We start from the raw sequence: 46,341 nt of genomic DNA, 5'->3' as shown, positions 1-46,341 counted from the left end.
CTCGGACAGCTGGCTCTCGGACAGCTGGCTCTCGGACAGCTGGCTCTCGGACAGCTGGCTCTCGGACAGCTGGCTCTCGGACAGCTGGCTCTCGGACAGCTGGCTCTCGGACGTCTGACTATCGGACATCTGGCTGTGGACCTCAGAGGCGGCAGGCGTGGATGGCCGTGGTGAGGATGGCGCGGGCGCCGATCTCGTACAGGTCGTCCATGATCCGCTGCGCCTCCTTGGCGGGGACCATGGCGCGGACGGCGACCCAGCCCTCGTTGTGCAGCGGGGAGACGGTCGGGGACTCCAGGCCGGGGGTGAGGGCGACGGCCTTCTCCAGCTGCTCGACGCGGCAGTCGTAGTCCATCATCACGTACGTCCGTGCGACGAGGACGCCCTGGAGACGGCGCAGGAACTGCTGGACCTTGGGCTCGTCGCCGTCGGCGCCGGTGCGGCGGATGACGACCGCCTCCGACTTCATGATCGGCTCGCCGAAGACCTCCAGGCCCGCGTTGCGCAGCGAGGTGCCGGTCTCGACGACGTCGGCGATGACCTCGGCGACGCCCAGCTCGATGGCGGTCTCGACGGCGCCGTCGAGGTGGACGACGGAGGCGTCGACGCCGCTGTCGGCGAGGTGCTTGGCGACGATCCCCTCGTAGGAGGTGGCGACCGTCTTGCCCGACAGGTCCTCGATGCCGTTCGCGGTGCCGGGCTTGCCGGCGAAGCGGAAGGTGGAGCGGGCGAAGCCGAGCGGGAGGATCTCCTCGGCGTCGGCGGCGGAGTCGACCAGCAGGTCGCGGCCGGTGATGCCGATGTCGAGGCGGCCGGTGGCGACGTAGATCGCGATGTCGCGGGGGCGGAGGTAGAAGAACTCGACCTCGTTCTCCGGGTCCACGATCCGCAGCTCCTTGGCCTCCCGGCGCTGCTGGTAGCCGGCCTCATGCAGCATGTCCGCCGCAGGTCCGGACAGGGAACCCTTGTTCGGGACGGCGATGCGCAGCATGAGGTCGGCTTCCTTTGCGTGAAGGGGTGAAGAAGTGACGGCGTGACAGTGCGACGGTGTGACGGGTGAAGAAGTGAAGCGGGTTTTACGGCTGTTGCCGCGTGCGGCTCACAGGTGGGCGTAGACGTCGTCCAGGGAGATGCCGCGGGCGACCATCATCACCTGGACGTGGTAGAGCAGCTGCGAGATCTCCTCGGCTGCCGCTTCCTTGCCCTCGTACTCGGCGGCCATCCAGACCTCGGCGGCCTCCTCGACGACCTTCTTGCCGATGGCATGGACACCCTTGCCCACCAGCTCGGCGGTGCGGGAGGTGGCGGGGTCGCCGTGGGCGGCCTTGTGCTGCAGCTCGGTGAAGAGCTGCTCGAAAGTCTTCTTGGACATGGTGGTCCCCACCCTACGTGGTCCGGGTGGTGCCTCAGTGCCAGGGTTCGGATACCGAGCGGAGCGTCGCCGCGGTCGCGACGGCCGCGGTGACCGCCTCGTGGCCCTTGTCCTCGTTGGAGCCCTCGATACCGGCCCGGTCCAGGGCCTGCTCCTCGGTGTCACAGGTGAGCACGCCGAAGCCGACGGGCACGCCGGTCTCCACGGCGACCTGGGTCAGGCCCTGGGTGACGCCCTGGCACACGTAGTCGAAGTGAGGGGTGCCGCCGCGGATGACGACACCGAGGGCGACGACCGCGTCGTAGCCGCGCCCCGCGAGGACCTTGGCGGCGACCGGGAGTTCGAAGGTGCCGGGGACCCGGATCAGGGTCGGCTCGTCGATCCCCAGCTCGTGCAGGGCGCGCAGGGCGCCGTTCACCAGGCCGTCCATCACCTTCTCGTGCCACTGCGCCGCGATGACGGCGACCCTGAGGTCGCTCGCGCCCCGTACGGACAGTTCCGGTGCACCCTTGCCGCTCACGTCTCTCCTCAGTGCTTTCTTTCGCTTACCGGTTTGCGCAGGTGGCCGCGGAGCCTGCCGTGGCGGGGGTGTCCAGCCAGGGCAGGTCGTGGCCCATCCGGTCCCGCTTGGTCCGCAGGTACCGCAGATTGTGCTCTCCCGCCTGGACGGGCATCGGGACGCGGCCGGCGACCTTCAGGCCGTGGCGCAGCAGCGCGTCGCTCTTGTCGGGATTGTTGGTCATCAGGCGGACGCCGCGCACGCCGAGGTCGGCGAGGATCTGGGCGCCGGCGCCGTAGTCGCGGGCGTCGGCGGGCAGGCCGAGTTCGAGGTTGGCGTCGAGGGTGTCGTGGCCCTGTTCCTGGAGTTGATAGGCGCGCAGCTTGGACAGCAGGCCGATGCCGCGTCCCTCGTGGCCGCGCAGGTAGACGACGACGCCCCGGCCCTCGGCCTGGATGCGGTCGAGCGCGGCGTCGAGCTGGGGGCCGCAGTCGCAGCGCAGGGAGCCGAAGACGTCGCCGGTGAGGCATTCGGAGTGCACGCGGACGAGGACGTCCTGTCCGTCGCCGATCTCGCCGTGGACGAGGGCGACGTGCTCGACGCCGTCGGTGGTGGACCGGTAGCCGTAGGCGGTGAACGTGCCGTGCGCGGTGGGCAGGACGGTCTCGGCCTCGCGGCGGACGGTGGGCTCGGTGCCGCGGCGGTAGGCGATCAGGTCCTCGATGGAGATGATCGTCAGGCCGTGCTTGCGGGCGAACGGGACGAGTTCGGGCAGGCGCAGCATGCGGCCGTCCTCGCCGGCGATCTCCACGATGGCGCCGGCCGGGCGCAGCCCCGCGAGCCGGGCGAGGTCGACGGCGGCCTCGGTGTGGCCGTTGCGGACCAGGACGCCGCCTTCGCGGGCGCGCAGCGGGAAGACGTGGCCGGGGCGGACGAGGTCGGTGGGCTCGGCGGTGCCGCCCGCCAGCACCTGGAGGGTGGTGGCGCGGTCGGAGGCGGAGATGCCGGTGGTCACGCCGTGCGCGGCCGAGGCGTCCACCGAGACGGTGAACGCGGTCTTCATCGACTCGGTGTTGTCCTCGACCATCTGCGGCAGCCGGAGCCGGTCGAGTTCCCCGCCCTCCATGGGGGCGCAGATCAGGCCCCGGCACTCGCTCATCATGAAGGCGACGATCTCGGGGGTCGCCTTCTCGGCGGCGATGACGAGGTCGCCCTCGTTCTCCCGGTCCTCGTCGTCCACGACCACGATGGGGCGGCCGGCCGCGATGTCGGCGATGGCCTGCTCGACCGGGTCGAGGCGGAGGTCGTCGAAGTCGTCGGCGCTGTGGGGGTGGTTGTCGCTGTGGCTGTGGCTGGGGTTGTCGCTGTGGGCAGGGCTGTGGCTGTTGTACAGCGGTGGTGCCGTGGTCATGCCGGCGCTCCTTCCAGGACGGGCCGCGCGTTGTTGCGGGAGCGCAGCCACCAGTCGCGCATGCCCCACAGGACGAGTGCGCCGTAGATGACGTAGACGAAGCCGGAGAAGGCGTAGCCGTTGGCGAAGTTGAGGGGGACGCCGACGAGGTCGACGAGCAGCCAGGCGAACCAGAACTCGACCATGCCCTTGGCCTGGGCGTACATGGCGACGATGGTGCCGACGAAGATGTAGGCGTCGGGCCACGGGTCCCAGGACAGCTTCGGGTAGGCGGTGAACAGCAGGGCCACCCCGACGGTGCCGACGGCGGCGGCGGCGAGCATCGCCCCGCGCTCGCGCCAGGTGGCGAACCGGGGGGCGATGTGGCCGTCACCGGCCTGGCCCCGGTCGCGGTACCACTGCCAGAAGCCGTAGACCGCGACGACCATGACGACGGTCTGCTTGCCGGCGCTGCCGGTCAGGTGGCCGAAGAAGGCCGCGAAGAGGATGAGGCCGGAGACGAACTGGACCGGCCAGGTCCACAGGGAGCGCCGCCAGCCGAGGGCGAGGGCGGCCAGGCCGAAGATGTTGCCGATCATGTCCGACCAGAGGATGTGCTGGCCGAACAGCGTGAACGCCTCGGAGTTGAGCGAGTTCACCGGGCGTCCCCCTGTCCGGTCGCGAGCAGGCGCTCCACGTACTTGGCGATGACGTCGACCTCGAGGTTGACCGGGTCGCCGGGCTGCTTGTGGCCCAGCGTGGTCAGGGCGAGGGTGGTCGGGATGAGGCTGACGGTGAAGTGGTCGGTGCCCGCCTCGACGACGGTGAGGCTGATGCCGTCGACGGTGATGGAGCCCTTCTCCACGACGTAGCGGGAAAGGTCCGCGGGCAGCGAGACCTTGACGATCTCCCAGTTCTCGGACGGCGTGCGCGCCAGGACCTGTCCGGTGCCGTCGACATGGCCCTGCACGATGTGCCCGCCGAGGCGTGCGCCCACGGCGGTGGGGCGTTCGAGGTTGACCCGGGAGCCGACGTCGAGCGCGCCGAGGCTGGAGCGCTTGAGGGTCTCGGCCATGACGTCGGCGGTGAACTCGTCGCCCTCGTGGTCCACGACGGTGAGACAGACTCCGTTGACCGCGATGGAGTCTCCGTGCTGGGCGCCCTCGGTCACGACGGGGCCGCGGAGTCGGAAGCGGGAGGCGTCGCCGAGGTTCTCGACGGCGGTGACTTCACCCAGCTCTTCGACGATTCCGGTGAACACTTCCCGGGTCCTCCTGCCTCATACGGGCACGGACTCCGGGGCCTGTCGATGACGACAGAATGTACGGGTGGACACACCAGGTGCGACGCCACGACGCCGAAGAGGACCCGCCCGGACGGACGAGACCCGATACGGCGGCGCGCACAAGGAACATGCCCGCCCGCCGCGCACTGCCTCCCATCCGGACTTTAACCGTCGGTCCAGGAATTTCACCTGGTCAACCGGCCGCTGGAAGCGACCGGGTCGCGGACTGTAACCGCCGGTTCGGACTTTCACCGACCCCGGAGTGCGCTGCTTCTGGTACACGGTCAGTGTGCCACGACCACCCCTCGTCCGGACAGGTGATCGGTGTGGGTTGCCTCACAGTGTGCTCACACGGACTTGCGCGGTGTGTCCGGAGCACTCAACTCCCTGACGGAGTGGGCGGATTGACGCCGCCCCAGGCCCATTGACCGTGCTGGTCTAGTCCATTTAGGGTGCGAGCGGGCCCGGCGGCGGTGACGACGGCCCTTGCCCGCCGCCGGGCCGCCGCGGCTTCAGGCAGGCCCGCGCGCCGACGTCCCGGCGTCGCATGTCACGTTTTCCGCAGCCGCGCTGTCTCATCCGTGAAGGGCGCCCGGACAAGGGGCGCCGAAGGCCCGGAAGACGGAACCGGAAGACGGAAAAGGACGGCGACAGCATGACCACGATCCTGGTGACCGGTGGGACCGGCACGCTCGGGCGGCTCGTCACGGAGCGGCTGCGGGCGGAGGGACACGAGGTGCGGACGCTCAGCCGGCGCACCCGGCCGTACGCCGTCGACCTGCGCGAGGGCGGGCCCGGCCTGGACGAGGCACTCGCGGGCGTGGAGACGGTGGTGCACTGCGCGAGCACCCCGCGGGGCGGCGACGAGCGGGCGGCACAGAACCTGATCGCCGCGGCACGGCGGGCCGGGACGGGCCACCTGGTGTACATCTCCATCGTCGGCGTCGACCGGGTGCCGCTCGGCTACTACCGCAGCAAGCTCGCGGTGGAACGGCTGGTCGAGGAGTCGGGGCTCGGCTGGACCGTGCTGCGGGCGACCCAGTTCCACGACCTGCTGGTGACGGTCTTTCAGGCACTGTCCCGGTCGCCCGCCGTGCCGCTGCCGGCCGGCGTCTCGGACCAGCCGGTGGAGGTCGCCGAAGTCGCCGACCGCCTCACCCGCCTGGCCCTCGCCGCACCGGCGGGCCGCGTCCCCGACATGGGCGGCCCGGAGGTACGAACCCTGGACTCCCTGGCCCGCGCCTACCTGCGCGCCACCGGCAGGCGCCGCGCCGTACTGAACGTCCCCCTCTTCGGCACGTCCTACGGCGCCTTCCGCGCGGGCCGACATCTGGTCCCGGAGGAGGCGGTGGGGAAGGTGACGTTCGAGGAGTATCTGGCGCGGAGGTTCGGGCGCTGAGGTTCGGCCACTGAGGCTCAGGCGCTGAGGTTCAGGCGCTGAGATTCGCGCGCTGAGGGAGGGGGCGGCGGGGAGGAGGAGCGGCTAGCGGTCCGCCGGGGCGAACAGTTCGTCCTGGGCCCGGTCGCGGGCTGTCAGCAGGGCGCCGCGCAGGACGGCCGCCCCGCCGAGGGCGCTGGCTCGCACCTCGGTGACGAGCGGCGACATCCCGCGCAGCCGCTCCTCCACGAGCCCCGCGAGCAACTCGCCCCCGGCCTGCCCGACTTCACCGCCCAGCACGACGCACCCCGGGTCGAGGACGGCGGCGACGGAGGCGGCGCCGATGGCGATGCGGTCGGCGAGAGTACGGAGGAAGCGGACGGCGGGACTCTCACGTACCGCCACCCCCTCCGGCTCCGCTCCCGCCGACTCCGCGCCCGCCGACTCGACTCCCGCTGACTCCGACCGCGCCGGCCGCGCGCCTTCCGGCTCCGCCCGCGCCGCTTCCATTTCCGCCACCGCCTCGGCCACGATCGCCGCCGCGCCGGGGCCGTCGAGCGCGATGGCCGGCCCGCCCGCCGCCGCACCCGCCGCCGCGCCGGCCCCCGCGCCCGGCGCCTGCGGCACGCGCGTCACTCGCGGCACCGCCACTCCGCACTCCTGGGCGAGCGTCCCGATCGCCGATGCCCCGGCCAGGGAGTGGAAGCCGCCGTCGCAGTCGGTTGCCGAGGGGAGGGTGGTGGTGCCCGGCACCGGGAGGAAGCCGATCTCGCCGGTGCCGCCGGAGGCGCCCCGGCGCAGGGTGCCGTCGAGGACGACGGCGGCGCCGACGCCGTGGCCGAGCCAGAGGAGGACGAAGGTGTCGCGGTCGCGGGCGGCGCCCTCGCGCTGTTCGGCCAGGGCGGCGAGGTTGGTCTCGTTCTCGACGATGACGCGCGCCTCGGGAAGCCGCTTCTGGAGGGCCGCGGCCAGGTTGCGGTGCCAGGCGGGCAGACCGGTGGAGTCACGGAGGTCGCCGGTGGCCGGGTCGATCAGGCCCGGAGCGCCGATGCCGACGGTGTGCAGCCGCCCGTCCGCCGGTCCGTTCCCGCGTCCAGCCCGTACGTTCCCGCGTCCAGCCCGTACGTTCTCGCGCCCGGCCCGTCCGTCCTCGCGTCCGGGCGTCTCGACGGCGCCCGCCTCCTTCGCGGCCCGTTCCACCGCCGCCACCGCCAGCTCCACCGCGGGTCCGGTGCCGGTGTCCTCGCCGATCGGTACGGACGCCTCGGCGAGCACGCGCCCGACCAGGTCGGAGACGAGCACGAAGACCCCCTCGGTGCGCACGTCGAGCGCGGCGAGGTGGGCGCGGCCGGCGACGATGCCGTACAGGCGGGCGTTCGGGCCCCGGCGCTGCTCGCCGGACTCGCCGACCACCGTGATCAGACCGGAGACCGTGAGCCGTTCGACGAGGTCGGCGACCGTCGGCCGGGACAGTCCGGTCAGCTGCTTCAACTGTCCTGCCGTCAGCGGGCCCTCCTGCTGCAGCAGCCGCAGGGCGGACCGGTCGTTGATGGCCCGTGCGGTGCTCGGTGATGCGGGCATGACGGGAATCCTCCCAGAAACAGGCGGCCGTAATACTCCCTATCTATCAGGCAGGGTCCCTGATAATTTACGCCCGGTCAGCGGAGTACAACACGCCGGTACGGCCGGGCGCGGCGGGGGAACTCCCCGGGGAGGGGCTGGAACATGGGTGACGTGGGCTTCACACGCGAGGAGGTCAGGCGCGCCCGGTACGCCGTGGCGGCCGTGTTCGCCGTGCACGGCGCGGTGACCGGCTCGTTCGCGACCCGGGTGCCGTGGATCCAGGACCACGCCTCGCTGAGCGCGGGACAGCTGGGCTTCGCGCTGGCGTTCACGGCGTTCGGCGCCTCGTGCGCGATGCCGCTGGCGGGCCGGATCAGTCACCGCTTCGGCAGCCGTACGGCGCTGCGCGGGCTGCTCGCGCTGTGGACGCTGTCACTGATCCTGCCGTCGCTGGCGCCGAACCTGTACACGCTGTGCCTGGCGATGTTCGCGTACGGCGCGACCGCCGGCATGGCGGACGTGGCCATGAACGCGCTCGGTGTCGAGGTCGAGCGGCTGCTCGACCGGTCGATCATGTCGGGGCTGCACGGCATGTGGAGCGCGGGCGCGCTCATCGGCTCGGCGGGCGGCACGCTCGCCGCGCACCTCGGCGCGGACGCGCGCGTGCATTTCGCGTTCGCGGCCACCGTCCTCACCGTGCTCGGCCTGGTGGCCTGCACCTGGGTGCTCGACGTCCAGCCCGCCGAGGACGAGGAGCCGCCGCCGCGGTTCGCGCTGCCGCCCCGCTCGGCGCTGCTGATCGGCGCGGTCGGCTTCTGCGCGGTGTTCGCGGAGGGGGCGAGCCTGGACTGGTCGGCGGTGTTCCTGCGGGACCGACTGGATTCCTCGGCAGGTCTGGCGGCGGCCTCGACGACCGGGTTCATGCTGACCATGGCGGTGGCCCGGATCGCCGGGGACGCGGTCGTGAACCGCTTCGGCGCGGTGCGCACCGTGCGGGCCGGCGGGGTGCTGGCCGGCGTGGGCGGCGTGCTGGTCGTCCTCGCGGGGCATCCGGCGGTGGCGATGGCCGGTTTCGCGCTGATGGGGCTCGGTATCGCCGTGGTCGTGCCGCTGTGCTTCGCGGCGGCGGGGCACGCGGGGCCCAACCCCAGTCAGGCGATCGCGGGCGTGGCCACCATCACCTACACCTCGGGGCTGGTCGCGCCCAGCCTGATCGGCGGGGTGGCGCAGGCGACCAACCTGATGGTCTCGTTCTGCATCGTGGCCGCGCTGGCCTGCGGGCTCGCCGTGTTCGCGGGCGTGCTGCGCACCGCCGAGCGGGGCGGCCGCAGCGAGGTCAGCCGGCAGGCCGCAGCAGTTCCCGACCCACGGCCCTGAAGCCGTCGGTCCAGGGCGCGGGGCGCAGGGTGGCGGCGTCCAGCCGGACGAGCACCCGGGTGCCCCGCGCGTAGGTCCGGGTGCCGTCGGCCGAGCAGAACCGGAAGCCGTAGGTCAGGCCGGTGGTGCCGAGCCGCTCCAGCCAGAGGTGGACGGCGTAGGTGCCGGGGCTGGCCACCGGCGCCTCGTAGCCGATGGTGAGCTCGCGGACCGCGTTGCACGCGTCGCCCGCGGCCGCCCAGTCGCCGTCGAAGCGGACCCCGTGCCCGTTCCACAGCTCGGTCCAGGCGCGCTCGACCAGCAGCGGGTAACGGGCGTTGTGGAGGAGCCCGAGGGCGTCCAGGTCGTCGAAGTGGACGGTGACGGGTATCAGGCGGCCGTAGGCCACGGCGGGGGCGATCGGGGCTTCGGCGGACACGGGAGGGGCTCCTGAACGGTGGTACGAGGCACTGGAGGCGCTTGAGGTACTGGGGGGCACTCCATACTAAGCGACCGCTCAGGAGCCCGTGCCGGGACGTCTCCGCCAGGAGGCCCCCTCCGGGAGGCCCCTCGCCTCAGGACCGGAAACCCTCACGGCCAGGACCGCAAGCGCTCAGGGCCGGGGACCGGAAGTCTCCAGGGGCAGGACCGCAAACCCTCACGGCCAGGACCGGAAGTCCTCAGGGTCAGGACCGTAATCCCTCAGGGCCGGGACCGGAAGTCCCCAGGCCGAGACGGGGAACCTCCAAGCCCGGGACCGGAAACTCCCAGGCCCAGCACCTGAAACCGCCAGGTCCAGGACCGGAAGCCCCCAGACTAAGCTCTCTCAGCCGGTGATCGAGTCCAGTTGCTCGGCGGCGGGCCGCAGCGCCCAGAGATCGCCGCCGGGCGGCGCCTCCAGCTTCGGCACGGCCGCCTTCGCCGCCCGGTCCCCCGCGTCCGCGGCCGCGTGCACGACATCGCAGGCCGCGTACCGGTAGAACTCCAGCTCGGGGTGCGGCCAGGCGGCGGCGCCCGTCGCCGCGGGCAGCAGGTAGTCGACCGCCTTGAACAGGCTCTGCCCGTCCGGCCCCCGGTAGTCCCACGGGTTCACGCCGACGTGCCGGCCGATGGCCGCGAGGCGCGTGTAGGCGACGAGGTCGAAGGTCGAGTAGTGCCAGCTGCGGGTGCGCGCGAGTTCCTGCGGCTGGCCGCCGTCGCCCGCGATCTGCGGGGCGATCCGCTTCGCGCGCGCGTCGAGCACGGTCCGCCGGGTCAGGGCGGTGTCGCCGGTGGCGTAGGCGAGGGCGGCGAGCTGCATGTCGTAGAAGGTGCCGTGGTTGTTCGCGGCGGCACCTTCCTGCTTGCCGAAGTCGCTGTTCTTCAGCCAGTCCAGGAAGTCGGCGTTCCACGCGCCCATCGCGCCGCGGTCCCGCTCGGTCCAGCCGGGGGCACCGGTGGCGAGGACGGCCTGGGCGTCGAGCACGCTCGTGTACGACTGCGAGAAGTCGATGACGCCGATGGCCCGGCCGTCGTACTTGCAGGGGATGAACTGGGCGTGGTCCAGGTCGGGGTTCATCCGGGTGTCCGGGTCAAGGAACCATGTGCGCAGGATCTGTCCGGCCTTCTCGGCGTAGCTCCGCCTGCCGGTGTAGTACCAGGCGAGCGCGAGGTCGTACGTCGAATCGAAGACCTTCTCGGCGTCCTGCCGGTCCGTGCCGCTGTCGACCTCGGGATTGCGCTGGCCGTCGCGCTGGACGTAGGGACAGCCCCACGGATTGTCGGCGGTGGGGGTCGTGGTGGGCCACCAGTAGGGCGCCTGGCTCAGGTACTCGTGGACGTCGCCGCCGGGGGCGGGCTTCGGCTTGTCGACGACCGTCCACGGGCCCTGGTCCAGCCAGGCGTCCGCGCGGGCGGTCAAGTCGTCGACCGCGCGCCGCAGTCGGGCATCACCGCGGTCGAGGCGGGCGCGGGTCCGCTGGAGGCGGGCGCCGTCGAGGACGGCCGTCCGCGGGGCCGCGGGCGCAGCGTGGGACGCGTAGGTCACATGGGGCGTATGGGACGCGTAGGTCGCGGACGCGTGCGCGGAGGGGACGAGCACGGTTGCGAGGGTCACCACCGCGGCCAGCAGCCCGGCCGCACGGGATCTTCCACTCATCGGACACTCCGATCAGATCTCGCGGATCTCGTCGATGCTGTCAGATATGTGAATGCTGTTCATGAGCTGGACCGTGCGAGCGTAGGGCCGCCAGGTAACCGTGACAATGGTGCGGACCATCTTCACGTACAGAGAAAGCGAAGCCCCACCATGGACCTCGGCGTGCGCTGGAAGCTGCACGGTGGTGACGGGCGTACGCCCGCACCCGGAGCAGTGGTACGCCCCGACGAACGACTCACCTGGCCGCGCACGGTGGGGCTGGGCGCCCAGCACGTCGTGGCGATGTTCGGAGCCTCCTTCGTCGCCCCCGTACTCATGGGCCTGGACCCGAACCTGGCGATCATGATGTCGGGCGTGGCGACCGTGATCTTCCTGCTCGCCACCCGCGGCCGGGTACCGAGCTATCTGGGCTGCTCCCTGTCGTTCGTGGGTGTGGCCGCCGTCATCCGCGCGCAGGGCGGCACCAGTGCGACCGTGACCGGCGCCGTCTTCGTGGTCGGCGTGGTGCTGTTCCTGATCGGCCTCGCGGTGCAGCGCTTCGGCGCCCGGATCATCCATGCCGCGATGCCGCCGATCGTGACCGGCGCGGTCGTCATGCTGATCGGGTTCAACCTGGCCCCGGTGACCGCGTCCACCTACTGGCCGCAGGACCAGTGGACGGCGTTGCTGGTCATGCTGTTCACCGGTCTGGCCGTCGTCTGTCTGCGCGGTTTCTGGTCGCGCATCGCGATCTTCCTCGGCCTGCTCTTCGGGTACGGCATCTCCTGGGTCTTCGACCAGGTCCTCGGCAAGATCCACTCCAACGACGGCAGCGGCAGGATCACCGACCACTGGCGGCTGGACCTCTCCGGCGTCGGCAAGGCCGACTGGATCGGGCTGCCCCACTTCCACGGGCCGAGCTTCCAGTGGTCGGCGATCCTCGTCGCGCTGCCCGTCGTCATCGCCCTGGTCGCGGAGAACGCGGGCCACGTCAAGGCGGTCGGCGAGATGACCGGCGACCCGCTGGACGACAAGCTGGGTACGGCGATCTCGGCGGACGGCGTCGCCTCCATGCTGTCGACCGCGGTGGGCGGCCCGCCGAACACCACCTACTCCGAGAACATCGGCGTGATGGCCGCGACCCGCGTCTACTCGACCGCCGCCTACTGGGCCGCCGCCGGATTCGCGCTGCTCTTCGGCCTCTGCCCCAAGTTCGGCGCCATCGTCGCCGCCGTCCCGGGCGGTGTCCTCGGCGGCATCACCGTGATCCTCTACGGCATGATCGGCCTGCTCGGCGCGCAGATCTGGCTGCACGGCAAGGTGGACCTGCGCAACCCGCTGAACCTGGTGCCGGCCGCCGCGGGCATCATCATCGGCGTCGGCAACGTCTCCATGAAATTCACCGACAACTTCTCCCTGAGCGGCATCGCCCTCGGCACGCTGGTCGTCATCACCGGCTACCACACGCTGCGCGCCTTCGCCCCGCCCCATCTGAAGACACAGGAGCCCCTGCTCGACGAGGGCACGTCGTCGTACGACGAGACGGCGGAGGAGAAGGACCGGAAGGACGGGAAGGACCGGAAGGACGGGAAGGACCGGAAGGACCGGAAGGACGGGACGGGCGAGCTGGGCGGCGCGTAGGGCGCGCGGGGCCGGCGGGGCACGCGGGTCCGGCAGGACGCACAGGGCAAGCACAACACGCAAGACACGCGGGACCAGCACAACGCGTAAGACACACAGGCCCAGCAGGGCGCGTCGGAGTGTGCTCCGCGGGAGCCGGCGGTCGTCGCCGATGCCCGGGTGTCCCCCGTTCCGGCGAAGTGCCGGGCCGGTCGGCGCGCCGGGCGGGGCGGGGCTGGGACGCTTCGCTCATGGCGCAGTTGGAGCACTTCACCACGCCCGTCGACGCCGTCCTCGCCCGGATGCGCGCGCTCGACGCGGAGTTGCCCGAGCGGGACGGCATCGCCGTGTTCAACCGTGTCTACCTCGCCGTCACGGAGGAGGTCGACCGGCATCTGGCCGACGGGGACTTCCCGGACCCCCGGGCGGCCTCGGCGCTGGACGTGCTGTTCGCCGGGCGGTACCTGTCGGCGGTGGACGCGGCCGCCCGGGACCGCCGTCCACCTGCCTGCTGGCGGCCCCTGTTCCAGCTGCGCCGCCATCCCGGGGTACGGCCGCTTCAGTTCGCGCTCGCGGGCATCAACGCGCACATCGGGCACGACCTGGCGCTCGCCGTCGTCGACACCTGCGACGCGCTCGGCTGTGAACCGGCCGATCTGGAGGACGAGTTCGACCGCGTCGGCGAACTGCTCGTCGCGCTGGAGGAGCGCGTCCGCGAGGATCTGATGCCGGGCCCCGACCTGCTCCAGATCGCCGATCCGATCACGCATCTGGTGGGGTCCTGGAGCCTGGAGCGGGCACGGGACGCGACCTGGACGGCGGCCAGGGCGCTGTGGGCGCTGCGCCGCTTCGACGATGTCGCCGAGGAGTTCACCGAGCGGCTGGACGCGGCGGTCGGTCTCGCCGGCCGGATGCTGCTCACCCCGCTGGCCGACTGAGGCGGGCGGAAGTCTCCCGCGCGAGCCGCCCCCGGAACAACCCCGCGCCGACCGTACGTTGATCGTCCACCAACCGATCGCAGAGGAGCAACGGTATGGCGACCCGGCTCGGCCTCAGCCTTCCCCAGATGCGGCAGTACTCCGTCGGCAGGGACGTGCCCGACGTGGCACGGGCCGCCGAGGAGATCGGCTACGACAGCCTGTGGGTCTTCGAGCGGGCCCTGTTCCCCGAGCCCGCCACCCAGGGTCTCTACAACGTCGAGGGCCTCCCCTGGCCCGACCAGTACCGTGGCGTGGCGGACCCGCTGGTCACCCTCACGCTGGCCGCCGCGGCGACCGAGCGGGCCAGGCTGGGCTCCAGCGTCCTGGTGGCCCCGCTGCACCTGCCGTTCCAGCTCGCCAAGTCCCTGGCCACGCTGGACGCGGCGAGCGGCGGCCGGGTGCTCGCGGGCTTCGGCACGGGCTGGTCCCTCGACGAGTACGCGGCCTCGGGCGTGCGGCCCTTCGAGGAGCGCGGCGCGGTACTGGACGAGACCATCGAGGTGTGCCGGGCCGTGTGGGGTCCGGATCCGGTCGGCTACGACGGGCGGATCACCACGATCGCGTCGGCCGAGGTCGGGCCCAAGCCCGCGCGGCCGATCCCGATCCTGCTGGCAGCGGGGAACCGCAGGGCCTGGCGCCGTCTGGTGGACCACGCCGACGGCTGGCTGCCGGTGGGCATGGGCGCCGAGCAGGTCGCCCAGCAGTGGCGTCAACTGCGCGAACTGGCCGAGGAACGCGGTCGCACGGAGCCGATCCAGACGGTCCTGCGGGTCAACACCACCGTGCTCCCCAAGGCGTACGAGGGCGCGGACCGCCGCCCCTTCCAGGGCGACGTGGACCAGATCGTCGAGGACCTGGTGGCCCACGCGCGGATCGGCCTGGACGAGATCCTCGTCGACCTCGCGGGCAGCGCACGTGACGCCCAGGAACTGAAGGACCTGGCCGCCGAGGTCTTCGAGAAGGCACGGGCCGCCGGCGTCTGAGGCCCGGCCCGAGGGGCCCTGGGCCCGGTTCGGGCGGGGGGTCACCAGGGGCGGATCGGGTGCATTCCGGTCCGCCTGCCCTCCTCGTCCAGCAGATGGCCCATGCGCTTGACCGTGTGCAGGCCCACGATCCGGTCGGTCACCGTCAGCGTCGGCAGCCGTGAGCACAGGGCGGCCTCGCGGCGCTGGATGTCGCTGAGGTCGTGCACCCACAGGGTGGCGAAGATGTTCGAGGTGCCGGTGACGGCAGCGACCAGACGGCACTCGGGCAGCGCGGCGAACGTGCGGTGGGCGGTGGGGATGTCCCGTGCGGGCGTCCGGCCGAGCAGCGAGACCGGGACCGGGTGCCCGCTCAGGGCGGACGCCATGTCGCAGCGGAAGGCGAGCACGCCGCAGTCGGTCAGCCGGCGCAGCCTGCGGCGTACGGTGGCGGGGCTGGTGTCCGCCTGATCGGCGAGCGCGGCCAGGCCCAGCCGCCCGTCGCGCACCAGGGCGTCGAGCAACGCCCGGTCGACGGCGTCGAGTTCGACGACGGAGGCCGGCTCCCCCGCCCCCGGGGCCATGGCGCCGAGCGCGCTCAGCTGGGTCGGTGCGAGCGAGCGCAGCCGCCACCGGCTGCCCTCCACGAACAGTGACGTGGCGAAGAGGCACTCGACCGAGACGAGCCCCGGCAGCGGTTCGAGGCGGGTGGTCACGAAGCGAGTCAGTGCGGGCAGATCGGGCGCGAGGACGTCCAGGAGCAGGTCGGCGCTGCCGGGCCCGGTGAGTTCGACGGTCGCGGCCTCCTCGAACGCGCAGAGCCGTTCGGCGATGTCGGCGCGGCTGCCGGGTCGGCAGCGCAGCAGCACGAACGCGGTGCAGCGCGTGCGGACGAACTCCCTGCCGGGCACCGCGGAGACCCACGCCAGACCCTCGCCACAGAGCCGCTCCCAGCGGCGCGCGAGGGTGCCCGCGGTGACGCCGAGCGGCGGCGCCAGCTCGGTCCACGACGCCCGGGGGCGCAGCTGGAGCGCGTTGACGAGCGCGAGGTCCAGTTCGCTGATGATGACTGTTTCTGGCATCGGGCCAGCACCCCACGCATGTTTCCGTCGAAATCACGGCTCGGTTCGGCCGCCGCCCGCACAGTAACCACCACTTTCGATGCGGGCAACCAGAAGGGAATCTGCTGTGCGCACAGACGGATCGGCCCAGGGCGGCGGCGTCCGGCCCGGCGGGGCACTCCTCGGCACCGGCCGCGGCATGCTCGGCGCGATGGCGGTGGTCATCGTCTTCAGCGGTGTCGTCCAGGGCTACCTCACCCCGCTGCTGCCGGAACTCGGCGGCCGGCTCCACCTCGGCGGTGTGGGCCAGAACAACCTCTATCTGCTGTCCCAGTGCGCGTTCGCGGTGCTCACCCCGCTGCTCTCGCGCCTGGGCGACCTGTACGGGCACCGCAGGCTGCTGCGGGTCGCGGTCACGCTGGTGGCGGCCGGTTCGCTGCTGATGGCCGTCGCACCGACGGTGGCGACGCTCGCCGTGGGCATGGTGCTGCAGGGCGCGGTCGTCGGCTTCTTCCCGCTGCTCGCGGGGATCCTGCGGTCCCGGGCACCCGAGCGCGGCCGGATCGGCATGTCGGTGCTGGTGGGCGCGCTGCTCATCGCGATCGGCGTCGGCGGCCTGGTCGCCGGCACGCTCAGTGAGAGGCACGCGGCGGCGGGCCTGTGGGTGGCGGTGCCGGTGGCGGCCGTCGCCGTCGTCGCCGCCCTCGTGCTGCCGGACAGCGACACGGAACGCGGCGGCCGGTTCCACTACGGCGCGGCGGCGCTGCTGACGGCCGGACTCGTCGCGCTGGTCCTGGTGCTGGCGCAGGGCGAGGCCTGGGGCTGGCTGTCGGCGCGCTCGCTCGGCACCGGGGCACTCGCCGCGCTCGCCCTGGTGACGTGGGTGGCGGTGGAGCGCAGGGCCACGCATCCGCTGGTCAGCGTGCGGATGCTGCGGGACCGGCGGCTCGCGGTCATCAGCGCGCACACGTTCTGCGCGGCGTTCGGCACGATCGGGTTCCTCGGCGCCAACGCCCTGTTCCTGGGCGCCGACCCGGACCGCACCGGCTACGGCATGGGCCTCGGACCGCAGGCCATCGCCACGGTCTCCCTCGCGATGGTGGTGGCGGGCTTCGCCGGGTCCACCGCGACGCCGCGCCTGGCCCGCCGGATCGGCGACCGCGCGGTCCTCGCCACCGGCGGCGCCCTGACCGCGCTCGGCTTCCTCGGCATGGTCGTGTTCCACGCCACGCTCACCCAGTACATCGTCTCCGCGCTCGTCGTGGGGCTGGCCACGGGCCTGTTCTCGTCGATCACCAGGACGCTGTCCGCGGAGGTCGTGCCCGAGCGCGAGACCGCGCTCGCCGTGGGCGTCAACGAACTGGCGCTGTCCCTGGGCGCGGCGATCGGCGCGGCCGTCATCGGCGCCCTGTTCGCCGCGCACCAGCACGGCAGTCACATCGCCCTGTCCGGCTTCGCGTGGAGCTGGGGCGTGTGCGCCGGGGTCGCGCTCCTCGGCTCCGCCCTCGCCCTGGCCTACGGCACCACCGCCCAGCCGTCCGTCCTGCCCCGCACCGACACCGTCACCCCGAAGGAGGGCATCGCGTGAACACCCGTACCGACGTGATCAGCACCCGCACCGATGTGGCCGAGGCGGTCCTGAAGTGGTCCGACCGACTGGTCGGGCTCAGCCACAGCCTGCACGCCGAACCCGAGACGGCCCTCGACGAGCACCGCTCCGCCCGGAAGATCGCCGACCTGCTGGACGCGGCCGGGTTCACCGTGACACGGCCCCTCGCCTCCCTGCCGACCGCGCTCGACGCGACGTACGGCAGCGGTGATCTGGTGATCGCGTTCTGTGCCGAGTACGACGCGCTGCCGGGCATCGGCCACGCCTGCGGGCACAACGTCAACGGCGCGGCGGCGGTCGGCGCCGCGCTCGCTCTCGCGGCGGTGGCCGACCGGGTCGGTGTCACGGTACGGCTGATCGGCACGCCCGCCGAGGAGGACATCGGCGGCAAGGTGCTGCTCATCGATGCCGGGGTGTTCGACGACGTGGCCGCCGCGATGATGGTGCACGCCGCGACCGAGGACACGGTGGGCGCGTCCTCGCTGGCGATCGGCGCCTGGGACATCACGTACGAGGGAAGCCCGGCGCACGCGGCGATCGCTCCCTGGGACGGCGTCAACGCGCTCGACGCCCTCACCGTGGCGCAGACCGCGCTCGGCCTGCTGCGCCAGCATCTGCCGCCGGGCTCGCTGGTGCACGGCATCGTGACCGACGGCGGTTCGGCGCCGAACGTCGTACCGGACCTCACCCGCGCCCGCTACGAGGTCCGGGCCCCGTCCCTGGAACAGCTCAGGGCCGTCCAGACCAGGGTCCGCGCCTGCTTCGAGGCGGGGGCCCAGGCCACCGGCGCGCGGCTCCGGCTGGAGCCGCACGGGCGGGACTTCGCGGAGCTGTGCCAGGACCCGTTCCTCACCCGTGCCTACACCGACGCCGCCCACGCCCTGGGCCGCGTCCCGCAGGACCGGCACGGACAGACCATGGCGTCCACGGACATGGGCAACGTCTCGCGGCTGCTGCCCACGATCCACCCCACCGTCGGCTACGACACGGGCGGCGCGCTCCAGCACACGGCCGGGTTCGCGGCGTACGGGACGTCGCCGGGCGCGGACCGCGCGGTCCTGGACGGCGCGCGGGCCCTCGCCCTGACCGCGGTGGCGGCGGCCACGGACCCGGAGCAGCGCCGCCGGCTCCTCGACGGCGCCGCCGAACGCCGCGCCGCCGGGCGGCGCAGCGCCGAACGCTGTTAGTCCTCGGGCAGTTCGACCGGCGCGATCTCGTCGTACAGGTCGCCGGGGCCGGGGTTCGTCGCGTCGGTGGAGCCGCCCAGCTGGTGCATCACGCCCCACACCGCGTTCAGCGCCGTCTGCACCGCGCCCTCGGCCCAGCCGGCCGTCCACGAGATGTCGTCACCGGCGAGGAAGATGCCGCGCCGGTCCTCCGGGAGCCGGTCCTGCATGAAGTGCGTGAACAGGCGGCGCTGGTAGCGGTAGTGGCCGGGCAGGTTCGCCTTGAACGCGCCCATGAAGTACGGCTCGTTCTCCCAGGACACGGTCACCGGGTTGCCGATGATGTGCTTGCGGATGTCGACCTTGGGATAGATCTCGCCGAGCGACTTCAGCATCACGTCGAGGCGCTCGTTGGCCGACAGCGGCAGCCACTTGAGGCTGTCGTCGCACCACGTGTACGAGAGGCAGATGACGGCCGGCCTGTCCGGTCCGTCGTCCAGCAGGTAGGTGCCGCGCGTCATCCGGTCGGTCAGCGTCATCGACATGACGTCCCGCCCGGTGTCCTCGTCCTTGTCCAGCCAGAACGGCCGGTCCACCGGCACGAACAGCTTGCTGGACTCCATGTAGTGGGTCCGCTCGATGGCCGTCCAATGATCGATCGGGAAGAGCGCGTCGTCGCAACTCACCTTCGACAGCAGCATCCAGGACTGCGCGGTGAAGATCGCCGCCTGGTAGGTGCGGATGTCGCCGGCCGCGTCCGTCACCGTGATGCGGTTGCCCGCGGTGCGGGCGAGCCGGGTGACGGCGGGGCGCGGGGTGTCGCCCTCGTGCAGGGATTTCAGCGACGTGCCGTACGCCCAGTGCACGATCTTCTCGGGCTCGCGCTCCCACAGCCGCAGCGGCAGTTGCTGCGAGCCGCCGACGATGCCGCGGTGGTGGTCGTCGGCCTCGGTGTAGACGACGCGCAGGATCTCCAGGATGGAGTTCGGGAAGTCGGTGTCCCAGCCGCCCGTGCCGAAGCCGACCTGGCCGAAGATCTCGCGGTGCCGGAAGGACTTGAAGGCCTCGGAGTCGCAGAGGAAGCCGTAGAAGGTCTGGTTGTCGAGCTTCTCGACCAGCTTCGCCCAGATCTCGCGGATGCGCGGGACGTCCCGCTCGCGCATGGCGCGGTTCATGTCGGAGAAGTCGGCGCCCTCGTCGAGGCACTTGTTCCAGGCGCCGGCGACGTCACGGTAGACCTGGGGCAGGTCGGCGATCGTCTCGGCGTAGTGCGACTCGCCCTTGAGGTCGACCACGGTCGAGGGGGTGGCCTCGGCCAGCGGGTTCGGGAAGGGCCTCGTCTCCAGGCCGACCAGGTCGATGTAGTGCTGCAGGGCGGTGGAGGACGGCGGGAAACGCATCGCGCCCAGCTCGCAGTTGAGCGACTCGTCGCAGCCGTCGAAGCCGACCGTGCGCAGCCGGCCGCCGATCTGGTCGGCCTCGTAGACGACGGGCTTGAGGCCCATCTTCATCAGCTCGTAGGCGGCCACGATGCCGGACAGACCGCCGCCGATGACCGCGACCTCGGTGCCGTGCTCGGTCGCCGGTATCTGGCCGATGCCCGCCGGGTGGGCGAGGAAGTCGTCGTAGGCGTAGGGGAAGTCCGGGCCGAACATGGTGATCGGCGGCTGCTGCTCGTCGGCGTGCTCGACGGCGTTGGGCACCGTGGACGTCATGGGGTACGGACTCCTTGCGCGTGGTGAAGACAGGGGAAGCGTGTGCGGTGGCCCGGGAGGGCTGTGCGGAGGGCTCTCGGCAGGGCTCAGCCGAGCGACCCGTACAGACCGGGGCGGCGGTCCTTCAGGTACGGGTTGGCCTCGCGGGAGGCGGCCAGGAAGGCCGGGTCGGCGTCGGCGAGCACCAGCTGCTCGGTGCGGCCGGCGCGGGTGCGGTGGACGCCGTCGGGCCCGGCGAGGGTGGACAGGCCGAAGAACTCGAACTCGCCCTCCTGGCCGACCCTGTTGGAGTACGCGATGTACAGCTGGTTCTCGAAGGCGCGCACCGGGATCATCGACTCGGCGACCAGCTCGAAGGGATGCATGTTCGCCGTCGGCACGACGAGGAGGTCGGTGCCGGCCAGCGCGTGGGCGCGGACGTTCTCCGGGAACTCGACGTCGTAGCAGATCATCAGGCCCACGGTCAGACCGTTCAGCTCGGCCTGGACGACCGGCTGCTCGCCCGGCGTGAAGTGGTCGCGCTCGAAGCCGCCGAAGAGGTGGGTCTTGCGGTAGTTCGCGAGCCGGGTGCCGTCGGCGGAGATCAGCTGGGCCGAGTTGTGGACGATCTCGCCGTCCCGCTCCGGGTAGCCGTACACGACGGCCAGGCCGTTCCGCGTGGCGATCCCGGCGATCGCGTCGGCGCAGTCGCCGTCGGCGGGCTCGGCGAGGCGGCCGATCTCGTCGCCGATCGCGTACCCGGTCAGGAACATCTCCGGCGCGACCAGCAGCGCGGCGCCCGAGGCGGCGGCACGGCCGGCCGCCTCGTCGAGGATCTTGAGGTTCTCGACGACGGAGCCGGGACGGCCGGAGCTCTGGAGCAGGGCGGTGCGCATGCGTGATCCTCACCGGAAAGGAGGGGTTTCGGGGCCAATTAGAAGGTACGGTCGGCGCGCTCGGCCGGACAAGAAGGAGCCGTTGCGCGCCGGTGCGCGGTTCGTTGCGTGGGAGAGGGCCCGGACGGCGATTCGTTGCGCGCCCTCGCGGACGGTTCGCGGGCGGCACACGGACGGTTCGCGGGCGGTTCCGGCAGGGCTGAGGCGCAGGTCACAGGGGACGTCTACAACTGCTTCAGCCGGTGCTCACGGGCGAGGGAGGCCTGACGGGTGCGAGTGGGCAGCTGCAGCTCGGCGGTCACCGGGGCGTCCGTCACCGGCACCGCCACCGGAACGGGCGCCGGCACCGGTACGGGTACGGGCACCGGCACCTCGCCCTGCCGCTCATCAGCGCGCACCTCGACCGTCGTCGCCAGCACCGCCTCCGGAAGCAGCACCACCGCGGTCGTACCGCCGTACGGCGAATCCCGCAGGCTGACCTCGATGCCGTGGCGGGCGGCGAGGCGGCCTACGACGTAGAGGCCGAGGCGGTCGTGGCGGGTGGGGTCGAAGGCGTCGGGGTCGGTGAGGGTGCGCCGGGCCTCCTCGCGCCGCTCGGCGTCGAGGCCGAGCCCGCGGTCGTCGATCTCCAGGACGAAGCCGTTGCCGACGCGTCCGGTGCGGAAGGTGACCTCGGTGTGCGGCGGTGAGAACGCCGTGGCGTTCTCCAGGAGTTCGGCGAGCAGGTGCACCACGTCGGCGACGGCGTCAGCGGCGACAGCGGTCCGCGGCATCGGTGGCACCACCACGCGCGCGTAGTCCTCGGTCTCGCTCACCGCGGAGGTGACGACGTCCGCGACGGGCACGGGCCTGCGCCACCGGCGTCCGGGAGCCGAGCCGGAGAGGATGATCAGGCTCTCGGCGTGGCGGCGCATCCGGGTGGTGAGGTGGTCGATGCGGAACAGCTCTCGCAGGACGTCCGGGTCCTGCGTGCGCCGCTCCAGGGTGTCGACGAGCTTGAGCTGCCGGTGCACGAGTGCCTGGTTGCGGCGCGCGATGTTGAGCAGCACCGCGAACAGGCCCCGGCGCAGGCCGGCCTGGCGGACGGCGGCCTCGACGGCGGCGAGCCGCGCGGTGTTGAAGGACCTGCGGACCTGGCCGATCTCGTCGTCGCGGGCCGCGTCGGTGGCGAGCGGCGGCGCCTCGGCGAGCGCGTCCACCTCCTCGCCCGCGCTCAACCGGCGCATCACGTCCGGGAGTTGCTGGGTGGAGAGCAGGTCGGCCGCGTCGCGCAGGGTCTCCAGGCGGCGGGAGACGCGCCGGGCGCCGCGCACCGCGAGCCAGAGGGACAGGACGACGGCGGCCAGTCCGACCGCGCCGACGACGGCCGCCTTGGTCAGCTCCCGGTAGGCGAAGTCCCGCCCGCGCGCGGCGGAGTTCTCGGCGGAGCGGGTGCACAGCCGCATGTAGCGCTTGACGGCCCGGTCGCTGGTCGAGCGCCAGGTGTCCGCCGCGACGGCCCGCCCGGCGCTTGCGGCACCGGCCCGCAGCAGCGCGTCCTCGCCCGCGGTGAGCGAGCGGTACAGGTCGCCGTGCTGGAACTCCTCGAACAGGCCGCGCGAGTCGGCCGGCAGGTCCGGCACGTACGTCCGCTCGAAGACGCGCCGGTCCTCGATGGTCGCGGTGAGGCTGTCGTACTGCCGGTCGGTCACGGTCCCGGCCGCCCGCGCCCCGGCGACCAGGGCGTCCTCCCGGGACACGAACTCCCGTACCCGCACCAGTTCGACGACGACCTGCGCCTCCCGGGCCAGTTGCCCGGCCTGGAGCGCGGTGAGCGTGGACTGCACGTCGAATCCGGGCTCGACGAGCGCGCTGTACGCGTCGACCGCGCGGTCCCAGGTGATGCGCCGGGACAGCACGTCCTCGCGCAGTCCCTCCAGCTTGCCGGTGGCGGCGACCACGGCGTCCAGGGCCTGGCGCTGCCGGTCCGTGAGCCGGTCGCGGCCCCCACCCCCGACCGCCTGCCGCATCCCCTCCACGGCCCGGTCGGTACGGCGCTGCTGCCCGAGCAGGTCGCCGGCCGCGGCCGTGTCGAGGCGGGCGCCCAGGTAGGCGGCGGACAGCCGGCGTTCGATCTGCATCTGCCCGATCGCGGTGTCCACGGGGGTGCCGAAGTCCTCGTACACCCCCTGCAGCCGGATCAGGGCGCGCAGTTCGCCGGTGACGGACACCATGGCGAAGCTCCACAGGCCCATCAGCGCGACCGCGGGGGCCAGGGCGAGCGCCACGATCCGGGTGCGGACGGTGGGGGGACGGCCGACGGGCCAGCGCATGGACACCTGCCGGGTTACCAGTCAGTAGAAAGTGCGGCACAACCTACGGGATCGCCCCCTGGTCCGCAATGGTGTCCGCGAGGGTGACCAGCGGTGACGCCTGGTCTCCAGGGGACGACGAGCCCGCTCACGGCCGGGGCAGCGTGAAACGGGTGACGACGGCGGCGTGGTCGGAGGGCCAGTCGTTGTCCGCGACGTCGGGCCAGGGGCGCGGGGTGCCGATCACGAGCGTGCGCGCGTCCCGGACGGTCAGGCCGCCCCGGTGGAGCACGTAGTCGATGCGGTCCTGCGGCTCGGCCCGCCCGCTGCCGTCCTCGTGGACCGGGTGGATCGGCGACCAGGTGTGCCCCGGCTCGGCCGCCGGGTCCGGGTGGGCCTCGCGGTAGGAGTCGGCGAACCCCGCGTCCTGCGCCGCCCGGGTCACCGGCCATGCCACGTCCGGACGGTCCAGGTGGGAGGGGCAGTTGAAGTCGCCGACGAGGACGACCGGGACGCCGTCGCGGGACGATGCGGCGATCCGGTCCAGGGTGTCCCGCATCTGTGCGAGCCGCACGTCCTCGTGGGCGATCAGCTCGGCCGCGCCGAGCCCGTCGAAGGCGCTCTCGTAGGGCCCGTACGGCGCGTGGTCCAGGTGGGCCGTCCACACGTCGACCTCACGGCCGGGCGCCGCCTCGACGCGGACTCCGGCGGCGCCGTAGAAGCCGGCGCCGGGGTCGCCGAAGCGGGCGGTGATGGGGTGCCGGCTGATGACGCCGAGGTTCTCGCCGGCCCGGTGGTGGTGCCAGCCGAGGGCTTCGGCCAGTTCCCGGGCGGCCGTGCCGGCGGTCTCCTGGAGCCCCACGACGTCGGCGCCGCTCTCCAGGACGGCCTTGACCTGCTTGGCGCGGTGGTCGTCGACCTCGCTGCCGCCGAGCCACAGGTTCCAGCTCATGACGCGGAGTTCGGGCGCGGCCATCGCGCGCAGTTCCTCGGTCGTCACCCCGACGAGGGTGTCGCGCAGGGTCCGCCCGGGTGCGGCGCCGATCGGCGCGAGGGACGGCACGGCGAGCACGGCGCATCCGGCGGCTTCGGCGGAGGCCACACCGGTCTCGGTGTCCTCGACGGCCACGCAGCCGGCCGGTTCGACGCCGAGGGCGCGGCAGGCGGCGAGGTAGGGATCCGGGGCCGGTTTGGTTCTCTCGGTGTCGTCGGCGGTGACGGAGACCGCGAACCGGTGCGCGCCGAGGGCGTCGAGGACGACGTCGGCGACCGCGCGCGGGGACGCGGTGACCAGGGCGGTGGGGACGCCGGCGGCGGCCAGGGTGTCCAGCAGGTCGAGCGCGCCGGGGCGCGGCACGATCTCGGTGCGGACCCGGTCGGCGAACTCGCGGTGCAGTTCGGCCGCGAGTTCGGCGCCGTCCCGGCCGCTGCCGGCCGCGAGCCAGGCGGCGGTGTGCTCGACGGGACGGCCGAGCACCTCGGGCTGGTCCGCCTCGCTCAGCGGGCGCCCGGCGACCTGCTCGACCGCCTCCCACCACAGGTGCTCGGTGTCGACGAGCGTGCCGTCCATGTCGAACAGGACGGCTTGCAGCGGGAGTTCGGGGGTGTACGGGATCACTGCTTCTTCGTTCCTCACTTCTGGGCGCGTTCGGCCACCAGCACCGGCCGTTCGGGCAGGGACACGCTGACGGCGGCCCCGGCGCCGAGGGCGGCGGCCTCGTGGGCGGGCAGGTCGGCCTTGACCTCGGTGCCGCCGGCGAGCCGTACGGTGACCCGGACGACGGCGCCGAGGAAGGCGGTGGCGGCGACCCGCCCGGTGCCCTGCTCGTCGGCGCGCACCTGGACGGCCTCGGGCCGCACCAGCACGTCCACGTCCCCGTCCGGGACCTCGGCGCCGGCGCCTGCGTCGGCGTCGGCGGGGAGCCGCTGTCCGAGCACCTCGACCGTGCCGTCCTTCAGCTCGCCCGGGACGCGGCTCATCGTGCCGACGAACTCGGCGACGAAGGCGGTCGCGGGACGGCCGTACAACTCGGCGGGCCCGGCGCACTGTTCGAGCCGGCCGGCGCGCATGACGGCGACCCGGTCGGCGACCGAGAGGGCCTCCTCCTGGTCGTGGGTGACGAAGAGGGTGGTGATGCCGAGTTCCTGCTGGAGCCGGCGGATCTCCTCGCGCAGGGTCAGGCGCACCTGGGCGTCGAGCGCGGACAGCGGCTCGTCGAGCAGCAGCACGCGCGGGCGCAGGGCGAGGGCGCGGGCGAGCGCGATGCGCTGCTGCTGGCCTCCGGAGAGCTGGTGCGGGTACCGCTCCCCCTTGTCGCCGAGGCCGACAAGCTCCAGCAACTCGGCGGCGCGGGAACGCCGTTCGGCCGTACGCATGCCCCGCATGCGCAGCCCGAAGGCGACGTTGTCGACGGCGTTCAGGTGCGGGAAGAGGCTGTACGACTGGAAGACCATCCCGGCGTCGCGGCGGTGGGCCGGGACGTGGGTGACGTCCTCGCCGTCCACCAGCACCGCACCGGAGTCGGGGTGTTCGAACCCCGCGAGCATGCGCAGCGCGGTGGTCTTGCCGCAGCCGGACGGGCCGAGGAGGGCGAGGAACTCCCCCGGGCGGACGGTCAGATCGAGCCCGTCGAGGGCGACGGTGGCCCCGAACTCCCGGCGCAGTCCCCGGAATTCGACGGTGGCCGCCTTCTCGGCGGCGGCCTTCTCAGGCGTGGTGACGGTCATGGTTCATCCCCGGGAGGAAGCGGTTCGGGTACGGCCGCCGGCACCGGCGAGCGCGAGGAGCAGGGCCCAGGTGACGAGCAGGCTGAGCACGGACACGGCGACGGACATCTGGGCCTGCGAGCCGCCGACGTTGTAGATCCACACGGCGAAGGGCTGGTAGCCGAGCAGGTGGGAGACGGTGAACTCGCCGAGCACCAGCGCCAGCGTGAGGAAGGTGGCGTTCAGCAGTGCCCCGCGCAGGTTGGGCAGCACGGCCCGCACGAGCGCCTGCGGCCAGGACGCGCCGCAGCTGCGGGCGGCCTCGACGAGGGTGCGCACGTCGATGGCGCGCAGCCCCGCGTCCAGGGCGCGGTACACGAACGGCAGCGCCATCACGACGTACGCGAGGACCAGCACGACGGGGAAGTTCTCGTCCTGGATCACCACGAACGTCTGGAACAGCGGCGTGCGGGAGAGATGTTCGGGGCCCCACTTGAGCACGGTCACGATGCCGGCGACGAAGGCGATCGGCGGCACCACCAGCGGCAGCGAGCAGACCACCTCGACCACGGGCCTCAGCCGTGGCGCGCCGAGCCGCAGCGCGACCACGGCGGGCACCATGAGCAGCAGGACCACCACGATCGTCGCCACGGCAAGCTCCAGCGAGAGCAGCAGGCTGGAGGTGAAGCCGGCCGTGGACAGGATCTGGGTGTAGGCGTCGAAGGAGACGCCCCGGCCTGGCACGTCGACCGTGAAGATCACGGACGCGGTGAGCGGCACCAGGAAGTACAGCGCGGCCAGGCCGAGGACGGCCCAGCGCCAGGGGGTCAGGCGTCGAGCCATCGGGCGCTCCGTCGTTGCAGGAGCAGGTACACGGCCATCACCAGGCCCGCCACCAGCACCATGTCGAGGCTGAGGGCGAGGGCGACGTTCTCCTGGCCGACGAGCACGTTGCCGGACAGGGCGTCGGCGATCTGCAGCGTGACGAGCGGGACCGCGCTGCCCACCATCGCGGCGGCGGTGGCGTAGGCGGCGAAGGCGCTGCCGAAGAGCAGCACGAAGCCGCCGAGCAGGGAGGGCGCGAGGACGGGCAGGGCCACGTGGCGCCAGTACTGCACGGCGGTGGCGCCGTTGTTCAGCGCGGCCTCCCGCCACTGGACGCGCAGACCGTCAAGGGCCGGGGTGATGGTGAGGACCATCAGCGGGACCAGGAAGTACAGGTAGACCAGGACCAGGCCCCAGAAGCTGTAGAGGTCCCAGCCCTTGTCCGTGAGGCCCAGGTGCACGGTCAGGACGCCGGCGTTGCCGAGGGTGGCGACGAAGGCGAAGGCCAGCGGGACACCGCCGAAGTTGGCGAGCACGCCGGAGGCGGTGAGCACGGCCTCGCGCAGCGCCCGGGAGCGGGAGCTGACGACGGCCTGGGCGAGGGGCAGCCCGAGCAGGGCGCCGAGCGCGGCGGAGATCGCCGACAGCCTGACGCTGCCGAGCAGCGCGGTGAGGTACGGGCCCCGCAGCGAGGCCGAGAGGTTCCCGGCCGTGTGGGAGGTGGCGCCGGTCGCCGGGTCCTTGACCGTGAAGGCGCCGTTCAGGATGGCGAGGGCGGGCAGGCCGAAGGCCACGGCGGTGAACGCCAGCAGCGGGACGACGGCGAGCCAGCCGGGGGCGCGGCGCCGCCGCTTCGCCGAAGCGACGGGCGCCACGTCCGCTCGCGGGAGAGCGGTGGTCATCCGGAGACGGCCTTGCCCCAGCCCTGAGCGATGACCGTCTTGGCCTTGCTCTGCTGGTCCTCGGTCGGGAAGGCGGGCGTGCCCGTGACCTTCGGCAGCTTGGCGGCGGCGTCCTTGTCGAGGGTGCCGGCCTTCTCCATGGAGGTCATCAGCACCGGGCGGGCGAAGCCCTTCAGCCACAGGTTCTGGCCCTCGGCGCTGTACAGGTACTCCTGCCACAGGCGGGCGGCAGCCGGGTGCGGGGCGTCCTTGTTGATGGCCTGGGAGTAGTACTGGGCGTACTGGCCGTCGGCGGGGACGGTGACCTTCCAGTCGAGGCCCTTGGACTTGAACTCCTGGGCGTAGCCGGCGTTCAGGTAGTCCCAGTCGATCGAGATCGGCGTCTCGCCCTTCTCGACGGTGGCCGGGGTGGACTCGACCGGCGTGTAGTTGCCGTTCTTCTTCAGCTTGGCGAAGAAGTCCAGGCCGGGCTGGATGTCGTCGAAGGAGCCGCCGTTCGCGAGGGCCGCCGCGTAGACGCCGCCGAAGGCCGAGCCGGACTTGGTCGGGTTGCCGTTGAGGGCGACCTGACCCTTGTACTGCGGCTTGAGGAGGTCCTTGAAGGTGGTGGGGCACTCCTTGACACGCCCCGCATCGCAGCCGATGGAGATGTAGCCGCCGTAGTCGTTGTACCAGCCGGCCTTCGGGTCCTTCTGACCCTCGGGGATGTCGGCGTAGGAGGCCACCTTGTAGGGCGCGAGCAGACCCTGCTGGGCGGCGCTGAGCGCGAAGGAGCTGCCCAGGTCGAGGACGTCGGGGGCGCGGTCCTGGCCCTTGCGGGAGGTGACGGCGTTGATCTCGTCCTGGCTGGAGCCGTCGGGGCTCTCGTCCTCGATCTTGATGCCGTACTTCTTCTGGAAGCCGTCGATGACGGCGCCGTAGTTGGCCCAGTCGCGGGGCACCGCGATGATGTGCAGCCCGCCCTCCTTCTGGGCCGCCTCGACCAGGGCGTCGAGACCGCCGACGTCGGCGGCGGAGGTGGCGGTGGCGGCGTTCTTGCCGTCCTTGGTGGTCGACGCGTTGTCGGTGGCGGCGCCGCAGGCGCTCAGGGCGAGCGCGGCGACGACGGCGAGGGAGCCGCCGAGGACGGCGTTTCTCGGCAGGGACACGGTCACGGTCTCTCCAGGGGTGCGCACGAGGGTTCGTTGCGGTGCGGGGTGAGAAGTGCGAAGTGCGGGAGTGAAAATGCGAGAGCGAGAAGTGCGGAGAACTTGTCTGAACAAGTTGGCCTCAGTACGCCCGGTCGTGGTGTCCTGTCGGTGAACGCCGTAGAAACGGCAACCCTTTATTCCCTGCACAGTTCCGGCTGACACGGATCACCACGATTGTCGATTAGGCTGGTCACGCTGTGCACAGCAGGCTGAGCAGAGGGGAAGCATGACCGCGCGACACGAGGAGATCGCCGACGAGCTGCGGCGCGCGATCGACCGCGAGGAGTACACGGTCGGCAGCCGGCTGCCCTCGGAGTCGGAACTCGCGACCCACTACGGCGTGTCCCGCGGCACCGTCCGCCAGGCCGTCGCCGCCCTGACCTCCGAGGGCCTGATCGGCTCCCGCCAGGGCGCCCGCCGCGTGGTGCTCGCCAGCCGCCGCAGTCAGAGCTTCGAGGAACTGCGCAGCTTCGCCCAGTGGGCACGGGCCATGGGCCGCGAGGCCACCGGCCACGTGGTGTCACAGGAGTACCTCCCGGCCACCCAGGAGGACGCCGTACGCCTTCAACTGACGGCCGGGACACCGCTGTTGCACGTACTGCGGGTGCGCGGCCTGGACGGCGAGCCGGTCCTGCTGGAGCGGACCGTGTACGCCGACTGGATCTCACCGGCGGTGGAGGCCATCGAGCCGGACTGCCCGTCCGTCACCCAGCGCCTGTACGACGACACGGGCCTCGTCTTCGCCTACGGCGAGCACGTCATCGACGCGGTCGCCTGCGGCGCGCAGGACGCCGAGTTGCTGGGGGTGCGCCGCACGAGTCCGCTGCTGCGGGTGCGGCGCGTGACGACGACGCGTGAAGGGCGCCCGGTGGAGTGGTCGGACGACCGGTACCGCTCGGACGCGGTGAGTTTCAGTGTCCACAACTCGATCGGCAACAACGCGCTCGCGCGCAAGGCGCCGGAATAGGGGTCGGGGGGTTTTGATCGTCGCCGGGTGCGGGTGATTCGTGGTTTCTCGCGCAGTTCCCCGCGCCCCTTCGGGCAAGCTGCAGTGCAGCACACCTCAAGGGGCGCGGGGAACTGCGCGAACGGCCACAGCGCACCGGCACCCGGCATACGACAGCAACCCCCCGAGCTGGAGGCCGAATCAGCCCGGCGCGCCCGAGGAAAAGCGACGCAGCAACGGCGAAAGCACCAGCACGGACTTCGTCCGCTCCACGAACGGCTCCCCCGCGATCCGCTCAAGGACCCGCTCGAAGTGCCGCATGTCGGACGCGAAGACCTGCGCGATCGCATCCGCCTCACCGGTGACGGTCGACGCGGCCACGACCTCCTGGTACCGCTCCAGCCCCCGCTGGATCGTCTCCGGCGAGGTGTTGCGCCGGCAGTGGATCTCGATGTACCCCTCGGTCTCCCAGCCGAGCGCCGCCGGGTCCACCCGGACGGTGAATCCGGTGATCGCTCCGGTGGCCCGCAGCCTGTCCACGCGCCGCTTGACGGCGGGCGCGGACAAGCCGACGAGCTGCCCGATGTCCGCGTAGGAGCGGCGGGCGTCCTCGGCGAGGGCGTGCACGATGCGTTCGTCGAGATCGTTCAGCACAGGGGGTGGTTCACTTCTTCGGTCCGGTCACTTCTCTGCCGTCACCGCGAGATCCTCAGCGACCGCGAGACGGGAACGGCGATAGCCGTACACGAAGTAGAACACGAGCCCGACGGCCATCCAGACACCGAACACGATCCAGGTGACCGCCGACAGGCTGCCCATCATCCAGACGCAGAACAGGAGGCCCAGCGCGGGCAGCACCGGCGACAGCGGCACGCGGAACGTGCGGTTCATGTCCGGGCGGGTCCGGCGCAGCGCCACGACCGCGATGTTGACCAGCGAGAAGGCGAACAGCGTGCCGATGGTGGTGGCGTCGGCGAGCTGGCCCAGCGGGATCGCGGCGGCGAGGACACCGCAGAACAGGGACACGATCACGGTGTTGGTGCGCGGCGCACCGGTCTTCGGGTGGACCTTGGCGAAGACCTTGGGCACCAGGCCGTCGCGGGCCATCGCGAAGAGGATGCGGGTCTGGCCGTAGAGCACGGTCAGCACGACGCTCGCGATGGCGATGACGGCGCAGAACGCGAGCAGCGTGCCCCAGAAGCTCTGGCCGGTGACGTCCGTCATGATCTGCGCGAGCGCGGCCTCGGAGTCGTTGAACTTCCGCCACGGCTTGGCGCCGACGGCGACGCCCGCGACCAGCACGTACAGGGCCGTCACGATGACGAGGGACAGCATGATCGCGCGCGGCAGGTCGCGCTGGGCGTTCTTCGCCTCCTCACCGGCGGTGGAGGCGGCGTCGAAGCCGATGTAGGAGAAGAACAGCGTGGCGCCGGCGCCGCTGACGCCCGCCATGCCGAGCGGCATGAAGTTCGCGTAGTTGCCGGACTTGAAGCCCATGAAACCGACGGCGCAGAACAGGATCAGCGCGCCGATCTTCACGCACACCATGACGGTGTTGGCCCGTGCCGACTCCTTGGCGCCGCCGAGCAGGAACACCATCGCGAGGACGACGACGATCAGGGCAGGCAGGTTGAAGATGCCGCCGTCGCCGGGCGGCGCGGACAGGGCCTGCGGGATCGTCACGCCGATGGCGCCGTCCAGCAGCTCGTTGAGGTACTCGCCCCAGCCGACGGCCACGGCGGCCACCGAGACGCCGTACTCCAGGAGCAGGCACCAGCCTCAGACCCAGGCGATCAGCTCGCCCATCGTTGCGTACGCGTACGCGTACGAGGAGCCGGAGACCGGGATGGTGCCCGCCAGCTCGGCGTAGGACAGGGCGGAGAACAGCGCGGTGAGGCCGGCGATCACGAAGGAGAGGGTGACGGCCGGGCCGGCCTTGGGGACGGCCTCGCCGAGGCGACGAAGATGCCGGTGCCGAGGGTGGCACCGATGCTGATCATGGTCAGCTGCCACAGCCCGAGGGAGCGCCGAAGCCGCCCTCCCTCACCCTGGCCGCCCTCCGCGACCAGGCGTTCCACGGGCTTGCGGCGCATGAGGCGCGCGGCGACGCCCGGGGACGTGGGGGCGGCCGTTCTCTCGTGGTGCGGGGGTGCGCCTTGGTCGAGCACTCGCTGGCTCCTTCTCGCTGCCGGAGAGCGCGCGGGGACGGGCGGGGGTCTGCCAGGGCAGGAACCGCCGCCGAGCGGAGTCCCCGCCACGCTACGTACAGCGCAGCACCCTACGAGGAGCGGCTTCACGGGCGTAATGCAGCAACCTTGCACATAGCCGCATGATCATTGCGTTCATCGGGCCGGAACGCCCATTCGTTGCGCACGGGCTGCCGGGCGTTGCACACGCGCCCCACCAGCCCCATTTCCCGCCGTCGTCCGGCTGAGGCCCGGCCGTGATGCCCGACCGCAGGGGACCGGCCGTGATGCCCGACCGCAAGGGGCCGGAACGCCGACGGCCCCCGATTCTCCCGGGGAGGGATCATCGGGGGCCGCACCGACGGACTCGGGTCAGCTCCAGCTGGCGTGCAGCGGCTTGCCCTCGGCGTAGCCGGCCGCGCTCTGGATGCCGACGATGGCCCGGTCGGCGAACTCCTCCAGGGAGTTGGCGCCGGCGTAGGTGCAGGACGAGCGGACGCCCGCGATGACCGAGTCGATCAGGTCCTCCACGCCCGGACGGGCCGGGTCGAGGTACATGCGGGAGGTGGAGATGCCCTCCTCGAACAGCGCCTTACGGGCCCGGTCGTACGCCGACTCCTCCGAGGTCCGGTTGGCCACGGCGCGCGCGGAGGCCATGCCGAACGACTCCTTGTAGGGGCGGCCTTCGGCGTCCTGCTGGAGGTCGCCCGGCGACTCGTAGGTGCCGGCGAACCAGGAACCGACCATCACGTTGGAGGCGCCGGCCGCGAGGGCCATGGCCACGTCGCGCGGGTGACGGACACCGCCGTCGGCCCACACGTGCTTGCCGTACTTCTTCGCCTCGGCGGCGCATTCGAGGACGGCGGAGAATTGCGGGCGGCCCACCCCGGTCATCATGCGGGTGGTGCACATCGCGCCCGGTCCGACACCGACCTTGATGATGTCCGCGCCGGCGTCGACGAGGTCCTTGACGCCCTCGGCGGAGACGATGTTGCCGGCGACGATCGGCACCTGCGGGTCGAGGGCCCGCACCACCTTGATCGCGCTGATCATCGACTCCTGGTGGCCGTGCGCGGTGTCGATGACGAGCGTGTCCACCCCCGCGTCGAGCAGCTGCTTGGCCTTGCCCGCCACGTCGCCGTTGATGCCGACGGCGGCGGCGATGCGCAGCTTGCCGCGCGCGTCGGTGGCCGGCGTGTACAGCGTGGCGCGCAGGGCGCCCTTGCGGGTCAGGATGCCGGCGAGCCTGCCGTCCTTGTCGACCGCCGGGGCGTAGCGCCGGTTGTGCGTGTCGAGGGTGTGGAAGGCCTCACGCGGGTCGATGTCCGCCTCGACCAGCAGCAGGTCCTTGGACATCACCACCTCGAGCTGGGTGAACCGGTCGACCCCGCTGAGGTCCTCGTCGGTGACGACGCCGATGGGCCGCCGTTCCTCGTCGACGACCACGCCGGCGTTGTGCGCGCGCTTGGGCAGCAGGGCCAGGGCGTCGGCGACGGTCTGGTGCGGGGCCAGCACGATCGGGGTGTCCAGCACCAGATGGCGGCTCTTCACCCAGGAGATCACGTCGGTGACGACCTCGATCGGGATGTCCTGCGGGATGACCACCAGGCCGCCGCGGCGGGCGACGGTCTCGGCCATCCGGCGGCCGGCGATCGCGGTCATGTTGGCGACGACCAGCGGGATGGTGGTGCCCGTGCCGTCGGGCGAGGAGAGGTCCACACCCTGACGCGAGCCGACCGCGGAGCGGCTCGGCACCATGAACACGTCGTCGTACGTCAGGTCGTACGCGGGCTGGATGTCATTGAGGAAACGCACGTGCCGCACATCCCAGTCGATCAGAGGTGACCCCCCGACGGGTGCGCCGGGGGGAAAAGAGCACGTACTTCATTGTCCCATGACGGAGGGCGGATCATCCCCCCACAGAACATCCAGGCTGGTCGGAGAGGCTTTAGGAGGATCCTCCAAGGGCCAGGACGACGGCGAGGGCGGGGGTGCGGTCGACCGCCTCGGCGAACACGTCCTGCGCGGTCCCCCACTCCTGCGGGTTCTGCTCGGCGAACGGCCGCCAGTCGCGTACGACGATCAGCAGCCCCTGTTCGACGGCCCGCTCGGGCCACACGGTGTGGTCGGACAGGGAGTCGACCAGCGCGTCCCAGTTGCGGCCGAACCAGTCGGGCAGCGCGAGGGCGCTCGCCACGCGGTCCATCAGGCCCGCCTTGTCCGTGACGTCCACGAGGTCGAGGGTGACCGCGAGCCGGCCCGTCAGGTCTTCGCTCATCTCAGCACCGCCCGGAACGAGTTGTAGTGGTCATCGGTGTAGTAGATCTCCCCGCCCTGCCCGGTGACGATCCGCCGCGCCCCGCGGTCGCGGGATCCCGGGGTCGGCACCGTGTACTCGTGGTAGTAGCCGCGTGGGTGTTTCGGGAGGTGCCCCTCGAAGTTCCCGAAGACGATCCCGTCCCGGGCGTACGGGAAGGGTCCGCCCTTGTCGATCAGGGCGAGGGTCGTACGGGCCTCGGTCGGCAGCCGGGACGCCTGGACGGTGGCCGTCCCCTCGGCCCAGCCCGGGGTGGGGGCGGTGACCGAGGACGCCGGGGCGCTGGCCGACGCCGTGGAGGTGCCCGTGTGCGACGAGCATCCCGTCAGCAGGGCGGAGAGACCGAGGACGGAGAGACAGACGAGGAGTCCCGCGAGCGCTCGCGGGACGACGCGACGCGGGAAGCGTCGCGGGACCGGTGGCAGGACGGACCGCAGCAGCATGCCGCCGATGCTGCCACGGCCGTCCCGGCACGGATTCACCACGACCCGCCGCCAGATCCGGCGAGCCTCAGCCGGTGCCGGCCAGCCCCAGCGAGTTCCAGCCGGATCCGGCTGATTCCGGCTGGTTGCAGACGGTTCCCGTCGGCTCCAACCGGCTCTCGCCGGGTCCGGCGATTTCTCGCAGGTCCCCTCAGATCCCGTCGGGGTCGGCGCGGCTGAGTGCCGGCTTAGGCGTCGGGCCCGCCGTCATCAGGGCGTCGGCGGCCGAGGTGTCGGTCACCAGGCTGGTGACCAGCCCGGAGCGCAGCACCGCGTCGATCGCCGGCGCCTTGCGCTGACCGCCCGCGATCGCCACGACCTCCGGGATACGGCGCAGCTGGTCCGCCTTGACCGTGATGCACCGCTCCCCCAGGTCCCGCCCGATCCTGCGCCCCTCGGCGTCGAAGAGGTGCGCGGACATCTCGGCGGCGACACCGAGCGAGGCGTAGTGCGCCCGCTCCTCGTCGCTGAGCATGTCGTGCACCGTCGAGATGCCCGGCTCCCAGGAGCCGATGGAGACACAGGCGACCGTGACCTTGTCGAAGTACTCGAAGGCCCGCGCGATCCCGGTCTGGTTGCGCAGCGCCGCCGCGGTGGCCGCGTCCGGCAGCAGCATCGGCGCGTAGATGGGGTGGGCGTCGCCGCCCGACACCTGGGCGGCGCGGCGGACCGCCTCCACCGAGCCGCGCTCGGCGGTCCCGGCGTCGTACACGCCCGTCAGCTGCACCACCGTGCACGGCGGCAGCCGGTCGAGCGCCGCCGCCATGTGGATGGTGGACCGGCCCCAGGCCAGCCCGAGCACGTCCCCCTCGTTGACGAGTTCGCCGAGCAGGTCGGCGGCGACCTCCCCGAGGTTCTCGGGGTCGGGGGTCTCCTCCGCCTCGGCCGGGGACTCGACCACGACGGCGTGCCTGAGGCCGTACCGGGCACGGAGCGCGTCGGAGCGCTCGGCGTCCAGCTCGGCCGGCACGCGGATCTCGATGCGTACGAGATCCCGTTCGAGGGCGGTCTCCAGGACCCGGGCCACCTTGAAGCGGCTGACGCCGAACTCCTCCGCGATCTGGATCTTGGACTTCCCCTCGAGGTAGAAGCGGCGGGCCATGGCCGCCGCCTGCACCAGCTCAGCGGGTCCCATCCGCATGGCTGACCGGCCCGCCGACATACCCGACACGGCGATCTCCTCACTGCTGTTCACACTCTGGACTCGCCGTTCATCCTTGCAGATTCGGCGGAACTGATCTGCCCTGATCGGGCCCGTTCTCTCAACCGTTCACGTTGCCGTGGCTCAGTGGTCGCATGCCCAGGACGCCCTGGCGGTCGCCTCCTCGGCCTGAGCACGCAGTGCCCGCACCGCCTCCGCGGGGTCCGCGGCACCGTACACCGCCGAGCCCGCCACGAACACGTCCGCTCCCGCGTCCGCGCAGCGCTCGATCGTCGAGGCCGAGACACCGCCGTCGACCTGCAGCCACAGCTGGAGACCGTGCTTGGCGATCAGCTCACGGGTACGGCGGATCTTCGGCAGCATGATGTCCAGGAACGCCTGGCCGCCGAAGCCCGGCTCGACCGTCATGACCAGCAGCATGTCGAGTTCCGGCAGCAGGTCCTCGTACGGCTCGATCGGCGTCGCGGGCTTCAGCGCCATGGAGGCGCGGGCCCCCTTGGCGCGGATCTCGCGGGCGAGGCGCACGGGCGCCGCCGCCGCCTCGACGTGGAAGGTCACGGACGAGGCGCCGGCCTCGACGTACTGCGGGGCCCAGCGATCGGGGTCCTCGATCATCAGGTGGCAGTCGAGCGGGGTGTCCGTGGCACGGGCCAGGGACTCCACGACCGGCACGCCGAGCGTGAGGTTCGGGACGAAGTGGTTGTCCATGACGTCCACGTGGAGCCAGTCGGCTCCCTCGACCGCCTTCGCCTCGTCCGCGAGGCGGGCGAAGTCGGCGGACAGAATGCTGGGGTTGATCTGCGCGGCCATGCCCCAAGCGTGCCATGCCCTGCGGGGGTAGGCCGAGTCAGGTCCGCGGCGGTTGCGGTCGTACGTTTGCTGCGGGTCCGTGCGGGCTGGTCGCGCCCACGCGGCGGAGCCGCACATCGATACAGCCCCGCGCCCCTTTGGGGCGCCGCTCCGGGCGGCGATTCAGCCGGTTCGGCGGATCAGGGCCAGGTACATGGCGTCCGTGCCGTGCAGGTGGGGCCACAGCTGGACGTCGGGGCCGTCACCGAGGTCGGGGACGCCGGGGAGGAGGGGGCGGGCGTCGATCAGTTCGGCGTGCGGGTGCTGCTTGAGCACGTCGGAGACGACCGCGCGGGTCTCGGCGAGGTGCGGAGAGCACGTGGCGTAGCCGACGACCCCGCCGACGCGCACGGAGTCCAGGGCGGTGCGCAGCAGGGAGCGCTGGAGCGGGGCGAAGCTGTCCAGGTCCTCGGGGCGCCGCCGCCACCGTGCCTCGGGGCGCCGGCGCAGCGCGCCGAGCCCGGTGCAGGGCACGTCCATCAGCACCCGGTCGAAGGTGCCGGACCGCCACGGCGGCCGGGTCCCGTCGGCGGCGATGACCTGGTACGGCCCCGGGTTGCCGGCCAGGGCCCTGGCGACCAGACCGGCGCGGTGCGGCTGCTTCTCGGAGGCGAGCAGCGTGGCCCCGCGCTCGGCGGCGAGGGCGGCCAGCAGCGCGGCCTTGCCGCCGGGACCGGCGCACCCGTCGAGCCACTTCTCGTCGGGACCGTCGAGGGGGGCGTTCGCGAGCGCGAGGGCGACCAGCTGGCTGCCCTCGTCCTGCACGCCGGCCCGCCCCTCGCGCACGGCCTCCACCGCACCCGGCTCGCCGCCCTCGGTGAGCCGCACCGCGTACGGCGACCAGCGCCCCCGCACGGCGGCGTCCTCGCGCAGCAGTTCCTCGGTGGTGGCCCGGCCCGGCCGCGCGACCAGCGTGACCTCGGGCCGCTCGTTGTCGGCCGCCAGCAGCTCCTCGACACCGGCACGGCCGCCGCCGAGGGAGTCCCAGAGCGCGGAGACGACCCAGCGGGGGTGCGAGTGCACGACGGCGAGGTGCTCCTCGGGGTCCTCGTCGTAGGGGGGCGCGACCTTCTCCAGCCATCCGTCGAGGTCGTGCTGCGCGACCTTGCGCAGCACGGCGTTCACGAACTTGGCCCGTCCGTCGCCGAGCACGACCCGCGCCAGCTCGACGGAGGCGGACACGGCGGCGTGCGTCGGGATCCTGGTGCCGAGCAACTGGTGGACGCCCAGGCTCAGCACGTCGAGCACCGGCGGGTCGACCTCGCGCAGCGGCCGGTCCACGCACTCGGCGATGACGGCGTCGTACGTGCCCTGGCGGCGCAGCGTCCCGTACACCAGCTCGGTGGCGAGGGCCGCGTCCCGGGCGTCGAAGTCGCCCTTCTCCCGGGCCTTGCGCAGCAGCGGCGGCAGTACGAGGTTGGCGTACGCGTCCCGCTCGTCCACGGCGCGCAGCGCGTCGAAGGCGAGGATGCGGACGGCGTCCTTCTGGGGACGGCGGTAGGGCTTGGCGGGCCTGTGCGGCCGACGGGACTGCTCGCTCACGAAAAAGGTGCTCCGGATGTGAAGAAAGAGGATGCGCCTCCCAGCCTACGTCGGCCGCGCCGGCACACCCTCACCGCCGCCTCGCGGCCTCACCACCGCCTCGCGGAGCCTCACCGCCGCATCGCGGGGCCTCACCACCGCGTCGGCGCGCCCTCACCAGCGCTTCGCGAAGCCTGACCGCCGCCTCGCGGGGCCTGACCACCGTCTCGCGGAGCCTCACCGCCGCCTGGCGAGGGTTCAGCCGCCTCGCGGAGCCTCAGCCGCCGAGCGTCTCGCCCTCGGCGATGCGCACTCCGCGCGCCCAGTCGGCGGCCCGCATCGGCTTCTTGCCCTGCGCCTGCACCCAGAGCAGTTCGACGGCGTACGACCCGGTGCCCACGTGCACGCTGTTCTTGCCGACCGCCAGCTGTCCCACGGTGAGGTCGGTGCGCTCGGGCACGGGCGTGACGTGGACGAGCTTGAGGCGCTCGCCCCGGAAGGTGGTCCAGGCGCCGGGCGCCGGCGTGCAGCCGCGCACGACCCGGTCGACCCGCAGCGCGGGCGCGGCCCAGTCCACCTGGGCGTCCTCGACCGTGATCTTCGGGGCGAGGGTGATGCCGTCGGCCGGCTGCGGCACGGCCTTCAGGGAGCCCTCCTCGATGCCGTCCATCGTCGCGGCGAGCAGCCCGGCGCCTGCGAAGGCGAGCCGGGTGAGCAGGTCGCCGCTGGTGTCGGTGGACCGGATCGTCTCGGTGACGGTGCCGTAGACGGGCCCGGAGTCGAGTCCCTCCTCGATGAGGAAGGTGGAGGCGCCGGTGATCTCGTCCCCGCCCATGATGGCGTGCTGCACGGGCGCGGCCCCACGCCACAACGGCAGCAGCGAGAAGTGCAGGTTGACCCAGCCGTGCGCGGGGATGTCCAGCGCCACCCGGGGCAGCAGCGCGCCGTAGGCGACGACGGGGCAGCAGTCCGGGGCGATCTCCGCCAGGCGCTCGAGGAACTCGGGATCCCTCGGCCGCACCGGCTTCAGGACCTCGATCCCGGCCTCCTCCGCCCGCTCGGCCACGGGCGACGCGACCAGCCTGCGGCCCCGCCCGGCCGGCGCGTCGGGCCGCGTGACGACGGCGGCCACCTCGTGCCGCCCGGAGGCGATCAGGGCGTCCAGGGCGGGAACGGCGACCTCGGGGGTACCGGCGAAGACGAGCTTCATGGGTGGGCTTGGGCCTCTCGGGCGGGATCGGACGGGCAGCGCACAAGTCTATGACTCCGCTCCCCGGGCAACGGGTGGTGTGCGACGCATGGGCGGCGTACGCATATGCCCGCGCGCCCCCACCCCGTGACCAGCGGAGCGCAAACGCGTTGGTCAAGAAAGAGTTGACCACAAAGGGCCGCATTCGGCGGCCCAATTCCTTTCAACGCCGGTTCGAGAGGCTTGTTCATGGCCGACCACGCAACCCACGACGCCCAGGCCCGGGCCAGCCTGCACTTGCTGGTGCGGGACATCGAGCGGGTCCGCCGGCAGGTGGACGCGCTGCGCACCCTCACCGCCCAGTTGGGCAATGTCTACCGCCCGCGCCGTTCCGGCCCCTCCACGGGCTTCGTCGTCTACGGACGCGCCCCCGCCCCCACGGTCCGCCTCGCCCAGGAACTCCGGGACAGTGTCGAGACCCTGGTCACGGCCGCCGTGGACTTCGACCGTTCGCTCGGCTTCTCGTGGGACGCGGTGGGCTCGGCCCTCGGAGTCACCAAGCAGGCGGTGCACCGCCGTTACGGCGCCCGCCGCGCCGCGGCCCAGGCAGCCGCCGAGAACGAGCGCGCGACGGAGGCGTCGGGTGCCTGCACGCTCAACGTGAACACCGGCCTGCCGACGGTGCCGACCGTCCCCGCGGCCCGCTCCATGCCGACGCAGCCGACCGCCGGCAGCTCCGCCCTCCGCGACGACGCGAGGCCCACCGCCTTCCCCGGCCCCCGCAACGGCTGACCGCCCTCCCCGCCCTCCCGGACATCACCGGGAGGGCAGCCGTGTGCCTGAACCCCGGCCGCCCCTCGGCAGACGCCCCGCGACTCCGGCCCCTCGGCCACTGTCCCCCGCTGCGGCCCCAGCCCCTCACCCGGCGCCCACCGAAGCCGCCCCCAGCCAGTGCCGTACCCGTGCCCGTGCCCGGCAAAGACGATCCCCGCCGATGCCCGGCAGAGCCGACCCTCCCCAGCCAAATCCCAGCCGCCGCCCGGCCAAGCCGAACCCCAGCCGAACCCCAACCGGCGTCCGGCGGAGCCCGTCCTCAGCCGATGTCCGGCGGATCGATCCGCACCCGTACCGGCTCCCCGCTCCCCCGTGCCATCCGCGCGGCCTGGGCTGTCTTGAGGGCGGTGGCGAGCGCGGCGCCGCTTCCCGGGGGCACCCGGACGAGGGCCCGCTCCCAGTGCTCGCCCGGCGGGGGCGCTCCGGGTCTGCGGGGCCGTCCGGGCAGGGTGGGCGGGACCGGTACCGGCCCCAACACCTCGGCGTCCGAGGGCAGTTCGACGGTTCCCAGGAACTCGGCGACGGCCTCCTCGGTCCCGGAAACGGCCGCCATGCGGGACACCGGCGGGAATCCCAGTTCGGCCCGCTCGGCCAGTTCCCGCACCGCGTACCCGACGGCGTCCCACCGCACGAGTGCCTGGACCGGGCGCAGTGTCGGCTCGGCGACGACGGCCACGGTCCCCCCGTCGCCCTGCGGTCGTACGAGTGCCGCCGCCGCGATCCACCGGCGCAGCGCGTCCTCGCCGGCCCGCAGGTCCGGACGCCCGAGCATGGCCCAGCCGTCGAGCAGCAGGGCGGCGGCGTAACCGCCCTCGGCCACCGGCTCGGCGCCCGGGGTGCTCACGACCAGCGCGGGCGCGCCCGGCACGGTGTCCAGCACGTGTTCACGCCCCGAGGTGCGCACCGGTACGGCAGGGAAGGCGCGGCCCAGTTCCTCGGCGGTCCTGCGCGCCCCGACGATCTGGGCCCGGAGCCGGAAGCCGCCGCACTCCGGGCAGTGCCAGGAGCCCTCCTCGCGCCCGCACCACTCGCACCGCAGCGCGCCCGCGTCCTGCGCCTGGAGCGGCCCGGAGCAGTGCCGGCACCGCGCGGGCGCCCGGCACCGCGCGCAGGCGAGGCGGGGCACGTAACCGCGCCGGGGCACCTGGACGAGCACCGGTCCGTGCCGCAGCCCCTCCCGGACCACCTGCCAGGCGAGGGTGGGCAGCCGGGCGGCGCGGGCGGCCTCGTCGCGCGCGAGGTCGTCGTCACCGACGGTCCGTACGAGGGGGGCGGCGCGTCGTACCTGCTCGCGCCCGGCGGCCAGGGGCCGCGCCCAGCCGCTCTCCACGAGCTGCGCGGCCTCCACCGTGCAACTCCAACTCCCCAGCAGAAAGCCGCACTTGTCCAGAGCGGCCCGCAACTGCAGCACATCGCGCGCATGCGGCTGAGGGGCGTGCGGCTCGCTGTGGCTGTCGTCGCCGTCGTCCCAGATGGCCACGAGTCCGAGGTCGCGCACGGGCGCGAACATGGCCGCCCGCGTCCCGACGACGGCACGCACGGACCCCCTGCTGACGGCGAGCCACTGCGCGTACCGCTTCTCGGGCCCCGCGTCGGCGGTGAGCAGCGCGTGCCGGCCCTCGCCGAGCCGCGCGGCCAGCGCGGCGTCGACCCGCGCGGCGGCCCGCCCGTCCGGTACGACGACGAGCGCGCCCCGCCCCGAGGCGAGCGTGGCGGCGACGGCACGGGCCAGTTCCTCGCTCCACCCGGGGCCCGGCAGCGCGTTCCACACCGCCCTGGGCGCTCCCCCGGAGGCCAGGGACTCCAGGAACGCGGCCCCGTGCTCGTACCGCGTCCAGGACCCCGCGTCGGGCGCGGCAGGCGGTGGCAGGGGCGCGGGCGACGCCCGCCGCTCGGCCCGCGCGCTGCGGGGCGGCACGGCGAGCTGCAGCACGTCGGCGAGGCTGCCCGCGTACCGGTCCGCGACGGCCCGCGCGAGCCCCAGCAGCTCCTCGCCCAGCACGCGCTCGGGCGACACGACCTGGGCGAGTGCGGCCAGCGGTCCGGAGTAGTCCGATTCCGCACGCCGCTCGACGAGGAACCCGTCGATGAGCCCGCCGCCCTCACGGCGGCCGTCCCGCACCCGGTGCCGCCCGGCCCCGAACCGCACCCGCACCCTGACCCCGGGCTGCGCCTCGGCGTCCAGCTCCTCGGGCACCGCGTAGTCGAAGTACCGGTCGAGATGCAGCGCGCCCTTGTCGACGAGCACCCGCGCGACGGGAAGCTCCTTCGCGAGCGCGGCCCCCCGCCAGGTCCGCGGCTTGGCCCGGGGCACCTTGGCCCCCCGCACGCTCTCCCGGATGAGCGCGAGCTGCTCCGGCGGCGCCCCTTCGGCCCCGCCGTCCCCCGGCACGTTCTCGCTGCTCACGCTTGCATTCTTACCAAACGGCACTGACAACCGCGCCGCTCCACCGTCCCTCCCGGGTGCACCCCCACCGGAGCGACCGCGGCCCACGCACCGGCAGATCATCGGCGTCCCCTCGCGCAAGCCCGCCCCACCGGCCATTTCACCGGCTCTTTCAGCCGCCCCACCCCACTCGTGCGTGCCGCCGTGCCTCACCCCGGTATCAGAACGGGAAACGGGAAACATCGCCGACCGCCTTGCTCGTGCCGGACGCTGTGACGACGCTGGAGTCACCGAACGACCGGGAGCACCGGCGTCGTCGGCACGAGGGGGGTCAGGTGCTGGAGCAGTCGCCTGTGTTCGGCGCTGAACTGCGCAGGCTGCGCATCGCGGCCGGGCTCACGCTGACGCAGCTCGCGTCCGTGGTGCATTACAGCAAGGGTCAGCTCAGCAAGATCGAGACAGGCAGGAAGCGCCCGACCGTCGAGCTGGCCCGCCTGTGCGACGTCGCGCTCGACGCGCGGGGCGCGCTCACCCGGCTCGTCCCGGCCCCGTCGCCCACTCCCCGACCCCGTGGCACCACGCCCACGCCCCATGGCACAGCACCCACGCCCGATGACCCCGCGCCCACGGCTCTCCTCCCGGTGTTACCCGCCGGCATCGACGCGACGGGAGAGGCGACGGGAGAGACCCCAGAGGCTCCGGGAGCGCCCATGGACCCGTCGCATCCGGGGGCACCGTCCCGTCGTCAGGTGATCGCCGCGGGTGCCGCCTCGGTCCTCGCGGCCAAGGTGGCCGAGCTGCGACCGGGCGGCGCCGGCGCCGACGCACTCGCCGGCGAGACCCTGGTGGGCAGTTCGCGGGTGCTGCTCGACCAGTACCGCCGTATCGCCCAGCTGTCGCCGCCCGAGGTACTGGTCCCGGTCCTGGCGGAGCAGACGCGTGCGCTGCGCTCGATGGCCGTGCGGTCGGGCGCCCGGACCGGCCGGGACCTGCTGGCCCTGGCGGCACGCTTCGCCGAGTTCACCGGCTGGCTGGCCCAGGAGTCCGGGGACGAGACGGGCGCCCTGCGGTGGACCCGGCACGCCGTGGACCTCGCCGACGCATCGGGCGACCACGATTTGGCGTCGTACGCGCTCGTGCGCCGCGCCCTGGTGACCTACTACCGCGGCGACGCGGCGGACACCGTGGCGCTGGCCGAGGGTGCGGGCTCCGGCCGGCTGCCCCCGCGCATCCGGGGCCTGGCCGCCCAGCGCGAGGCCCAGGGGCACGCGCTGGCGGGGGACCACACGGCCTGCCTGAGCGCTCTGGACCGCGCCCGTGTGCTCCTGGCCGAGGATTCCTCTGCCGCGAGCGGATCGCCCGTCCTGGGCACGACACACCTCGGCGACCCCGCCTCCATGATCACGGGTTGGTGCCTCGTGGACCTGGGCAGGCCACGGGCCGCCGCCGAGATCCTCGACCGCGAGTGCGCGCGGCTGCCCGCCCAGGCCTGGCGCACCCAGGTCCGCTACGGCGTCCGGCGTGCCCTGGCACACGCGGTGGCCGGCGAGATCGATCACGCCTGCGAGCTGACCGGGCAGCTCCTGCCGTCGGCCGCTCATGTCGCGTCCGCGACGGTGGCCACCGACCTGCGCCGCCTCGCCCGCACGCTGGCGCGGCATTCACGCAGCCGCTCGTACCTGGCCATCGCCCCGCAGCTCACGGCTGTCCTCACCCTCGCCCACTAGCGACACGGGCAGCCGCTCCTCTCCCTTCCCCACGGCAGAAAGGCCGATTCGTCATGTCCGATGTCTTCATCAACTACCGCTCCGGAGACGGCGACCAGGCCGCGGCCACCATCCAGGGCGCGCTGTCCACACGGTTCGGCACGGAACGGATCTACTACGCCAGCAAGTCCATCCCGCCGGGCACTCCCTTCGACGGGCACCTCATCCAGGGCGTACGCCGCAGCGGGGTGCTCCTCGCCCTCATCGGCCCCGGCTGGATCGGCCATCGCCGGCTCGGTGACGCCGACGACTGGGTGAGCAGGGAGATCCAGGAGGCCTTCCTCTGCGACATCCGGGTCATACCGGTCCTGCTCGGTCGTACGACGGAACGCCCCACCCGGGAGCAGCTGCCCCGGAACCTGGCGAAACTCGCGGACTGCCAGGGGCTGCGGTACGACCACCGCAACAACGAGAACGACCTGAAGCAGATCGGAGACGCCCTGGCCAGGCTCGTACCCGAACTCGCCGCGGCCGACCACGAGGCTCACGAGGACACCCCGTCCGGTACGACACAGAACACCGCCGGCGACGTGCACGGCACATCCGTCCAGGCGCACACGGTCAACGGCGACATCAGCAGCGTCAGGGACGTCAGCAGCGTCAAGGACGCCCACGGCGTCTTCCACATCGGCCCCGGCTCCCGCTCCGTGCACATGCGCGACGGCGGCACCTACGTCGAGGGCGACAACAACGGCGGCATCCGCCAGAGCTTCGGGGGCTCGCGCCAGGAGTCGGACGTCGAGCGATGAACGAGGGGTACCGGGACGTCCACCACAACTACAACATGCACTTCGGGGGAGCCGGCGGCGGCCAGAACCTCCTGAACACGCCTTCTGCCACCCCCCGCCGGGTCGCCGAGGACCAGCTCGTCCGCCTGCAGCGCCAGTTCGCCCGGCCGAAGGGCATCAACGACGCCTACGACCTGCTGGCGAACAAGCGCACGGTCATCGTCCACGGGGAACCGGGGAGCGGAAGAAGCTCGGCGGCCCGGGTGCTGCTGTGCGAACTTCCGCGCGAAGGCGGCGGCACCTATCACGAGCTGACTCCGGACAAGCCCGAGGGCAACACCCGCCGCTTGCTCGCCCCCGACCTGATCGGTGAACGGGACCGGATGCTCCTCGACCTGTCCGCCGCGGACGGCCAGGCCTGGCTCGACGTCCAGGGCGAACTGTCCGGCTTCCGGCACGAGGTGCTGAGCAGGCATGCCTACCTCGCGATCGTGCCCCCGCACGACTTCAGGGACCAGCTCTCCTCGCAGTTCGCCGAGTTCAGCTGGGAGACGGGCGAAGTGGAGCGCGCGGAGGCGCTCGTCCGCCATCTGCGGCTGGCCGGCGTGGACGAGCACGTGCGCACACGCACCCCGCCCGCCCTCTTGGCGTATCTCGCCGGCGCGCATCCGCTGCACGACCTGGCCCGGCTGGCCGAGCGCATCGCTGCCGCGCCCGGCACCCGTGGCTTCGCCGCTCGGTGCGAGGCGGCCCTGGCCGCCCATACGGACTGCTCCCCGGACGTCGACAAGCTGGTTCCTCAGCTGCACATGGGACGGCAACGCGCGCTGTTCCTCACCACGGCCATGCTGCACGGGGCGCGCGCCGAGGTCGTGCACGATGCGACGAACCTTCTGGTGAACGCCATGGGGTCCGAACCCGACAACCGGCCACTGCTCGAACACAAGGGGCTCTCCCGGCGTCTGGACGCCGTGGACGCCGGTATCGACGCCGACTCCCGCGTGCGCTTCACCCGCTCCGGCTTCGCGGTGGCGGCGCGCCGGCACTTCTGGCACGAACTGCCTGACATCCGGAACCCGTTGACCGGCTGGCTGACCGAGGTCCTCGCGCTCCG

General features: G+C 72.6%; 39 protein-coding genes, 1 pseudogene and 1 riboswitch (1 of these 41 only partly in view). Of the genes and pseudogenes, 12 read left to right on the top strand and 28 right to left on the bottom strand.

Annotation, left to right across the window (positions count from 1 at the left end; genetic code table 11):
* Positions 1-142 precede the first annotated feature (142 nt).
* The 6 genes from hisG to ACGFYV_RS01680 all read right to left on the bottom strand — a co-directional run bounded on the left by hisG (position 143) and on the right by ACGFYV_RS01680 (position 4,522).
* Positions 143-991 (bottom strand): ATP phosphoribosyltransferase, encoded by an 849-nt coding sequence (gene hisG, locus ACGFYV_RS01705; RefSeq protein WP_393876318.1) that lies wholly within the window; start codon positions 989-991, stop codon positions 143-145.
* A 108-nt stretch (positions 992-1,099) separates the two neighbouring features.
* On the bottom strand, positions 1,100-1,372 hold the full coding sequence (locus ACGFYV_RS01700; RefSeq protein ID WP_059248197.1) for a phosphoribosyl-ATP diphosphatase: 273 nt from the start codon (positions 1,370-1,372) through the stop codon (positions 1,100-1,102).
* A 34-nt stretch (positions 1,373-1,406) separates the two neighbouring features.
* Positions 1,407-1,892, bottom strand: coding sequence for a 6,7-dimethyl-8-ribityllumazine synthase (gene ribH / locus ACGFYV_RS01695; RefSeq protein WP_393876317.1), 486 nt, complete (start codon positions 1,890-1,892; stop codon positions 1,407-1,409).
* A gap of 25 nt (positions 1,893-1,917) precedes the next feature.
* Positions 1,918-3,282: a bifunctional 3,4-dihydroxy-2-butanone-4-phosphate synthase/GTP cyclohydrolase II gene (locus ACGFYV_RS01690; protein WP_393876316.1), complete on the bottom strand. Its 1,365-nt coding sequence runs from the start codon at positions 3,280-3,282 to the stop codon at positions 1,918-1,920.
* On the bottom strand, positions 3,279-3,920 hold the full coding sequence (locus ACGFYV_RS01685) for a nicotinamide riboside transporter PnuC (protein WP_393876315.1): 642 nt from the start codon (positions 3,918-3,920) through the stop codon (positions 3,279-3,281). Before ACGFYV_RS01685 ends, ACGFYV_RS01690 begins: the two co-directional genes overlap by 4 nt.
* Positions 3,917-4,522 carry a riboflavin synthase gene (locus ACGFYV_RS01680; protein ID WP_393876314.1) on the bottom strand — a complete coding sequence of 202 codons (606 nt, stop codon included), beginning with the start codon at positions 4,520-4,522 and terminating at the stop codon, positions 3,917-3,919. Before ACGFYV_RS01680 ends, ACGFYV_RS01685 begins: the two co-directional genes overlap by 4 nt.
* Before the next feature lie 163 nt (positions 4,523-4,685).
* Positions 4,686-4,816, bottom strand: a riboswitch (FMN riboswitch).
* Between the two features lie 385 nt (positions 4,817-5,201).
* On the opposite strand from ACGFYV_RS01680, the gene ACGFYV_RS01675 reads away from it, so the two are divergent.
* Complete coding sequence (locus tag ACGFYV_RS01675) at positions 5,202-5,945, top strand: SDR family oxidoreductase (RefSeq protein ID WP_393876313.1); 744 nt, start codon at positions 5,202-5,204, stop codon at positions 5,943-5,945.
* An 84-nt stretch (positions 5,946-6,029) separates the two neighbouring features.
* Here ACGFYV_RS01675 and ACGFYV_RS01670 read toward each other — a convergent pair whose 3' ends face one another.
* The gene (locus tag ACGFYV_RS01670) at positions 6,030-7,505 is read right to left on the bottom strand and encodes an ROK family transcriptional regulator (RefSeq protein ID WP_393876312.1); all 1,476 of its coding nucleotides are present in this window, start codon (positions 7,503-7,505) and stop codon (positions 6,030-6,032) included.
* Positions 7,506-7,649: 144 nt separating this feature from the next.
* Here ACGFYV_RS01670 and ACGFYV_RS01665 point away from each other — a divergent pair, with 144 nt between their 5' ends.
* Positions 7,650-8,864 (top strand): MFS transporter, encoded by a 1,215-nt coding sequence (locus ACGFYV_RS01665; RefSeq protein WP_393876311.1) that lies wholly within the window; start codon positions 7,650-7,652, stop codon positions 8,862-8,864.
* Here ACGFYV_RS01665 and ACGFYV_RS01660 read toward each other — a convergent pair.
* Positions 8,824-9,282, bottom strand: a complete 459-nt coding sequence (locus ACGFYV_RS01660) for an acyl-CoA thioesterase (protein ID WP_393876310.1) — start codon at positions 9,280-9,282, stop codon at positions 8,824-8,826. The two genes, ACGFYV_RS01665 and ACGFYV_RS01660, sit on opposite strands and share 41 nt — an antisense overlap.
* A 387-nt stretch (positions 9,283-9,669) precedes the next feature.
* Positions 9,670-10,980 carry an alginate lyase family protein gene (locus ACGFYV_RS01655; protein WP_393876309.1) on the bottom strand — a complete coding sequence of 437 codons (1,311 nt, stop codon included), beginning with the start codon at positions 10,978-10,980 and terminating at the stop codon, positions 9,670-9,672.
* A gap of 150 nt (positions 10,981-11,130) precedes the next feature.
* On the opposite strand from ACGFYV_RS01655, the gene ACGFYV_RS01650 reads away from it, so the two are divergent.
* The 3 genes from ACGFYV_RS01650 (at position 11,131) to ACGFYV_RS01640 (ending at position 14,542) form a co-directional block, all read left to right on the top strand.
* Positions 11,131-12,600 (top strand): uracil-xanthine permease family protein, encoded by a 1,470-nt coding sequence (locus tag ACGFYV_RS01650; protein WP_393876308.1) that lies wholly within the window; start codon positions 11,131-11,133, stop codon positions 12,598-12,600.
* Between the two features lie 230 nt (positions 12,601-12,830).
* Complete coding sequence (locus tag ACGFYV_RS01645) at positions 12,831-13,517, top strand: DUF5995 family protein (RefSeq protein WP_393876307.1); 687 nt, start codon at positions 12,831-12,833, stop codon at positions 13,515-13,517.
* 95 nt (positions 13,518-13,612) lie between these two features.
* Positions 13,613-14,542, top strand: coding sequence for an LLM class F420-dependent oxidoreductase (locus ACGFYV_RS01640; RefSeq protein ID WP_393876306.1), 930 nt, complete (start codon positions 13,613-13,615; stop codon positions 14,540-14,542).
* Positions 14,543-14,583: 41 nt separating this feature from the next.
* On the opposite strand, the gene ACGFYV_RS01635 is transcribed toward ACGFYV_RS01640, so the two are convergent.
* Positions 14,584-15,603 carry an Lrp/AsnC family transcriptional regulator gene (locus tag ACGFYV_RS01635; RefSeq protein ID WP_393876305.1) on the bottom strand — a complete coding sequence of 340 codons (1,020 nt, stop codon included), beginning with the start codon at positions 15,601-15,603 and terminating at the stop codon, positions 14,584-14,586.
* A gap of 106 nt (positions 15,604-15,709) precedes the next feature.
* Between ACGFYV_RS01635 and ACGFYV_RS01630 the strand changes: the two genes are divergently transcribed.
* Entirely contained in the window at positions 15,710-17,170 is a 1,461-nt protein-coding gene (locus tag ACGFYV_RS01630) for an MFS transporter (RefSeq protein ID WP_393876304.1), read from the top strand.
* A complete protein-coding gene (locus tag ACGFYV_RS01625) occupies positions 17,167-18,378 on the top strand; it encodes an amidohydrolase (RefSeq protein ID WP_393876303.1) in 1,212 nt (403 codons plus the stop codon). The genes ACGFYV_RS01630 and ACGFYV_RS01625 overlap by 4 nt, the downstream gene beginning before the upstream one ends.
* On the opposite strand, the gene ACGFYV_RS01620 is transcribed toward ACGFYV_RS01625, so the two are convergent.
* From ACGFYV_RS01620 to ACGFYV_RS01585, 8 genes are all read right to left on the bottom strand, one after another.
* Positions 18,375-20,072, bottom strand: a complete 1,698-nt coding sequence (locus tag ACGFYV_RS01620) for a flavin monoamine oxidase family protein (protein ID WP_393876302.1) — start codon at positions 20,070-20,072, stop codon at positions 18,375-18,377. The genes ACGFYV_RS01625 and ACGFYV_RS01620 overlap by 4 nt on opposite strands.
* 86 nt (positions 20,073-20,158) lie before the next feature.
* Positions 20,159-20,947, bottom strand: a complete 789-nt coding sequence (locus ACGFYV_RS01615; protein ID WP_393876301.1) for a carbon-nitrogen hydrolase family protein — start codon at positions 20,945-20,947, stop codon at positions 20,159-20,161.
* A 224-nt stretch (positions 20,948-21,171) separates the two neighbouring features.
* Positions 21,172-23,259: a nitrate- and nitrite sensing domain-containing protein gene (locus ACGFYV_RS01610; RefSeq protein WP_393876300.1), complete on the bottom strand. Its 2,088-nt coding sequence runs from the start codon at positions 23,257-23,259 to the stop codon at positions 21,172-21,174.
* A 127-nt stretch (positions 23,260-23,386) separates the two neighbouring features.
* Positions 23,387-24,856, bottom strand: coding sequence for an HAD-IA family hydrolase (locus tag ACGFYV_RS01605; RefSeq protein WP_393876299.1), 1,470 nt, complete (start codon positions 24,854-24,856; stop codon positions 23,387-23,389).
* 14 nt (positions 24,857-24,870) lie between these two features.
* Positions 24,871-25,965: an ABC transporter ATP-binding protein gene (locus ACGFYV_RS01600; protein ID WP_393876298.1), complete on the bottom strand. Its 1,095-nt coding sequence runs from the start codon at positions 25,963-25,965 to the stop codon at positions 24,871-24,873.
* Between the two features lie 3 nt (positions 25,966-25,968).
* Positions 25,969-26,787, bottom strand: a complete 819-nt coding sequence (locus ACGFYV_RS01595) for an ABC transporter permease (RefSeq protein WP_393876297.1) — start codon at positions 26,785-26,787, stop codon at positions 25,969-25,971.
* Positions 26,772-27,671 carry an ABC transporter permease gene (locus ACGFYV_RS01590; protein ID WP_393876296.1) on the bottom strand — a complete coding sequence of 300 codons (900 nt, stop codon included), beginning with the start codon at positions 27,669-27,671 and terminating at the stop codon, positions 26,772-26,774. The genes ACGFYV_RS01595 and ACGFYV_RS01590 overlap by 16 nt, the downstream gene beginning before the upstream one ends.
* The gene (locus ACGFYV_RS01585) at positions 27,668-28,825 is read right to left on the bottom strand and encodes an ABC transporter substrate-binding protein (protein WP_393876295.1); all 1,158 of its coding nucleotides are present in this window, start codon (positions 28,823-28,825) and stop codon (positions 27,668-27,670) included. Before ACGFYV_RS01585 ends, ACGFYV_RS01590 begins: the two co-directional genes overlap by 4 nt.
* Positions 28,826-29,087: 262 nt before the next feature.
* On the opposite strand from ACGFYV_RS01585, the gene ACGFYV_RS01580 reads away from it, so the two are divergent.
* Complete coding sequence (locus ACGFYV_RS01580) at positions 29,088-29,828, top strand: GntR family transcriptional regulator (RefSeq protein ID WP_393876294.1); 741 nt, start codon at positions 29,088-29,090, stop codon at positions 29,826-29,828.
* Positions 29,829-30,008: 180 nt separating this feature from the next.
* Here ACGFYV_RS01580 and ACGFYV_RS01575 read toward each other — a convergent pair whose 3' ends face one another.
* The 9 genes and pseudogenes from ACGFYV_RS01575 to fmt form a co-directional block, all read right to left on the bottom strand.
* Positions 30,009-30,461: an Lrp/AsnC family transcriptional regulator gene (locus ACGFYV_RS01575; protein WP_393876293.1), complete on the bottom strand. Its 453-nt coding sequence runs from the start codon at positions 30,459-30,461 to the stop codon at positions 30,009-30,011.
* Positions 30,462-30,488: 27 nt separating this feature from the next.
* Positions 30,489-31,975 (bottom strand): annotated as a pseudogene (locus ACGFYV_RS01570) (amino acid permease).
* 390 nt (positions 31,976-32,365) lie between these two features.
* Positions 32,366-33,808: a GuaB1 family IMP dehydrogenase-related protein gene (locus tag ACGFYV_RS01565; protein ID WP_393876292.1), complete on the bottom strand. Its 1,443-nt coding sequence runs from the start codon at positions 33,806-33,808 to the stop codon at positions 32,366-32,368.
* A gap of 133 nt (positions 33,809-33,941) precedes the next feature.
* A complete protein-coding gene (locus ACGFYV_RS01560) occupies positions 33,942-34,271 on the bottom strand; it encodes a barstar family protein (RefSeq protein WP_393876291.1) in 330 nt (109 codons plus the stop codon).
* Positions 34,268-34,753, bottom strand: coding sequence for a ribonuclease domain-containing protein (locus tag ACGFYV_RS01555; RefSeq protein WP_393876290.1), 486 nt, complete (start codon positions 34,751-34,753; stop codon positions 34,268-34,270). Before ACGFYV_RS01555 ends, ACGFYV_RS01560 begins: the two co-directional genes overlap by 4 nt.
* 190 nt (positions 34,754-34,943) lie before the next feature.
* Entirely contained in the window at positions 34,944-35,987 is a 1,044-nt protein-coding gene (locus tag ACGFYV_RS01550) for a sugar-binding transcriptional regulator (protein ID WP_393876289.1), read from the bottom strand.
* 90 nt (positions 35,988-36,077) lie between these two features.
* On the bottom strand, positions 36,078-36,764 hold the full coding sequence (gene rpe, locus ACGFYV_RS01545) for a ribulose-phosphate 3-epimerase (RefSeq protein ID WP_393876288.1): 687 nt from the start codon (positions 36,762-36,764) through the stop codon (positions 36,078-36,080).
* Between the two features lie 162 nt (positions 36,765-36,926).
* Positions 36,927-38,345, bottom strand: a complete 1,419-nt coding sequence (locus tag ACGFYV_RS01540; RefSeq protein ID WP_393876287.1) for an RsmB/NOP family class I SAM-dependent RNA methyltransferase — start codon at positions 38,343-38,345, stop codon at positions 36,927-36,929.
* 256 nt (positions 38,346-38,601) lie between these two features.
* A complete protein-coding gene (gene fmt, locus ACGFYV_RS01535) occupies positions 38,602-39,534 on the bottom strand; it encodes a methionyl-tRNA formyltransferase (protein WP_393876286.1) in 933 nt (310 codons plus the stop codon).
* 228 nt (positions 39,535-39,762) lie between these two features.
* Here fmt and ACGFYV_RS01530 point away from each other — a divergent pair, with 228 nt between their 5' ends.
* A complete protein-coding gene (locus ACGFYV_RS01530) occupies positions 39,763-40,305 on the top strand; it encodes a hypothetical protein (protein WP_393876285.1) in 543 nt (180 codons plus the stop codon).
* A 301-nt stretch (positions 40,306-40,606) separates the two neighbouring features.
* Here ACGFYV_RS01530 and ACGFYV_RS01525 read toward each other — a convergent pair whose 3' ends face one another.
* Positions 40,607-42,754 carry a primosomal protein N' gene (locus ACGFYV_RS01525; protein ID WP_393876284.1) on the bottom strand — a complete coding sequence of 716 codons (2,148 nt, stop codon included), beginning with the start codon at positions 42,752-42,754 and terminating at the stop codon, positions 40,607-40,609.
* Between the two features lie 314 nt (positions 42,755-43,068).
* Here ACGFYV_RS01525 and ACGFYV_RS01520 point away from each other — a divergent pair, with 314 nt between their 5' ends.
* The 3 genes in view from ACGFYV_RS01520 to ACGFYV_RS01510 are tightly spaced (at most 53 nt apart) and all read left to right on the top strand, a layout consistent with a single transcriptional unit that may run on beyond the window.
* On the top strand, positions 43,069-44,460 hold the full coding sequence (locus tag ACGFYV_RS01520) for a helix-turn-helix domain-containing protein (protein WP_393876383.1): 1,392 nt from the start codon (positions 43,069-43,071) through the stop codon (positions 44,458-44,460).
* A gap of 53 nt (positions 44,461-44,513) precedes the next feature.
* Entirely contained in the window at positions 44,514-45,248 is a 735-nt protein-coding gene (locus ACGFYV_RS01515; RefSeq protein ID WP_393876283.1) for a toll/interleukin-1 receptor domain-containing protein, read from the top strand.
* A protein-coding gene (locus ACGFYV_RS01510; RefSeq protein WP_393876282.1) for a hypothetical protein crosses the window boundary here: on the top strand, positions 45,245-46,341 show its 5' portion. The gene runs 850 nt beyond the window's last position; the window shows 1,097 of its 1,947 coding nt (coding positions 1-1,097); its start codon is at positions 45,245-45,247; its stop codon lies off the right edge, out of view. Before ACGFYV_RS01515 ends, ACGFYV_RS01510 begins: the two co-directional genes overlap by 4 nt.

The sequence above is a fragment of the Streptomyces sp. NPDC048297 genome, from assembly GCF_043201585.1.
Taxonomy (GTDB): Bacteria; Actinomycetota; Actinomycetes; order Streptomycetales; family Streptomycetaceae; genus Streptomyces.
This window is presented reverse-complemented; position numbering and strand designations above follow the sequence as displayed.

Excerpts from the sequence above, each read along its gene's own strand:
- ACGFYV_RS01600 (WP_393876298.1), bottom strand. The coding sequence starts at position 25,965 with ATGACCGTCACCACGCCTGAGAAGGCCGCCGCCGAGAAGGCGGCCACC.
- ACGFYV_RS01580 (WP_393876294.1), top strand. The coding sequence starts at position 29,088 with ATGACCGCGCGACACGAGGAGATCGCCGACGAGCTGCGGCGCGCGATC.
- ACGFYV_RS01690 (WP_393876316.1), bottom strand. The coding sequence starts at position 3,282 with ATGACCACGGCACCACCGCTGTACAACAGCCACAGCCCTGCCCACAGC.
- ACGFYV_RS01555 (WP_393876290.1), bottom strand. The coding sequence starts at position 34,753 with ATGCTGCTGCGGTCCGTCCTGCCACCGGTCCCGCGACGCTTCCCGCGT.
- ACGFYV_RS01530 (WP_393876285.1), top strand. The coding sequence starts at position 39,763 with ATGGCCGACCACGCAACCCACGACGCCCAGGCCCGGGCCAGCCTGCAC.
- ACGFYV_RS01655 (WP_393876309.1), bottom strand. The coding sequence starts at position 10,980 with ATGAGTGGAAGATCCCGTGCGGCCGGGCTGCTGGCCGCGGTGGTGACC.
- rpe (WP_393876288.1), bottom strand. The coding sequence starts at position 36,764 with ATGGCCGCGCAGATCAACCCCAGCATTCTGTCCGCCGACTTCGCCCGC.
- fmt (WP_393876286.1), bottom strand. The coding sequence starts at position 39,534 with ATGAAGCTCGTCTTCGCCGGTACCCCCGAGGTCGCCGTTCCCGCCCTG.
- ACGFYV_RS01610 (WP_393876300.1), bottom strand. The coding sequence starts at position 23,259 with ATGCGCTGGCCCGTCGGCCGTCCCCCCACCGTCCGCACCCGGATCGTG.
- ACGFYV_RS01560 (WP_393876291.1), bottom strand. The coding sequence starts at position 34,271 with ATGAGCGAAGACCTGACGGGCCGGCTCGCGGTCACCCTCGACCTCGTG.
- ACGFYV_RS01590 (WP_393876296.1), bottom strand. The coding sequence starts at position 27,671 with ATGACCACCGCTCTCCCGCGAGCGGACGTGGCGCCCGTCGCTTCGGCG.
- ACGFYV_RS01620 (WP_393876302.1), bottom strand. The coding sequence starts at position 20,072 with ATGACGTCCACGGTGCCCAACGCCGTCGAGCACGCCGACGAGCAGCAG.
- ACGFYV_RS01635 (WP_393876305.1), bottom strand. The coding sequence starts at position 15,603 with ATGCCAGAAACAGTCATCATCAGCGAACTGGACCTCGCGCTCGTCAAC.
- ACGFYV_RS01515 (WP_393876283.1), top strand. The coding sequence starts at position 44,514 with ATGTCCGATGTCTTCATCAACTACCGCTCCGGAGACGGCGACCAGGCC.
- ACGFYV_RS01670 (WP_393876312.1), bottom strand. The coding sequence starts at position 7,505 with ATGCCCGCATCACCGAGCACCGCACGGGCCATCAACGACCGGTCCGCC.
- ACGFYV_RS01700 (WP_059248197.1), bottom strand. The coding sequence starts at position 1,372 with ATGTCCAAGAAGACTTTCGAGCAGCTCTTCACCGAGCTGCAGCACAAG.
- ACGFYV_RS01640 (WP_393876306.1), top strand. The coding sequence starts at position 13,613 with ATGGCGACCCGGCTCGGCCTCAGCCTTCCCCAGATGCGGCAGTACTCC.
- ACGFYV_RS01650 (WP_393876308.1), top strand. The coding sequence starts at position 11,131 with ATGGACCTCGGCGTGCGCTGGAAGCTGCACGGTGGTGACGGGCGTACG.
- hisG (WP_393876318.1), bottom strand. The coding sequence starts at position 991 with ATGCTGCGCATCGCCGTCCCGAACAAGGGTTCCCTGTCCGGACCTGCG.
- ACGFYV_RS01675 (WP_393876313.1), top strand. The coding sequence starts at position 5,202 with ATGACCACGATCCTGGTGACCGGTGGGACCGGCACGCTCGGGCGGCTC.
- ACGFYV_RS01595 (WP_393876297.1), bottom strand. The coding sequence starts at position 26,787 with ATGGCTCGACGCCTGACCCCCTGGCGCTGGGCCGTCCTCGGCCTGGCC.
- ACGFYV_RS01645 (WP_393876307.1), top strand. The coding sequence starts at position 12,831 with ATGGCGCAGTTGGAGCACTTCACCACGCCCGTCGACGCCGTCCTCGCC.
- ACGFYV_RS01615 (WP_393876301.1), bottom strand. The coding sequence starts at position 20,947 with ATGCGCACCGCCCTGCTCCAGAGCTCCGGCCGTCCCGGCTCCGTCGTC.
- ACGFYV_RS01665 (WP_393876311.1), top strand. The coding sequence starts at position 7,650 with ATGGGTGACGTGGGCTTCACACGCGAGGAGGTCAGGCGCGCCCGGTAC.